General features: G+C 68.9%; 39 protein-coding genes, 6 tRNA genes and 2 pseudogenes. 16 read left to right on the plus strand and 31 right to left on the minus strand.

All coding sequences use genetic code 11. The features are described 5' to 3' along the window. From ACT3T9_RS15905 to thrS, 9 genes and pseudogenes are all read right to left on the minus strand, one after another. Positions 1-855: pseudogene (locus ACT3T9_RS15905) on the minus strand (protein translocase subunit SecD); the annotation flags it as partial. An 86-nt stretch (positions 856-941) separates the two neighbouring features. Beyond that, positions 942-1,337, minus strand: a complete 396-nt coding sequence (gene yajC / locus ACT3T9_RS15910) for a preprotein translocase subunit YajC (protein ID WP_444607011.1) — start codon at positions 1,335-1,337, stop codon at positions 942-944. Between the two features lie 133 nt (positions 1,338-1,470). After that, a complete protein-coding gene (gene ruvB / locus ACT3T9_RS15915; protein ID WP_441445654.1) occupies positions 1,471-2,517 on the minus strand; it encodes a Holliday junction branch migration DNA helicase RuvB in 1,047 nt (348 codons plus the stop codon). After that, a complete protein-coding gene (gene ruvA, locus ACT3T9_RS15920; RefSeq protein WP_444607012.1) occupies positions 2,514-3,119 on the minus strand; it encodes a Holliday junction branch migration protein RuvA in 606 nt (201 codons plus the stop codon). The genes ruvB and ruvA overlap by 4 nt, the downstream gene beginning before the upstream one ends. Before the next feature lie 26 nt (positions 3,120-3,145). Continuing rightward, positions 3,146-3,739 (minus strand): crossover junction endodeoxyribonuclease RuvC, encoded by a 594-nt coding sequence (gene ruvC, locus ACT3T9_RS15925; RefSeq protein WP_441445652.1) that lies wholly within the window; start codon positions 3,737-3,739, stop codon positions 3,146-3,148. Positions 3,740-3,800: 61 nt separating this feature from the next. Continuing rightward, positions 3,801-4,559, minus strand: coding sequence for a YebC/PmpR family DNA-binding transcriptional regulator (locus tag ACT3T9_RS15930; protein WP_444607013.1), 759 nt, complete (start codon positions 4,557-4,559; stop codon positions 3,801-3,803). A 119-nt stretch (positions 4,560-4,678) separates the two neighbouring features. Continuing rightward, positions 4,679-5,956 (minus strand): PrsW family intramembrane metalloprotease, encoded by a 1,278-nt coding sequence (locus ACT3T9_RS15935; protein WP_444607034.1) that lies wholly within the window; start codon positions 5,954-5,956, stop codon positions 4,679-4,681. Between the two features lie 104 nt (positions 5,957-6,060). Then, entirely contained in the window at positions 6,061-6,618 is a 558-nt protein-coding gene (locus ACT3T9_RS15940) for an HIT family protein (protein WP_444607014.1), read from the minus strand. Next, the gene (thrS, locus tag ACT3T9_RS15945) at positions 6,615-8,615 is read right to left on the minus strand and encodes a threonine--tRNA ligase (protein ID WP_444607015.1); all 2,001 of its coding nucleotides are present in this window, start codon (positions 8,613-8,615) and stop codon (positions 6,615-6,617) included. Before thrS ends, ACT3T9_RS15940 begins: the two co-directional genes overlap by 4 nt. Before the next feature lie 287 nt (positions 8,616-8,902). Between thrS and ACT3T9_RS15950 the strand changes: the two genes are divergently transcribed. Both ACT3T9_RS15950 and ACT3T9_RS15955 read left to right on the plus strand, forming a co-directional pair. Beyond that, on the plus strand, positions 8,903-10,240 hold the full coding sequence (locus tag ACT3T9_RS15950; protein WP_444607016.1) for a BCCT family transporter: 1,338 nt from the start codon (positions 8,903-8,905) through the stop codon (positions 10,238-10,240). After that, a complete protein-coding gene (locus ACT3T9_RS15955) occupies positions 10,240-10,785 on the plus strand; it encodes a BCCT family transporter (protein WP_444607017.1) in 546 nt (181 codons plus the stop codon). Before ACT3T9_RS15950 ends, ACT3T9_RS15955 begins: the two co-directional genes overlap by 1 nt. A gap of 168 nt (positions 10,786-10,953) precedes the next feature. Here ACT3T9_RS15955 and ACT3T9_RS15960 read toward each other — a convergent pair. From ACT3T9_RS15960 to ACT3T9_RS15975, 4 genes are all read right to left on the minus strand, one after another. After that, positions 10,954-11,028 (minus strand) — tRNA-Val (locus tag ACT3T9_RS15960). A 27-nt stretch (positions 11,029-11,055) separates the two neighbouring features. After that, positions 11,056-11,126: transfer RNA gene (locus ACT3T9_RS15965), tRNA-Cys, on the minus strand. A 60-nt stretch (positions 11,127-11,186) separates the two neighbouring features. Further along, positions 11,187-11,259: transfer RNA gene (locus ACT3T9_RS15970), tRNA-Gly, on the minus strand. 26 nt (positions 11,260-11,285) lie between these two features. After that, positions 11,286-11,357, minus strand: a tRNA-Val gene (locus tag ACT3T9_RS15975). Between the two features lie 577 nt (positions 11,358-11,934). On the opposite strand from ACT3T9_RS15975, the gene ACT3T9_RS15980 reads away from it, so the two are divergent. The 5 genes from ACT3T9_RS15980 to treZ all read left to right on the plus strand — a co-directional run bounded on the left by ACT3T9_RS15980 (position 11,935) and on the right by treZ (position 18,992). Further along, a tRNA-Gly gene (locus tag ACT3T9_RS15980) sits at positions 11,935-12,010 on the plus strand. A 27-nt stretch (positions 12,011-12,037) separates the two neighbouring features. Then, a tRNA-Val gene (locus ACT3T9_RS15985) sits at positions 12,038-12,112 on the plus strand. A gap of 251 nt (positions 12,113-12,363) precedes the next feature. Then, on the plus strand, positions 12,364-14,550 hold the full coding sequence (gene glgX, locus ACT3T9_RS15990) for a glycogen debranching protein GlgX (protein ID WP_444607018.1): 2,187 nt from the start codon (positions 12,364-12,366) through the stop codon (positions 14,548-14,550). Positions 14,551-14,619: 69 nt separating this feature from the next. Beyond that, on the plus strand, positions 14,620-17,202 hold the full coding sequence (gene treY / locus ACT3T9_RS15995; protein WP_444607019.1) for a malto-oligosyltrehalose synthase: 2,583 nt from the start codon (positions 14,620-14,622) through the stop codon (positions 17,200-17,202). Further along, the gene (gene treZ / locus ACT3T9_RS16000) at positions 17,199-18,992 is read left to right on the plus strand and encodes a malto-oligosyltrehalose trehalohydrolase (protein ID WP_444607020.1); all 1,794 of its coding nucleotides are present in this window, start codon (positions 17,199-17,201) and stop codon (positions 18,990-18,992) included. The genes treY and treZ overlap by 4 nt, the downstream gene beginning before the upstream one ends. Before the next feature lie 70 nt (positions 18,993-19,062). Here treZ and zapE read toward each other — a convergent pair whose 3' ends face one another. Then, positions 19,063-20,166, minus strand: a complete 1,104-nt coding sequence (gene zapE / locus ACT3T9_RS16005) for a cell division protein ZapE (RefSeq protein ID WP_441445623.1) — start codon at positions 20,164-20,166, stop codon at positions 19,063-19,065. Positions 20,167-20,392: 226 nt separating this feature from the next. Beyond that, complete coding sequence (locus tag ACT3T9_RS16010; RefSeq protein ID WP_444607021.1) at positions 20,393-21,748, minus strand: alpha/beta hydrolase family protein; 1,356 nt, start codon at positions 21,746-21,748, stop codon at positions 20,393-20,395. A 123-nt stretch (positions 21,749-21,871) separates the two neighbouring features. On the opposite strand from ACT3T9_RS16010, the gene msrB reads away from it, so the two are divergent. The 3 genes from msrB (at position 21,872) to ACT3T9_RS16025 (ending at position 24,281) form a co-directional block, all read left to right on the plus strand. Continuing rightward, positions 21,872-22,324, plus strand: a complete 453-nt coding sequence (gene msrB, locus ACT3T9_RS16015; RefSeq protein WP_441445625.1) for a peptide-methionine (R)-S-oxide reductase MsrB — start codon at positions 21,872-21,874, stop codon at positions 22,322-22,324. 89 nt (positions 22,325-22,413) lie between these two features. Next, positions 22,414-23,085, plus strand: coding sequence for a DUF3000 family protein (locus ACT3T9_RS16020; protein ID WP_441445626.1), 672 nt, complete (start codon positions 22,414-22,416; stop codon positions 23,083-23,085). Next, positions 23,082-24,281, plus strand: a complete 1,200-nt coding sequence (locus ACT3T9_RS16025) for an HRDC domain-containing protein (RefSeq protein WP_444607022.1) — start codon at positions 23,082-23,084, stop codon at positions 24,279-24,281. Before ACT3T9_RS16020 ends, ACT3T9_RS16025 begins: the two co-directional genes overlap by 4 nt. A 58-nt stretch (positions 24,282-24,339) precedes the next feature. Here the strand turns inward: ACT3T9_RS16025 and ACT3T9_RS16030 are convergent, their stop codons facing one another. After that, entirely contained in the window at positions 24,340-24,963 is a 624-nt protein-coding gene (locus ACT3T9_RS16030; RefSeq protein ID WP_441445646.1) for an NUDIX domain-containing protein, read from the minus strand. On the opposite strand from ACT3T9_RS16030, the pseudogene ACT3T9_RS16035 reads away from it, so the two are divergent. Then, positions 24,925-25,041: pseudogene (locus tag ACT3T9_RS16035) on the plus strand (hypothetical protein); the annotation flags it as partial. The gene ACT3T9_RS16030 and the pseudogene ACT3T9_RS16035 sit on opposite strands and share 39 nt — an antisense overlap. Before the next feature lie 64 nt (positions 25,042-25,105). Here ACT3T9_RS16035 and ACT3T9_RS16040 read toward each other — a convergent pair. The 12 genes from ACT3T9_RS16040 to ACT3T9_RS16095 form a co-directional block, all read right to left on the minus strand. Further along, positions 25,106-26,935, minus strand: a complete 1,830-nt coding sequence (locus ACT3T9_RS16040) for a CTP synthase (RefSeq protein ID WP_441445627.1) — start codon at positions 26,933-26,935, stop codon at positions 25,106-25,108. 11 nt (positions 26,936-26,946) lie between these two features. Further along, on the minus strand, positions 26,947-28,164 hold the full coding sequence (locus tag ACT3T9_RS16045) for a glycosyltransferase (RefSeq protein WP_444607023.1): 1,218 nt from the start codon (positions 28,162-28,164) through the stop codon (positions 26,947-26,949). Next, entirely contained in the window at positions 28,161-29,945 is a 1,785-nt protein-coding gene (gene murJ, locus ACT3T9_RS16050) for a murein biosynthesis integral membrane protein MurJ (protein WP_441445629.1), read from the minus strand. The genes ACT3T9_RS16045 and murJ overlap by 4 nt, the downstream gene beginning before the upstream one ends. After that, on the minus strand, positions 29,942-30,796 hold the full coding sequence (locus tag ACT3T9_RS16055) for a hypothetical protein (RefSeq protein ID WP_444607024.1): 855 nt from the start codon (positions 30,794-30,796) through the stop codon (positions 29,942-29,944). The genes murJ and ACT3T9_RS16055 overlap by 4 nt, the downstream gene beginning before the upstream one ends. After that, complete coding sequence (locus ACT3T9_RS16060; RefSeq protein ID WP_441445631.1) at positions 30,793-31,866, minus strand: copper transporter; 1,074 nt, start codon at positions 31,864-31,866, stop codon at positions 30,793-30,795. The genes ACT3T9_RS16055 and ACT3T9_RS16060 overlap by 4 nt, the downstream gene beginning before the upstream one ends. A 15-nt stretch (positions 31,867-31,881) precedes the next feature. Next, a complete protein-coding gene (gene steA / locus ACT3T9_RS16065) occupies positions 31,882-33,057 on the minus strand; it encodes a putative cytokinetic ring protein SteA (protein WP_441445632.1) in 1,176 nt (391 codons plus the stop codon). Next, the gene (recN, locus tag ACT3T9_RS16070; protein WP_441445633.1) at positions 33,054-34,802 is read right to left on the minus strand and encodes a DNA repair protein RecN; all 1,749 of its coding nucleotides are present in this window, start codon (positions 34,800-34,802) and stop codon (positions 33,054-33,056) included. Before recN ends, steA begins: the two co-directional genes overlap by 4 nt. Before the next feature lie 17 nt (positions 34,803-34,819). After that, the gene (locus tag ACT3T9_RS16075; protein ID WP_441445634.1) at positions 34,820-35,764 is read right to left on the minus strand and encodes an NAD kinase; all 945 of its coding nucleotides are present in this window, start codon (positions 35,762-35,764) and stop codon (positions 34,820-34,822) included. Between the two features lie 5 nt (positions 35,765-35,769). Further along, positions 35,770-36,615 carry a TlyA family RNA methyltransferase gene (locus ACT3T9_RS16080; RefSeq protein WP_444607025.1) on the minus strand — a complete coding sequence of 282 codons (846 nt, stop codon included), beginning with the start codon at positions 36,613-36,615 and terminating at the stop codon, positions 35,770-35,772. Then, positions 36,612-37,628 (minus strand): HAD-IIA family hydrolase, encoded by a 1,017-nt coding sequence (locus ACT3T9_RS16085; protein ID WP_441445636.1) that lies wholly within the window; start codon positions 37,626-37,628, stop codon positions 36,612-36,614. The genes ACT3T9_RS16080 and ACT3T9_RS16085 overlap by 4 nt, the downstream gene beginning before the upstream one ends. Further along, positions 37,625-39,997, minus strand: coding sequence for a hypothetical protein (locus tag ACT3T9_RS16090; protein ID WP_444607026.1), 2,373 nt, complete (start codon positions 39,995-39,997; stop codon positions 37,625-37,627). The genes ACT3T9_RS16085 and ACT3T9_RS16090 overlap by 4 nt, the downstream gene beginning before the upstream one ends. A 202-nt stretch (positions 39,998-40,199) precedes the next feature. Next, a complete protein-coding gene (locus ACT3T9_RS16095; RefSeq protein WP_444607027.1) occupies positions 40,200-42,200 on the minus strand; it encodes a beta-galactosidase in 2,001 nt (666 codons plus the stop codon). Between the two features lie 48 nt (positions 42,201-42,248). Between ACT3T9_RS16095 and ACT3T9_RS16100 the strand changes: the two genes are divergently transcribed. Continuing rightward, entirely contained in the window at positions 42,249-43,250 is a 1,002-nt protein-coding gene (locus ACT3T9_RS16100; RefSeq protein ID WP_444607028.1) for a LacI family DNA-binding transcriptional regulator, read from the plus strand. A gap of 133 nt (positions 43,251-43,383) precedes the next feature. Here the strand turns inward: ACT3T9_RS16100 and ACT3T9_RS16105 are convergent, their stop codons facing one another. The 3 genes from ACT3T9_RS16105 to ACT3T9_RS16115 form a co-directional block, all read right to left on the minus strand. After that, positions 43,384-44,376: a carbohydrate ABC transporter permease gene (locus ACT3T9_RS16105; RefSeq protein ID WP_441445641.1), complete on the minus strand. Its 993-nt coding sequence runs from the start codon at positions 44,374-44,376 to the stop codon at positions 43,384-43,386. Further along, on the minus strand, positions 44,373-45,371 hold the full coding sequence (locus ACT3T9_RS16110) for an ABC transporter permease (protein ID WP_441445642.1): 999 nt from the start codon (positions 45,369-45,371) through the stop codon (positions 44,373-44,375). The genes ACT3T9_RS16105 and ACT3T9_RS16110 overlap by 4 nt, the downstream gene beginning before the upstream one ends. A gap of 62 nt (positions 45,372-45,433) precedes the next feature. After that, entirely contained in the window at positions 45,434-47,083 is a 1,650-nt protein-coding gene (locus tag ACT3T9_RS16115; protein WP_444607029.1) for an extracellular solute-binding protein, read from the minus strand. A gap of 222 nt (positions 47,084-47,305) precedes the next feature. On the opposite strand from ACT3T9_RS16115, the gene ACT3T9_RS16120 reads away from it, so the two are divergent. From ACT3T9_RS16120 to ACT3T9_RS16135, 4 genes are read left to right on the plus strand one after another with little or no spacing between them, the layout of a single operon-like run. Beyond that, positions 47,306-49,027, plus strand: coding sequence for a glycoside hydrolase family 3 N-terminal domain-containing protein (locus ACT3T9_RS16120; protein ID WP_444607030.1), 1,722 nt, complete (start codon positions 47,306-47,308; stop codon positions 49,025-49,027). A 55-nt stretch (positions 49,028-49,082) separates the two neighbouring features. Then, complete coding sequence (gene istA, locus ACT3T9_RS16125) at positions 49,083-50,390, plus strand: IS21 family transposase (protein WP_444607031.1); 1,308 nt, start codon at positions 49,083-49,085, stop codon at positions 50,388-50,390. Beyond that, positions 50,387-51,199 (plus strand): IS21-like element helper ATPase IstB, encoded by an 813-nt coding sequence (istB, locus tag ACT3T9_RS16130; RefSeq protein WP_444607032.1) that lies wholly within the window; start codon positions 50,387-50,389, stop codon positions 51,197-51,199. The genes istA and istB overlap by 4 nt, the downstream gene beginning before the upstream one ends. 51 nt (positions 51,200-51,250) lie before the next feature. Further along, on the plus strand, positions 51,251-52,165 hold the full coding sequence (locus ACT3T9_RS16135) for a glycoside hydrolase family 3 C-terminal domain-containing protein (protein WP_444607033.1): 915 nt from the start codon (positions 51,251-51,253) through the stop codon (positions 52,163-52,165). Positions 52,166-52,247 lie beyond the last annotated feature (82 nt).

Here is a 52,247-nt window from a genome sequence, read left to right on the forward strand (position 1 = left end):
CTCGGAGAACGACGCCGCGGTGCTGTCGTTGAAGCTCATGTTCACGACGTAGTAGCCGGTGGCCTGGCCGGTGGGCGTGACATCCGAGGCCACGCCCGAGCTCTCGATCGCCGAACCGGCGACGACCTCGGGGCCGAGCAGGTACTTCGCGGTGCCGTCCGGAGCGCATGCCACCACGGGTTCGTCAGGCGCGGCCGCAGCGGCTCGCTCCTGCTGCGCGGCAGGGTCGACGCAGTCGGCGCTCATCAGCTCGGTCTGGACCTCCGGTGTCAGCCAGTCCAGGCTCCAGGCCGGGTAGGGCAGGTCGCCTGCGGCGGGAGCAGCCGGAGGCGCGAGCGAGGAGTCCTCGCTGATGAGGCCATCGAACAGGTGCTGGGAGGGGTCCGCGGGCGCGCTTGAGCTCTCCCCCGGGTCCTGACCACCGGCATCGGACGCCTCGCCGCCGCCGTCGGAGGGCATCGGCTCGCCGGAACCCTCCGGCGCCACGACACCGAGCACCGGCCGGAAGGACATCGAGGCCGTCTGTCGGACGGCCTCCGAGGTCGCCTGGTCCAGCTGGCCCGGGACATCGATGACGATGTTGGTGCCGCCCTGCACGGTGATCTCAGTCTCCGCAACGCCCATGGCGTTGACCCGCTGGCTCATGATCTGGCGAGCCTGCTCCATGGCTGTCGCGTCGATGGCCGAGCCATCACGCGACTGCGCCTGCAGGATGATCTGGGTACCGCCCTCGAGGTCGAGGGCGAGTTTGGGGGCTGGCTGCCAGTCGCCCTTCCAGACCCCGGCACCGATCCCGCCGCCGAGCAGCAGGATCAGCACCGCAAGGGCCGCGAGGGCTATGCGACGTGCGGGCATGGTGCGAAGTTCCTCAGGACGGCGGACGGGCGGTTATCAGGCGAACAGGCCGCGAACGACCCGTCCAGGAGCGACTGTGAGGCGGCTCAGCGGTCGTCGCGACGCGGGTCGTCGCTGAGGAGATCCTCATCGGCGACGGTCACGCCGGGGATCGCACGATCATCCTCGACGTCGGTGCTCTGCTCCTCCGAGGAGTCCTCGAGATCGGCGGCGAACTCTTCGACGGGGTCGACTCGCTGGGAGACGGCCTGGCGGGCCCACTTCGTCTGGGCGCCGTTCTCGGACTCGAGGATCACGACGTCGTCGTAGGAGTCGATGATCAGGCCGTAGAAGCCGGAATGGGTGCGCACCTCATCGCCGACGCCGAGCTGCTTGACCAGGTCCGCCTGCTTCTGCTGCATCTTCTTCTGGCGGTTCGACATGAACAGCAGGGGCAGCATCATGACGGCGAAGATGAGCAGGAGAGGAAGGAGGGATTCCACGAGGTTCCTTTCGGCGGACGACCCTTCACGATGCTCATGCATAGATCGGGACCTGCCGCGGACGATTGACCGCCCCACTGTACCCGCCGAGGCGTCACTCGACTCCCAGGGGTGAGCGGAGGATCATCGACTCTCAGAAGCGACCGAGCATGGGCGCGATGCCCCCGGGGCCCTCTGGCGGTTCCAAGCCCAGATGGGTCCATGCAGCCGGGGCTGCGGCACGGCCGCGGGGCGTGCGCAGCAGGAAGCCTTCTCGCACCAGGTAGGGCTCCACCATGGTCTCGACCGTCTCGATCTCCTCTCCCACGGCGACCGCGAGGGTGGACAGGCCGACCGGCCCGCCCGCGAACCGCCCGCACAGGGCGGACAGCACCGCGCGATCCAGGCGGTCCAGCCCCCGTTCGTCCACCTCATAGACGCGAAGGGCCTCCTTCGCGGCGCCGAGGTCCAGACGCCCGGTGCCACGGACCTGGGCCCAGTCCCGCACTCGGCGGAGCAGCCGGTTGGCGATGCGCGGGGTGCCCCGTGAGCGGGAGGCGATCTCGATCCCTGCCGCGTCCTCGAGGTCGACCTCGAGGCGCAGCGCCGAGCGCCGCACGACTTCCTGCAGCTCGTCGGCGCCGTAAAAATCGAGATGGCCCATGAAGCCGAAGCGGTCGCGCAGCGGCGCCGGCAGCAGGCCAGCCCGGGTGGTGGCCCCGACCACCGTGAACGGGGGCAGGTCCAAGGGGATCGACGTCGCTCCGACCCCCTTGCCGACGATCACGTCGACCCGGAAGTCCTCCATCGCGATATAGAGCATCTCCTCGGCGGGGCGTGCGAGGCGGTGGATCTCATCGATGAACAGGACCTCCCCCTCATCGAGCGAAGAGAGGATGGCGGCCAGGTCGCCGGCATGCTGCACCGTCGGACCAGAGGTGATTCGCAGCGGGGCGGACAGCTCAGCCGCGATGATCATCGCCAGTGTGGTCTTGCCCAGGCCTGGCGGGCCCGAGAGCAGCACATGCTCCGGGGACCTGCCTCGAGCGGCGGCGGCATCGAGGACCAGCGAGAGCTGGTCGCGCACGACCTTCTGGCCCACGAACTCATCGAGCCGTCGCGGCCGCAGCGCGGCCTCCGCAGCGCGCTCGGGGGGCACCGCCTCGGCACTGGTCACCGACGGGGTGTCGTCCTCGATCATCGATGTCCCCCGAGGCCTCGCAGGGCCTGACGGAGGAGCTCCGCGGAGCCCAGCTCCTCCCCGCCCGCCGCTCGGGCGGAGTCGACCGCGCCGATCGCCGCCTTCTCTGCCCAGCCGAGGCCCACCAGTGCGTCGACGACATCGGCGTCCGCGCCCTGGGGTGTGCTCTGGGCGGCGGAGGGACTGGAGGTGACGGTGCTGGGCGCGGGCAGCTTGCCACCGAGCTCGAGCAGCATGCGACTAGCGACCTTGGGGCCGATGCCGGGAGTCCGGGTGAGCGTCTTGGCATCCTGCTCCGCGACGGCACGCCGCAGCTCCTCGGGCTCGAGCACCGCCAGCACCGCGAGCGCGGTGCGGGGGCCGATCCCGGAGACCGACTGCACGATCCGGAAGGTCTCGGCCTCCTCCGCGTGCGGGAACCCGTAGAGGGTCATCGAATCCTCTCGCACCACCAGTTCGGTGTGGAGGGTGAGCTCGGCGCCGTGGCGGGTGGCGCTGAGGGCTTCAGGCGTGGTGCGGACGAGATACCCGATCCCGGCCACCTCCAGCACGAGGGAGTCGAGGTCGATGCGGGCGACTCGCCCGGTCAGGGATGCGATCACGCGCCAATCCTAGAACACCTGTTCGATCAGTGTCGGGAGGAAGAGCGTTCCCGGGCGCGTCGCGCCTCCCGCTCGGCGCGGGCCCACACCGCCTGTGCGCTGGTGCGCGCTCCCCCGCCGGAGTCCAGCGCCACCGGGCCGGGGCCGCGCCACAGCTGGGTCAGCGCGATCGCCACCGCGTCGGAGGCGTCAGCCGGCTGGGGTGCGGCGTCGAGGCCCAGCAGCTTGATCAGCATGGTCTGGATCTGCTTCTTGTCGGCTCGGCCGCTGCCGGTCACCGCCGCTTTCACCTCCGAGGGGGTGTGCAGCGCGACCGGGATGCCGCGCTCGGCGGCCTCCAGCAGGGCGATTCCCGAGACCTGCGCCGTGCCCATCACGGTGGAGATGTTGTTCTGGCTGAAGACTCGTTCGACGGCGACGGTGTCGGGCGCGAACTCCTCGAGCACGGCCCGCAGTCCGCGTGCGATCGTCAGCAGGCGCTGGTCGAGCGGGGAGGCCGGCGTGGAGACGATCACCCCGGCATGGACGAGCTTCGCACGCCGGCCACCGAGGGCATCGACGACCCCGATCCCGCAGCGGGTCAGCCCAGGATCGACCCCGAGCACGCGCAGCGTCGTCATCGCCTGCACCCCCGGGCGGACGGCGCGCCCTCGCTGCCGGGGGCCGCGCCGTCCACGGGGATCACTCGGCGTCCGCGAGCTGGGCCGCGACGTCGTCCGGGATGTCGAGGTTCGAGAAGACGTTCTGCACGTCGTCGCTATCCTCGAGGGCCTCGATCAGGCGCAGGGCCTTCTGTGCGCCCTCGAGGTCCACCGGGGTGCGCATGGTGGGCACGAACTGCGCCTCGGCGCTGTCGTAGTCGATGCCTGCCTCCTGGAGCGCGGTGCGCACGGCCACCACGTCGGTGGCCTCGGAGAGGATCTCGAAGGTCTCGCCCTCGTCGTTGATCTCCTCGGCGCCGGCATCGAGGACCACCTCGAGGAGCTCGTCCTCGCTGTGCTCTGCCTTGGAGACCGCGACCACGCCCTTGCGCTCGAAGAGGTAGGACACCGATCCGGAGTCCGCCATGTTCCCGCCGTTGCGGTTGAAGGCGAGCCGGACCTCGGAGACGGCGCGGTTCTTGTTGTCGGTGAGGCACTCGACCAGGATCGCGACACCGCCGGGGGCATACCCCTCGTACATCAGCGTCTCGTAGTCGACGCCTCCGCCATCGAGCCCGCCGCCACGCTTGACGGCGCGGTCGATGTTGTCGTTGGGCACGGAGGTCTTCTTCGCCTTCTGGATGGCGTCGAAGAGGGTGGGGTTGCCGACAGGGTCAGGACCACCCATGCGTGCGGCAACTTCGATGTTCTTGACCAGCTTGGCAAACAGCTTGCCTCGTCTGGCATCGATGATGGCCTTCTTGTGCTTGGTGGTCGCCCACTTGGAATGCCCCGACATCTTTCTCCTCCCGGCTCTGCCGCCGAACGGCGGCGAATTGCCGTCCCATTCTAGGCCAGTGCAGGAATGTTCCAGGAGACATGGCCACGAGGCGCGGGCTGCTGGCGGGCGAAACCCGTTCAGCCTCGCACGACGGGCGCAGTCAGCGAGCCGATCAGGCGACGGTCGGCGGTGACCGTCTCGAGCAGCTCGCGCTCACGTGCACGTGTCTTCGCGCTCGGCGTGCCGAACAGCACGCTGTGCCTTTCGATCCCCAGCGCGATCGAGGTCCGGATCAGATCTCGCATCGCCATCCGGGACACGGCGCCGTGGCGGGCCGCCCAGCGCTCGGCCCGTCGGCGGCGACGCATCGAGACCAGCAGCTCCACCTCGTCCGGCGAGAACCAGCCGGCCCTCCCGTATTCCGCGAGCTGGCGGCGCAGGATGCGCTTCTCCCGCAGCCGCAGGAAGAGCACGATCGCGACCAGCAGCACGAAGATCGGCACCTGCACCGTGACGTAATAGCGCAGGAAGCCCGCCAGCGGCGCCGCGGGATCGACCGGGATGAAGAACGTGGAGCCGTTCCACAGCGCATGCAGCACCATCCCCAGCGACAGGCCACCCGCTCCGAGCCCGAAGTACAGCATCAGCGAACGACGTTCGGCGGCGATGCCCAGCCCCAGGCCGCACAGGGCGGTGAAGGAGACGTGGGCGAACGGAGAGAGGACGCCGCGCAGGAAGAAGGTCTGCCAGAAGACCGCGATCTCACCCGCGGCCTGCGCCTGATGGAACGAGCTGCCGAAGTAGAGGATGTTCTCGGTGAACGCGAACCCCCCGGCGATCAGCGCCGCATAGACCACGCCGTCGATCGGTCCAGCGATATAGCGGCGGCCCCAGATCAGCAGGCCGATCATCCCGGCGCTCTTCATGGCCTCTTCGATCACCGGGGCCTGGATGACGGCGCCCAGGAAAGAATCGATCAGTTCGTTCGTCTCCGTCGGGGTGATCCAAGTCGTGAAGTAGCCGCCGAACCACAGCGTGAGCAGCACCGACCCGATCGCACCCCAGGCGAAGGCGTAGACGAGCGACATCCGGGGCTGCGGGGTGTAGCGGTCGATCCACCACACGGCGCCGAGGACCATGGCCACCGGAACCAGGGCGGCCGTGAAGGCGACCAGCGAGGTGCCGAACCCCAGCGGGAGGATGACGAAGAAGTACAGCGCCAGCGCCGAGACCGCGAGCCCGAGGAAGGACAGCGCGAACAGGACCCAGCGCACCCAGGGGCGTCGCCGCTTCGTGCGCAGCGCCTTCCCCTCGCCCATGTGCCCGGGGGCTCGCGGATCGATCCGTTCGACGTCGTAGCCGTAGGGGTCGCCGGTCTGTGACGGCGGGGCTGGGTGGGGCGGAGCTCCGGTCATGCTCGTCACGGCCTGTCCTGCCTCTCCCCCGGTCGGTGCTGCCGATGCGCTCGCTGTCCGGAGGCATCACGGTTCAGCGTCGGCACGGCCTCGGTCATGGTAGCTCAGGGCCAGGCGTCGGCGTACAGCTGACGGGTGTCCCCGAGCAGGATCGGGACCGCCTTCGTGCGACCGACGATCGGCAGGAAGTTGGCATCCCCCGGCCAGCGCGGGACCACGTGCTGGTGGAGGTGCGCGGCGATCCCGGCCCCCGCCACCTCGCCCTGGTTCATGCCGAGGTTGAACCCTGCCGGCCGCGACACCTCGCGGATCACGCGCATCGCCGTCCGGGTGAGCTCGGCGACCTCGAGCACCTCGGCCTCATCCAGGTCGGTGTAGTCCGAGACATGCCGGAAAGGGCACACCAGCAGGTGGCCGGCGTTGTACGGGTAGAGGTTCAGGATCACGTAGGCGGTCTCCCCCCGGTGGACGATCAGCGACTCCTCGTCGGAGCGCTGCGGTGCCGCGCAGAAGGGGCACTGCTGATCGTCGTGGGGATCCTGCGGCTTGTTCTCCCCGCCGATGTAGGCCATCCGGTGCGGGGTCCACAGCCTCTGGGTGTCGTCGGGGACGCCCGCGAAATCGCGGGCGTCCTCGACGACGGGCTCGGGATCCGAGCTCACACCTGGGCCTTCGTCGTCACAGCCTCGACGATCCGCTGGACTGCGGTATCGACATCGATGCCGTTGTCCTGGCTGCCGTCACGCATGCGGAAGGAGACCGCGCCCTTCTCCTGGTCCTCGCCGCCGGCGATGAGCAGATAGGGCACCTTCTCCTTGGTGTGGGTGCGGATCTTCTTCTGCATGCGGTCGTCCGAGGAGTCGACCTCGACGCGGATGCCGTGGGCGCGGAGCTTCGTGGCCACCTCGTCGAGATAGGGCACGTATTCCGCCGCCACCGGGATGCCGACGACCTGCACGGGGGCCAGCCACACCGGGAACGCGCCGGCGTAATGCTCCAGCAGCACGCCGAAGAAGCGTTCGATCGAGCCGAACAGGGCGCGGTGGATCATCACCGGGCGCTGGCGGGAGCCGTCGGAGGCGGTGTACTCGAGCTCGAACAGCTCGGGCTCGAAGAAGTCCAGCTGGATGGTGGACAGCTGCCAGGTCCGACCGATCGCGTCCTTCGCCTGCACGGAGATCTTCGGGCCGTAGAAGGCGGCGCCGCCCGGATCCGGGACCAGGTCCAGGCCGGAGGCGGTGGCAACCTCCTCGAGGGTGCGGGTCGCCTCCTCCCAGGTGCTCTCGTCTCCGACGGACTTCTCGGGATCGCGGGTGGACAGCTCGAGGTAGAAGTCATCCAGGCCGTAGTCCTTGAGCAGGCCCAGGACGAAGTCCAGCGTCGCTGCGATCTCCTCCTTCATCTGCTCACGGGTGGTGTAGATATGCGCGTCGTCCTGGGTGAATCCGCGGGCGCGGGTCAGCCCGTGCACCACACCGGACTTCTCGTAGCGGTAGACGCTGCCGAACTCGAACAGCCGCATCGGCAGCTCGCGGTAGGAGCGACCGCGCGAGCTGTAGATGAGGTTGTGCATCGGGCAGTTCATGGGCTTGAGGTAGTAGTCCTGGCCCTGCTTGGTGATGTTGCCGTCAGCATCGACCTCCTCATCCACGTGCATCGGGGGGTACATGCCGTCGGCGTACCACTCGAGGTGCTTGGAGGTCTCGAAGAGGTTCTTCTTGGTGATGTGCGGGGTGGAGACGAAGGAATACCCGGCCTCGACGTGCCGACGGCGGGAGTAGTCCTCCATCTCCATCTTGATCATCGCGCCCTTGGGATGGAACACCGGCAGCCCGGAGCCGATCTCGTCGGGGAAGGAGAAGAGGTCCAGCTCGTTGCCGAGGCGGCGATGATCGCGGCGCTCGGCTTCGGCGATGCGCTCCTGGTGGGCACGCAGCTCGTCCTTGGACGGCCAGGCGGTGCCGTAGACGCGCTGCAGCATCGGGTTCTTCTCGCTGCCGCGCCAGTAGGCGGCGGCGGAGCGGGTGAGTGCGAAGCCGTTGCCGATCAGCTTGGTGCTGGGCAGGTGCGGGCCGCGGCACAGATCCGTCCAGACGGTCTGGCCCTTCTTGTCCACGTTGTCATACATGGTCAGCCCACCCTCGCCGACCTCGACGCTGGCCCCTTCGGCGGCGTCGCCGGCATGGGACTTCAGCCCGATCAGCTCCAGTTTGTACGGTTCCGAGACTTCCTCGGCACGCGCCGCATCGTCGGAGATCTCCCGGCGGACGAAGCGCTGACCGGACTTGATGATCCGGTTCATCTCCTTCTCGAGCCCCTTGAGGGACTCAGGGGTGAACGGCTCGACGACATCGAAGTCGTAGTAGAAACCGTCGGTGATGGGCGGTCCGATGCCGAGCTTGGCCTCGGGGTTCGTCTTCTGCACCGCCTGGGCGAGCACATGGGCGGCGCTGTGACGGAGGATCGAAAGGCCGTCCGGACTGGAGATGTCGACGCCTTCGACCACCTGTCCTGCGGTGAGGGCGGTGTCCAGGTCCCGCAGCTCGCCGTCGATGCGAAGGGCGATGATCGAGGTGGTGTCCGCGAAGAGCGCGGTGCCCGTGGTCCCCTCGTCGATGTGCTGGGGTGAACCGTCGAGGGTGATGGCGATCTGGGCCACGGAGTTGCTCCTTGTGTTCGGGTCGAGCCGGCCGACGATGCCGGCTCCGCCGCCGATGGTATCCGGCGCAGGCAGAACGCCTCGACCCCTGGGGCGCGCGTCACCTCCGTCACGTCGTGGCCGTGACGGTATGCACACCGTGACGGCGATGCACCTGTCCGTAGACGGGACGGCCGATCTTCAGATTGTCAGATCGCTGAACTGGCGCTGCACGACATCCCTCCCCAGGAAGGAGTGCGTCCCTCCGCGCGCTCACCAACGAGACGGCACGACGAGGCGACGTCACCATGAGCCAGAACACACAGACGACCAAGGAGCTCCTCGAGGACCTCCGCAGCGCCAAGCCACGGCGACGAAAGCGCCATAGCGCAGGACTCGACAAGGTGGTCTTCGGCGTCGCCGGGGTCCTCGCCATCGCCTTCGTGGTGCGGGGGCTGATCTCACCGACCGGCCTCGGCACCGTCGCCACCAACGCCCTGAACGGCGTGATGGAGAACTTCGGATGGCTGTACGTGATCGCGGCGACGGTGTTCACCGTCTTCGTCATCGTCGTCGCCATCTCCCGCTTCGGCCGCATCCCACTGGGGCGGGACGGCGAGGAGCCGCAGTTCCGTACCGCGTCCTGGATCTCGATGATGTTCGCGACCGGTATGGGGATCGGCCTCGTCTTCTATGGCGTGGGCGAGCCCCTCTTCTTCTACATGTCTCCGCCGCCTGGCACCGTGGATGGTCAGACCGCCGCGGCGATGACCACGGCCATGGGCACCACCCTGTTCCACTGGACCCTCTACCCGTGGGCGATGTACGCGATCGTGGGACTGGGCATGGCCTACGGCACCTACCGCCTGGGTCGGCCGCAGCTGTTCTCCTCGATGTTCGCCTCGATCTTCGGAGAGCGCGTCTCCGAGAGCATCGGCGGCCGCATCATCAATATCCTTGCGATCCTGGCCACACTGTTCGGTTCGGCCTGCTCCCTGGGTCTCGGTGCCCTGCAGATCGGTGGCGGGATCGAGTCCGTCGGCCTGCTGGAAGAGGTGAAGTCACCCGTCCTGGTGATCATCATCGCCGCCCTCACCGCCTGCTTCGTGGCCTCAGCCGTCTCCGGCGTGGAGCGCGGCATCCAGTACCTCTCGAACATCAACATGGTGCTCGCGGTGGTGCTCGCCGTGGTCGTCTTCATCGGCGGTCCGACGCTCTTCATCCTCAACGTGGTGCCCAACGCCGTCGGCGGTTTCATCGGCGACCTGCCCCAGATGGCTTCGCGCACCGCCGCAGCGGGCGATGAATCCATGGCCTCATGGATGAGCACCTGGACGATCTTCTACTGGGCCTGGTGGGTCTCCTGGTGCCCCTTCGTGGGCCTGTTCATCGGTCGCATCTCCCGCGGCCGCACGATCCGCCAGTTCATCGTGGGCGTCTTGCTGGTCCCCTCGATGGTCTCGCTGCTGTGGTTCTCCGTCTTCGGCGGGGGCGCGATCGGCATCCAGGAACGCGCCGAGCGTGCCGGAGACACCACGAAGATGCTCTCGCAGATCGTCGACGGCGCACCGGACATCGACTTCGACCTCATCCTGTTCGACACCCTCCGGGCGTTCCCCTGCCCGGCGCAGTCCTCGTCGCGCTGATGGTCCTGACGGTGCTGCTGATCGCCATCTTCTTCGTCACCGGTGCCGACTCGGCCTCGATCGTCATGGGCGGTCTCAGCGAGCGGGGCGCCGAGGAGCCGACCCGGAAGGTCGTCATCTTCTGGGGCGTGGCCACCGGCGCCGTCGCCGCGATCATGCTGCTGGCCGGCGGTAACGACCCGGCTGCTGCACTGAACGGTCTGAAGAACATCACGATCGTGGCCTCCCTGCCCTTCGTGATCGCCATGCTCCTGCTGTGCGTGGCGATCTGGAAGGACCTCTCCCGGGATCCGCTGATGATCCGCAACCGGCTGGCCCGGCACATCCTCGAAGACTCCGTGGACACCGCCATCGATCGTCATGACGGCGAGCCCTTCGAGCTGCGCACCGTCGAGACGATCGTCGAGGTGACGCCCGCGGATGCCAAGAAGCTCGAAGCGGAGAAGGAGGCCCGCGAGCGCTCGCGGGGAACGGACACCGCGTCGCCAGCGGTGGAGGACGAGCACCCCCAGGGGACCGACGAGTCGCCGGAGCCCAAGAGCTGACCCTCCTGGCGCCGCCGAGCCGGCGTCCGTCCCATTGACGAGGGCCCCTGCCGATCGGCAGGAGCCCTCGTGTGTTGCGTTCCGCCCCGGTCACCGTGCCTCTTGGAAGTCACCGGAGCCCCGGGACGCAGCAAGGGCCCCGGTCCGCAGACCGGGGCCCTTCTGTGCTGGTGGGCGATACTGGGATCGAACCAGTGACCTCTTCCGTGTCAGGGAAGCGCGCTACCGCTGCGCCAATCGCCCAGGACGGCATCGTACAGACGCCGACGGAGGTGGGTACGGGATTCGAACCCGTGTACACGGCTTTGCAGGCCGTTGCCTAACCACTCGGCCAACCCACCGGGATGTGCCACACCAAAGGAAAAGGCGCTTCCGACGATCGTCGAATGCGCCGCTCCCAGAGCGGACGACCGGATTCGAACCGGCGACCCTCACCTTGGCAAGGTGATGCTCTACCAACTGAGCTACGTCCGCATGACATGGATCCGAAAATCCTGCCGTGGGCGATACTGGGATCGAACCAGTGACCTCTTCCGTGTGAAGGAAGCGCGCTACCCCTGCGCCAATCGCCCGAAGGTGCTGGCCACCCTCTCGAGTGGACCAGAAGAATCTTACATGGTTTCCGCAGTGCCCCGCACCGATCCGGGTGTGACCTACGTCCTGACGTGCTTTTCGATGGCCCCACAGCCGCTCGCCACAGCCTCCGCCGCGACTGCAGCTGCCACCGCGAATCCCTCCACACCCCTTCGCGTCCACACTCCAGTGCGGCCCGATCCAGGGCCCACTGCACTCACGCCCCTCCCCAGCCCCTGCACGCCTACAGCATGGAGTGCTCAGCACGCGCAGGGCTCGACACATACGAGGGGGCGGGCGTCGAAGCGCCGCTCCGGGCCTGCCCATTCCGGACCGACTGAACGGGCGACGCCGAACGGGTGACGCTGAACGGGTGACGCCGAACGGGAGTCGGCAGGCGGGATCCCACCCGGGCTCAACGCAGGCGTGGCCCGCCTCCTCGCCGAGGCGTCCTCGCCGAGGTGGGAGGCACGAGCTCGGAGGGAAATGGCGGTGACCTCGGACACTGTGCGGTCCCTGCATTTGCGAAGCGGACCGGAGCCGAATATTGTCTTCCTTCGTCGGCACTGCCGATGTGCGGACGTAGCTCAGTTGGTAGAGCATCACCTTGCCAAGGTGAGGGTCGCCGGTTCGAATCCGGTCGTCCGCTCCATCCCACCCCCGCATCCTCGGATGCATTGGGCGATTGGCGCAGCGGTAGCGCGCTTCCCTGACACGGAAGAGGTCACTGGTTCGATCCCAGTATCGCCCACCACGGAAGGCCCCCTCGGAACGTCGAGGGGGCCTTCGTCGTGCCTCGCCCGGGACGCTTCCCGTACTCGGGGCCGCCATCGGCGAGCTGAGCGGCCCCGCGAACACTGCGCCTGCTGCGAACGCTGGAACCGAGCAGCGCGAGCATCTCGGAACCGAGGTGCTCGCGCATCACATCGGGCCGGCGATGTGATGTCCTGAGTGAGTGCCCCGGGTCCGGGACGCATCCAGGAATAAGCCGTCTACTCTGAGGTCATGCAGATCTGGCCCGGACAGTCCTACCCCCTGGGTGCCACCTTCGATGGGTCGGGCACCAACTTCGCCCTCTTCTCAGAGGTGGCGGAGCGCGTCGAGCTATGCCTGATCGGCGACGACGGTGCCGAGCGCCGGGTCGAGATCACCGAGGTCGACGCCTACGTATGGCACGTCTACCTGCCGTCGGTCCAGCCCGGCCAGCGCTACGGCTTCCGGGTGCACGGCCCTTACGATCCCGCCGCAGGGCATCGCTGCGACCCCTCGAAGCTCCTGCTGGATCCCTATGCGAAGGCGATCGCCGGGATGGCGAGCAACCATCCCTCGCTCTACAGCTACGACTTCGAGGACCACGAAGCTCGCAACACCGAGGACTCCGCCGCGCACACCATGCACTCGGTGGTCGTCTCCCCCTTCTTCGACTGGGGCAACGACCATCCACCGGCCCATGAGTACCACGACACCGTCATCTACGAGGCTCACATCAAGGGCTTGACGATGCTCCATCCCGACATCGATGAGGACATCCGGGGCAGCTATGTCGCGATGGGGCACCCGGCGATCATCGATCACCTCAAAGAGCTGGGCGTCACCGCGGTGGAGCTGATGCCGGTCCATCAGTTCGTGCAGGACGGCCACCTGGTCGAGAAGGGCATGCGCAACTACTGGGGCTACAACACCATCGGCTTCTTCGCCCCGCACAACGAGTACGCGCACGCCGGACAGCTGGGCCAGCAGGTCCAGGAGTTCAAGCAGATGGTCAAGAACCTGCACGAGGCGGACATCGAGGTGATCCTCGACGTGGTCTACAACCACACCGCCGAGGGCAACCAGATGGGCCCGACCCTGTGCTTCCGCGGCATCGACAACGCCGCCTACTACCGCCTGGTCGACGAGGACAAGGCCCACTACTACGACACCACCGGCACCGGGAACTCCCTGCTCATGCGCACCCCGCACGTGCTCCAGCTGATCATGGACTCGCTGCGCTACTGGGTCACCGAGATGCATGTGGACGGTTTCCGCTTCGATCTCGCCTCGACCCTGGCCCGTGAGCTGCACGAGGTGGACCGCCTCTCGGCCTTCTTCGACATCATCCAGCAGGATCCGGTGATCTCCCAGGTGAAGCTCATCGCCGAGCCCTGGGACCTCGGTGAGGGTGGCTATCAGGTGGGCGGGTTCCCGCCCCTGTGGTCGGAGTGGAACGGCAAGTACCGCGACACGGTGCGGGACTTCCACCGCTCAGAGCCGGACACGATCGGTGACTTCACCTCACGCCTGGCCGGCAGCTCAGACCTCTACCAGCACACCGGGCGCACCCCGATCGCCTCGATCAACTTCGTGACCGCCCACGACGGCTTCACCATGCGGGACCTGGTCTCCTACAACGACCGGCACAACGAGGCCAACGGAGAGGACGGGAAGGACGGCGAGAGCCACAACCGCTCCTGGAACTCCGGAGTCGAGGGCCCGAGCGAGGACCCGGAGGTACGGGAACTGCGCCTGCGCCGCACCAAGAACCTGATGGCCACGCTGCTGCTGAGCCAGGGCGTGCCGATGATCCTGCACGGCGACGAGATGGGCCGCACCCAGAACGGCAACAACAACACCTACTGCCAGGACAACGAGCTGTCGTGGATGGACTGGGAGCTGAACCAGTTCGAGATGGAGATGCTCTGGTTCACCCAGCAGATGATCACGCTGCGGAAGGAGCATCCGATCTTCCGGCGCCGCCGCTTCTTGAAGGGAGTGGTGCGCGACGACGCTGACTCCCCGCTCGCGGACGTGGTCTGGATCGGCACCGACGGAACGCTGATGACCGATGCGGACTGGCAGGATCCCCACAACAAGTGCCTGACCATGTTCCTCAACGGCTCCGCGATCCCCGAGCCGAATCTGCGCGGCGAGCGCATCATCGACGATTCGGCGCTGGTGATGTTCAATGCCTCCGGAAATCCTGTCGACTTCACCCTTCCCTCGGCCGAACACGGCGCGCAGTGGAAGGTCGAGCTGGGCACCGGCGGCACGATCGACGTCGGGGACGTGCTCGACGCCGGGCAGACGATCAGTCGGCCCAGCCATTCTCTGCTCGTCCTGCTGCGTCCGCCGCTGACGGAGCACGGTGAGGATGCCGCCGCCCCGCGGGAGGTCCGCGGGGAGCAGGGAGAGATCCGCCCCATCCGCGCCTGAGACCGATTCCCCCCCCTGCCCCGGGGCAGCGACCTTGGCCCGGGCCGTGATGAAGGAGAGCATCGACCCGTGAGCACCGATTCCAGCCACCGTCCCGCCGCGAGGGGGGCTGAAACCGCGACCACCACCGGTGCCCTGCGCGCCATCCGGCCCGTGCCGACCTCCACGTACCGTCTGCAGCTGCACGAGGGCTTCACCGCCGACGATGCCGTAGCCGTGGTCCCGTATCTCGCCCGGCTCGGCGTGGGGCACCTGTTCTGCTCCCCCGTGCTGCAGGCGGCTCCCGGGTCCACCCATGGCTATGACGTGGTCGACCATTCCCGGATCGGCGAGGAGATCGGCGGAGAGGGGGCGCTGCGCCGACTTGCCGACGCCGCGCACGCCCACGGGATGGGACTGATCGTCGACGTGGTGCCCAACCACATGGCGATCCCCACCCCGATCTGGCACAACCGTGCGCTGTGGTCGGTGCTGCGGGACGGGCCCCGCTCCCCCTTCGCCGACTGGTTCGATCTTGACCCCTCGTCTGAGCTGTCCATCCTGGTGCCCGTCCTCGGCAGGACCATCGGTGCGGTCCTGGCCGATGGGGAGATCAGTGTGGGCCCGGAGGAGATCCCTCAGGCCGACGGCACCACCGCGGTCGAGACCGTGGTGCGCTACTTCGACCATGTGCTCCCGGTCGCCGCCGGCACCGAGCACCTGGGCCTGGCGGATCTGCTCGAACGGCAGTGGTACCGCCTGGCGTATTGGAAGGTCTCCGATGAGGAGCTGAACTACCGCCGCTTCTTCGACGTGGACACCCTCGCCGGGCTCCAGGTGGAGCTGCCGCACGTGTTCGAGGCGACCCATGCGACGCTGCTGCGTCTGCAGGGCGAAGGGGTCATCGACGGCTACCGCATCGATCATCCCGACGGCCTGTCCGATCCCCGCGGCTACCTGCGGGACCTCGAAAGCGCCACCGGTGGCGCCTGGACCGTGGTGGAGAAGATCCTCGAGGGCGAGGAGCAGCTGCCCGGTGATTTCCCCTGTGCGGGGACCACCGGCTACGACGCCCTCTGGCGAGTGGGAGGGCTCTTCCATGACCCGCACGGGGCGATCGGTCTGACGCATCTGTGGCAGCGACGCACCGGGGACCTGCGCCCCTTCGAGGAGGTCGCCGAGGAGTCGACGGACCTGATCGTCTCCACCAGCCTGTGGGCGGAGGTTGAACGGCTGACCACCCTGATCCACCGCATCTGCCAGGAGGACATCCGCCTGCGCGACACGACCCGTCGGAACCTGCAGAAGGTGATCGTCGCGCTGCTGGGGTCGATGGACCGCTACCGCGCTTACATCGTCCCCGGCGAGCCGGCCTCCGGCTCCGAGCGGGCGGTCCTCGAGCAGGCGGCGGCCCGCGCGCGCCAGCGTCTCGGTGAGGACGAGGATGTGGTGACCACCCTGGAGACGGTGCTCGCGCTGGTCTGCGGGGACGAGGTGGGCAGCGCGGGCCGTACGGGCAGCGCGGAGCGGGACGAGGTGGTGGTGCGCTTTGCACAGACCTGCGGCCCGGTCCACGCCAAGGGGCTCGAGGACACCGCCTTCTACCGCTACACCCGCTTCCTGCCTGTCAACGAGGTCGGCGCGGACCCGGACCGGATCGGTGTCGAACCGGACCAGCTGCACGATCATGCGCAGTCGATGGTCCGCACCCGCCCCGATGCGATGACCACTCTGTCCACGCATGACACCAAGCGCAGCGAGGACGTCCGGGCGCGGCTCGCGGTGCTCACCGAGCAGCCGCTGGAATGGGCGCTGGTGGTGCAGGATCTCGACCGTGCGACCGCCGAGGACCGCGGGGACCGGGTCGACGGGGCGATCGAGCTGCTCCTCTGGCAGACCCTCGCCGGATGCTGGGAGCTTCCCGGATCGTCGGCCGCGGCGCTGAGCGCGGAGCGGCTCGAGGGATATCTGCTCAAGGCCATGCGGGAGGCGAAGAGCTTCACCACCTGGACCGAGCAGGATGCGGACTACGAGCAGCAGGTGCTGGCGCTGGGACGCGCGGCGCTGGAGTCCTACGACGTGCAGCGGATCCTCACCGACTGGACTCGCCGCACTGCCGCCGCGCAGCGCAGCGCGATCCTCGGGCAGAAGCTGGTGCAGCTGACGATGCCCGGGGTGCCGGATGTGTATCAGGGCAATGAATCGATCGATCTCTCCCTCGTGGATCCGGATAACCGGCGCCCCGTGGACCATGCACTCCATGAGGAGCGGCTGGCCCGGATGATCGAGGGTGCCGGACCCGATGGGATCGCCGACGAGAAGCTCTGGCTCACCCACCGTGCGCTGGTGCTGCGCAGAGCGCGCCCTGAGCTCTTCCAGGGACGGGACGCGAGCTACCATCCGCTGCCCACCACCACGGGACATGCGGTCGCCTTCGGTCGGGCAGCCGCGGAGGGAGACGTTGAGGTCGTCACGGTCGTCACTCGCCTCGCCCTTGGGCTCGCCCAGCGTGGAGGCTGGGGAGACGGCTGGATCGCGCTGCCTTCCGGACGCTGGCGGGATGCGCTCAGCGGCGCCGAGTTCGACGGCGGTCAGGTGAGCCTCGGCGAGCTGCTCGACGCCTGGCCCGTCGCGCTGCTGGTGCGCAGCGCGGGGATGGAGGAGTCCCGATGACCACCGGTGCTGCGAGCCCTCCCGGCCCCCGCCGCTATGACCGCTTCGAGCTGTGGGCCCCGGCCGTCCGCACCGTGGAGGTGCGGATCGACGGCGTCGTGCACCCGATGAGCGCGAGCGCAGAGGGCTGGTTCCGCCTGCCCGACGTGCCCGCCGTGCCGGGAGCCCGCTATGCCTACCGGCTCGATCAGGGCGAGCTATGGCTGCCCGATCCGAGGTCCCTGTCGCAGCCGGACGGCGTGCACGGCGAGAGCGAGGTCCTCGATCCTCGGTCCCTGCGCACCGCGACCCCATGGCGGGGCAGGAGCCTGCGCGGGCGGGTGCTCTACGAGCTCCACGTCGGCACCTTCGCCCCCGGGCCCGACGGGCGCGGAGGCAACTTCGACTCCGCCATCGAGCGGCTCGACGCACTGGTCGAGCTGGGGGTCGACGCGATCGAGCTGCTGCCGGTGACGACCTTCCCCGGAGATCGCGGCTGGGGCTATGACGGGGTGGGCCTGTACGCGGTCCATGCCGCCTATGGCGGGCACGCCGGGCTGGCCCGCTTCGTCGAGGCCGCGCATTCCCGCGGGCTCGCCGTGCTGCTCGATGTGGTGCACAACCATCTGGGCCCCTCCGGGAACTACCTGGGCATGTTCGGGCCCTACTTCACCGACCAGCACGAGACCCCGTGGGGCGAGGCGGTCAACCTCGATCAGCCGGGCTCCCGCCAGGTGCGCGACTTCCTGCTGGGCAGCGTCCGTCAGTGGCTGGTGGACGTGGGCCTGGACGGGCTGCGCCTGGACGCCGTCCACGAGCTGCAGGACGATTCCCCGCAGCACTTCCTGGCCGAGCTCGCCGAGGCGGTCTCCACCTGGGAGGACGAGACCGGCCGCGAGCTGACCCTGATCGCAGAATCTGACCGCAACGACCCGGCCACGGTCTCCCCCACCCGCGCCGGCGGCCTCGGCATGGACATGCAATGGGCCGACGATGTCCACCATGGCGTCCACGCCTGGATCACGGGCGAGCGGGCAGGCTATTACGGAGACTTCGAGAGCGCCGAGGCGCTCGCCGCCGTGCTGCAGCGGGTCTTCCTGCATGCGGGCACTTTCTCCACGTTCCGCGACACGGTGTGGGGAGCTGCCGTGGATCCGGCGTCCGCCGACTACGACGCGCACTCCTTCGTGACCTTCCTGCAGAATCACGACCAGGTGGGCAATCGCGCGAGCGGAGACCGCATCCACCATGGCATCGACCTCGCGCAGCAGGCCGCGGCGATCGCCCTGATCCTGCTGGGCCCGGGTACCCCGATGCTGTTCCAGGGCGAGGAGTGGGCGGCCTCGACGCCGTTCGCCTTCTTCACCGACCATGACGACGAGCTGGGCCCGCTGGTGAGCGCCGGGCGGGTCGCGGAGTTCGCCGCCATGGGCTGGGCCGAGCAGGTCCCCGATCCGCAGTCGCGAACGACCTTCGAGTCCTCGATGCTACTTTGGAGCGAGCGGGAGCAGGGCAGCCATGCCCAGATGCTGCAGTGGTATCGCACGTTGATCGCCCTGCGCCGGGAGCAGGCGGACTTCCATGATCCGGACCTCCGACGCACCAGGGTCAAGGTGCTCGCCGAGGAGACCGTGCTGCTGCAGCGCGGGGATCTAGCCGTGCTGGCCCATCGAGGACCGGGTCCGCTGGCTGGAGGTCTCCGCGCGGCCGAGGTGCTCGCCTCCTTCGGCGGGATCGATCGAGCACCGGACGGCACGCTCTCGATGCCCGGCCCCGGAGCAGCGGTGCTGCGTCCCCTCCCGGCTGTCTAGGGGGGGCCAGGAGACGGCGTCGGCACTGCCTGAGCGGGTCAAGAAACTCCGTCGGCGCCGCCTGAGCGGGTCAAGAGACTGCGTCGACCCCGCCCGTGCGCAGCAGCCCCGCACCGTCGTTCGCGAGTGAGGCGAGCCGCGAGAGGGATCGCAGGTACTTCTTGCGGTAGCCGCTGCGCAGCAGCTCCTCGGAGAAGAGGTCACCGAGCACGGGGGGCGCATCGTCGCCGTCGCGCTCCCCTTCACGCTCCTCTTCGCGCTCGCCGTTGTTGCCCGGTGCTAGGGCTACGAGGGTGGGCACCTCCCTGTCGTAGAGCCGGTCCACCAGGACCACGAAGCGCAGGGCGTCGTGATGACGGGTGAGCCCATGCATGCCGACGAGGTGGACTGAGGAGACCTCATCGATCAGGGCGCCATAGCGGGAGGGGTGCACGGTGCTCAGGTGCTTCAGCAGCGGGTCGAAGCTGTCGAGTGTCGCCCCCGGGGTGGACCCGGCGTGCTCAGCCACCTCCGCCTCGGGAAGGGTGCAGATCTCGCTGACGCCGTCACGCCGCCGGTAGTCCTCGCCGTCGATCCGCAGCACCTGGAACCGCTGAGCCATGGCCTGGATCTCCCGCAGGAAGTCCTGGGCGGCGAAACGTCCCTCGCCGAGCGCATCGGGCAGGGTGTTCGAGGTAGCGACGATCGCGACGCCCCGGTCGGAGAGCTCGCGGATCAGACGGGTCATCAGCAGGGTGTCGCCGGGATCGTCGAGCTCGAACTCGTCGATGCACACCAGCTGCGACTCGCCCAGCAGGTCGACCGCCTTCTGGAACCCGAGCGCCCCCACCAGATCGGTGTACTCCACGAAGGTGCCGTAGACGCGCGCGCCGTCGACCGCATGGAACAAGCTGGTGAGCAGGTGGGTCTTGCCGACCCCGAAGCCGCCGTCGAGGTAGATGCCGAGCGCGGGCTCCGGCTTCCGGCGCAGGCGGGCCAGGAAGCCGCCGCGCGGCTGCCCGAGCGCAGCGGCGAAGGCGGTGATGCGCTGCTTGGCCTCCTCCTGGGAGGGATACGCGGGGTCCGGGACGTAGTTATCCAACCGCGCCTGGGCGAAGCGCGGCGGCGGCACCAGATCTGCGAGCAGGCGCTCGAGGGAGGGTGCGGGCCGGCGGTCGCTCAGTGCATCGGTCACGCCGGTCAGTGTAGGCGGCGGGATCCCGCGCTCGCCGGTTCTCCGCCTCGGGTGCCGCTGGTGGATGAGCGAGACCACATCGCCGCGCAGCCCCACTCGTCGCCACCGACCGCCGCTGACCGCCGCTGACCTCCCTGACCGCCCCGACCGCCACCCGGCGGCGCACATCGCCGCCTGGCCCCGGTGCGGCAGTGCTGGCGCAGGCCTCACGACCGCCAGCGACGGTTCAGAGTCGGAGGCCGATCGATCCCTCGAGAGCAGGAGAGGCGGGGTCTCGCACCGGCACCTCGACCCTGCCCACGGACTCCTCGAGTCCCAGCTCGCGCACCAGGTAGTCCGCGAGCAGCCGTTCATAGCGGGCCGGGTCGCGGTTCCACTCCCGGGTGTGAGAGGCGCCCTCGAAGGGGACGAATTCGATGAGGTCGGGCCGCAGCGCAGCAAGCTGCCTGCTGGGCTCGGGCGGGACCGTCTCGTCATCCAGGGCATGGAACAGCAGGGTGGGATGGATGAGGCGCTCGGCGTAGTACGGAGGCGTCATCTCATGCAGCGCGAGCGGCTCATGCAGGCGCACCATCCGGGCACCGATCTGCGAGGTCATCATCCACAGGGCGAGCTGTCGCATCGGAGTGGGAGCTTTGAGGGAGGTCGCGTGATGGAACAGGATGTCCTGCCAGTCCACGGCCGGGGAGTCCAGCACCAGCGCGATGATGCGGTCCCGATGCGCAGAGCGGACGGAGGTGCGCAGCGCGATCCCACCGCCCATCGACCATCCCACCAGCACGATCCGACGTGCCCCCTGCGCCACCGCGTAGTCGATCGCGGACTCGGTGTCCTCCCACTCAGCGGCTCCGAGATGGTGCATGCGGTCAGCGGAGGGAGGTGCGCCGACGTCATTGCGATAGGTGATCGCCAGGCTTGTCAGGCCCAGCCTGTGCAGCAACGGGATCACGCGCAGCGCCTCACCGCGCGCGGAGCCGTGCCCATGGATGAGGATCGCCCAGGTGTCCTCATTGCCGCTGGCGGAGCCGTGGGCAGCATCGGGCCGCACCTGCCAGGCGGGCATGTGCCCCACCGGCGAGTCGATCTGGACCTCCTCGGTGGGCAGGCCGTGAGCGGTCTGCGGGGTCCCGGCCCAGTAGAAGCCGTTGCTCGCGGCGCGGTCCACCTCGAGCGGCTCCGCCGTGTCATCGCCCCATCGGGGCCGCGAGACGGTGGTGGGCGTCGGCCGCCCGTCGACCGGCCCCAGCCGCACGTGGACGGCGCCACCGCCCTGGCGGAGTGCGAGCACCCCACCGCGACGGGTGACCTTGGTGTCGTCCAGATGAACTCGATCCGGGTGGACCGCGCGGATCGCCACGTCCCGGCGGCCGCGCAGGGTCTCGCGCGGCACCAGCGGCAGTCTGGCCATGACCCGTGCCCCCACGGTGAGCAGGCCTCCGCTGAGCGCGAACATCGAGGCCGCGCCGACGGCGCCGTAGACGGCCACCTCGGGCCAGCGTGCCTGGTCAGGACGATGCGGGCGGGGCAGGAAACGGCCCAGCGAGCCGGTGGTCCGGCGGGTCCGGTAGAGGTCGCGCGTCATACCGCGCATCCTATCGGGGGGCTAGGATCGAGACTGTGAACGCCTCGTTCACCATCCCCTCACGAGCGATCGCCAGCTCGTATGAGCGACACCCTCGGGCGTCGCAGAATCGGAGGCTCTCAGATGTCCACCGAACCCATCGGCACCCGTCCGTACCCGATCACCGTCAGCGATCTGGAGTGGCGCGAGCGCCTCTCCCCTGGTGAGTACCAGGTCCTCCGACAGGGCGGCACCGAACGCCCCGGCACCGGTGACTACGAGGAGGTCCGCTCAGCGGGCACCTATGCCTGCAAGGGGTGCGGCGCTGAGCTGTTCACCGCCACCACCCAGTTCGACGCCCACTGCGGCTGGCCAGCTTTCTACGCCCCCACGGACTCCGACGCCGTGGAGCTGCTCGAGGATGTCTCCCTGGGGATGCGGCGCATCGAAGTGCGCTGCGCCGGCTGCGGTTCCCACCTGGGTCACGTCTTCGAGGGCGAGGGCTTCGCGACGCCGACGGACCAGCGGTACTGCATCAACTCGATCAGTCTGGTCCATAGCGACGACGCGAGCGCGAGCGCCGCCGACCCCGCCTGATCGCGCAGCACGACGAGCTGATCCCGCAGAGCGGGGAGAGCTCGGCGCGCCTGCCGGACTCGAGGTCACGCCGCGGATAGCCTCCCTGCGTGTCCGTCCATCGAATCCGCTCCAGCGATGACACCTTCCGTGCCGCCATCGACGCCATGACCAACGCTCCTCAGCCCGCAGAGTTCAGCTGGCGCACCATCCCCGCCCCGTCGCGGATGGCACCGTCGACGTGGGCCTGCACCGGCGAGATCCTCGTGCATGACGATGAGCTCGCCTCCGGTCGCCTGGTGATCCTGCACGATCCGGAGGGGCAGGAGTCCTGGGACGGCACATACCGGATGGTCGCGCTGGTCCAGGCGCAGCTCGAACCCGAGTTCGCGATCGAGTCGATGCTCGGCGACGTGGCCTGGTCCTGGGTCACCGAGTCCCTCGAGCTCCATGAGGCCGAGGCCCGGGAGCTGGGCTGCACCGCCACCCGGGTGGTCTCCCAGTCCTACGGGGCGCTCGCCTCGCGCGCGTCCACGGTGGACGTCGAGATGCGGGTGTCCTGGACGCCCGAGCCGCTCGTACCCTCGGACAGCCCCAGTGCACAACAGGACGCCGGGCAGGGAGAACTGCCGGCCATCGATCTGGTGCCCCATTTCGCTGCCTGGACCGCGATGCTTGCTGCGGCCGGCGGTCTGCCCCCGGCACCGCCGCGCATCGCCCCGATCGCCCCCACCCATCGCGCGAGGGCACCGCGCCCCGAGGAAGCGGGAGACGCCCGGTGACGGACTCGCCCCAGCTCAAAGACCTCAAGGCGCCCCGCGACGGTCTCATGCCCGTCATCGATCGGATCCAGCCGCTGCTGGCCTGGTGCGAGGCCGCCGCCACCGCTCCCGAGGAGCCGGTCTCGGTCGATGCCGAGCGTGCCTCGAGCTACCGCTACAGCTCTCGGGCCTATCTGGTCCAGCTGCGCACCGAAGCGGCCGGCACCGCGCTCATCGATCCCCTGGCATTCCCGATGCCGGGCACCCTGATCAAGCTGCTGGCGGGTCGGGAATGGGTGCTGCATGCGGCGGGCCAGGACCTTCCGAGCCTCGCCGAGCTCGGCCTGCACCCGGCAGCGCTCTTCGACACCGAGCTGGCCGCGCGGCTGCTGGGGATGGAGCGGGTGGGTCTCGGCGCAGTCGTGGAGGACACCCTGGGACTGCATCTGGCCAAGGAGCACTCCGCCGCTGATTGGTCGCGGCGCCCGCTGCCCGAGGGATGGCTCAGCTACGCGGCCCTCGATGTGGAGGTGCTCGTGGAGGTCCGTGACGTCCTGGTCGAGCGGCTGCGCGCGGCGGGCAAGGAGGACTGGGCGCGCCAGGAGTTCGAGCACGAGCGCACCCGCGAGCACGGACCCACCCGGTCCTCCAGCTGGCGGGGGCTGCACGGCCTGGGGGGCCTGCGCAGCACCCGACAGCTCGCGGCGGCCCGCGAGATGTGGAACCGTCGCGATCAGATCGCGAGCGCCGAGGACCTCTCCCCACACCGGGTGATCAAGGATCGGGACATCGTCGCCGCCGCGAAGGAGGCACCCCGAGGCCGGGAGGCCTTCGACCGTGCGCTGCCCGCTAAGCTCCGCCGCAAGGACACCTGGTGGCAGGCCGCACGCACCGGGATCGAACTGCCTCCGGCTCATCTGCCCGAGCGCAGCGAACGCTCCTATCCCCCGCCGCACAAGCTGTGGTCCAAGAAGTACCCCGAGGTCGCCGAGCGCTACCAGCTGGTGCGCACCGCCGTCGGTGAACGGGCGGAGGATCTCGAGATGCCGCCGGAGAACCTGCTCCAGCCCGCGCTGCTGCGCCACTGGGTGTGGGAGCACGAGCAGGCCCCGGAGGAGACCGAGATCGCCGAGCAGCTGACCGCACTCGGCGCCCGGCCGTGGCAGGTCGAGCAGGCCGCTCCGGTGATCCACCGGTCACTCACCGAGCAGGACTGACAGCAAGCTGGACTGAGACCGCACCAGTTCGAATCATGCCGGTTCAGACCGCGCCGGTTCAGTCCCTCCCTGGACGCTCCATGAACGGCGCGTCGGCAGCTCGCAGCTGCGTCGCGCGCTCGGATCCAGCGCTGCGCAGCACCTGCAGCGCCAGCAGAGCGGAGACCGTGGTCCCGTTCGTGATGCGGCCCTCGAGCACCGCGGTCACCGCCTCGGACAGCGGCACCCAGCGGGAGATCAGCTCCGCCTCCTCATGGGTGCGTTCGAACTCCGCGGAGCTCACTCGCACGCCGGAGGCGAGGTACACGCGGATCACCTCGTCGTTGCCTCCCGGGCTGGGACGCAGATCCACCAGGGTCTGCATCTGCCCGGGCTCATATCCGGTCTCCTCGGCGAGCTCCCGCGCCGCGGCGATGTGCGGTGCCTCGCCGTCGAGATCGAGCAGGCCAGCCGGTATCTCCCAGAGGCTGTGGCCCACTGGATGGCGGTACTGCCGGATCATCAGCACCCGGTCCTGATCGTCGACGGCGAGCACCGCCACCGCTCCGGTGTGCCAGACGTACTCGCGGTCGAAGCGCACTCCCTCAGCGAAGTCCACGGTGTCCCGCACCAGATCCCACACCATGCCTTCATGCAGAAGGCGATGAGCGGCGACCGGGCGGCGGTCGGGCAGATCCCGCAGAGGCGCCTCGGTGCCGCTCTCGGCGCGGTTCTCAGCGGTGCGGTGCTCAGCGGTGCGGTTCTCAGCGGTGCGGCTCTCAGCGGTGCGGCTCTCGGCGGTGCGGCTCTCGGCGGTGCTGCTCTCCGCGGAGCCGCGGTTCTGGTCAGTCATCTGCTCGCTCCTTCGTCATCGTGTCGTCCTTCGGCGTCGTGCCGTCGAGGTCCTGTGCGGCATCGGCAGGTTCCGAGGGGACCTCCAGCAGCCGGGTCGCCTTCTGCAGCTCAACCGCTGCGCCGATCAGCCCCGCGAACAGTGGATGGGCGCGGGTGGGGCGGGACTTGAGCTCGGGGTGCGCCTGAGTGCCGATGTAGAAGGGGTGAACCTCCGGGTCGAGCTCGACGAACTCGACCAGGCTGTGGCCATCCTCGAGCTGCGAGGTCCCCGAGATCCGCAGCCCTGCCTGCTCGAGCGATTCGCGGTACGCGTTGCCGACCTCGTAGCGGTGACGGTGACGCTCGGAGACCGTGGTGGTGCCATAGGTCCGGGCTGCGAGTGAACCCTCCACCAGCGTGTGCTCATAGGAGCCCAGGCGCATCGTCCCGCCCAGGTCACCCTGACCGGAGACGATGGCGGCCTGTTCGGCCATGGTGGCGATCACCGAATGGGCGGTGTCCGGATCGAACTCGGTGGAGTGGGCATCTGCCAGAGCGAGCTCGCTGCGGGCGTACTCGATGACCATCGACTGCATTCCCAAGCACAGCCCCAGCGCAGGGATGCCACGGGTGCGCGCGTGGCGGAGGGCACCGATCTTCCCGTCGACCCCTCGCACCCCGAACCCGCCGGGCACCACGATCGCGTCGACCCCCTTGAGCTGTTCCGCCGCCCCCTCGGGGCTGGTGCAGAGATCGGACTCGATCCAGCGCAGGTTCACTTTCGCGCGGTGGTGGAAGCCCCCGGCTCGCAGCGCCTCGGTGACCGAGAGATAGGCGTCCGGCAGGTCGACGTACTTGCCGACCAGGGCGACGCTGACCTCGTAGTCGGGGTGATGGACCCGCTGCAGCAGCTCCTCCCACTGCGCCCAGTCGACATCATGGCTGAGCAGGTCGAGGCGACGGATGGCGTAGGCGTCCAATCCCTCCCCGTGCAGCACCCGCGGGATCTCATAGATCGAGGAGGCATCCGCGCAGGTGACCACTGCGTCGAGGTCCACATCGCACATCGAGGAGATCTTCGCCTTCACCGAGGCGGGCAGCTCACGGTCGCTGCGCAGCACGATCGCATCGGGTTGGATGCCGATCGAGCGCAGTGCCGCCACGGAGTGCTGGGTGGGCTTGGTCTTCAGCTCCTTGGACGGACCGATGAAAGGCACCAGGGAGACGTGCACGAAGAACACATTGTCCCGGCCCACGTCCTGGCGCACCTGACGTGCCGCCTCGAGGAACGGCTGGGACTCGATGTCGCCGACGGTCCCGCCGATCTCGGTGATGATCACATCGATGTCGTCCCCGGCCTGGGAGCGCATCGACGCCTTGATCGCATCGGTGATGTGCGGGATCACCTGGACCGTGTCGCCGAGGTACTCGCCTCGGCGCTCCTTCGCGATCACGGTGGAGTAGACCTGGCCGGTGGTGATGTTGGAGTTCGCGGTGAGGTTCTCATCGAGGAACCGCTCGTAGTGCCCGATGTCCAGATCGGTCTCGGCGCCGTCCTCGGTGACGAACACCTCTCCGTGCTGGAACGGGTTCATGGTGCCCGGATCCACGTTGAGGTACGGATCGAGCTTCTGCATCGTCACCCGCAGTCCGCGACTGCTCAGCAGCATCCCGAGAGACGAGGCGGTCAGCCCCTTGCCGAGGCTCGAGACGACGCCGCCGGTGACGAAGATGTGCTTGGTGGTGCCGTGGTTCCTGAAGGGCTTGGCCGCTGCGGCCGCCCCAAGTCGTTGAAGGGGGCTGGTGCCGGTCTGGGGGGCGCTCGCGCTGTTATCTACCACGGACCCCCAATCTACCAGTGGCGAGGGCCAGGCGCGAGCACCTCGTCGAGCTGGACGAGCAGATCCTCGGCCGTGGGGAGCTCGAGCGCCCGGCGGCGGGCAGACTCCTCCGCGGTGCTGCGCAGCGCAGGATCCTGCATCGTGGTGATCGCAGCGGCGAGTGCTGCGGGATCACCGACCGGGACCAGATGGGCGGCGTCTGCGGTGACCCAGCGGGTACCACCGGCATCCGTCGCCACGATCGCCCGGCCTGCTCTCAAGGCTTCCTGGAGCGAGACCGGCTGCCCCTCCCAATGCGCCGCGGAGACCAGCAGGTCGCAGGCCGCCAGCAGAGCGGGGACATCATCACGCCGCCCGAGCAGCTCGACCGGGAGCCGTTCGGCGCGGATCCGCGCGTCCAGCTCCTGCGCGAGCGGACCATCTCCGGCGACTCGGATCCGCACCGGTGCGCCGTCCCGCAGCAGCGCGGCGGCGTCGAGCAGGTCGTGCAGCCCCTTCTGCGGTGCCAGGCGGGCGATCACGAGGATCTCCAGGTGGCTCCCGCCCCGGGCCTCGCTCGGTACGGCAGCGGCAGTCGCTGGCACCGGCACTGCGTCGGTGCCCATGGGCACCAGCACTGCGTCGGTGGCCCCGGTCGCGGCGTCGGTCGGCGATGGCGCGGGGATGATCGCGTGGTGCACGTCGCCGGCCCCCGCCTTCCGTGCGGTCTCGGCGAGGTCGGGAGAGACGGCGAGCACCGTGTTCGCCCGACGGGCGAGCAGGCGTAGCAGAAGCGCGCCGACGACACGGGTGGGCAACGAGCCGACGGTGCGGTTATGCAGCGTGACCACCAGGTGATGACGGCTCAAGCCCCACATCGCCACCGCGGCCAGGGCCCCGGCTCGCAGCCCGTGGGCATGGACAGTCACCGCTGACGGCGCGAACCGCGGGGACCCGGCGGACTCGGTGGACTCGGCGGACTCGGCGGATTCGGCCGGCTGGGCCGGCTGGGCGCGCTGAGCTGGTTGGGCGGTCGTCGTGGTCGTCGCGGGGATCGCGAGCGTGGCGCTGCTCAGGATCTGCCGCAGCGTCCTCACGGTGCGCAGATCTTCGAGCAGATCAGGACGTTCTCGGATCCGCACCGGCGCCTCGCGGACGTCACGTCCGGCTGCCTCCAGCAGAGCCAGCTCCTGATCGACATGCGCCGCCAGACCGCCGCTCGCCGTGGGTCGCACCAGCAGGATCGTCACGATGCTGACCTCGCCGCGCCGAAACGTCCGCCCCGCAGGCGGCGCAGCGCCCTCCGGGTCAGCTCCGGATCCGCCGCGGCCATCGCCGCAGCCGCGATCAGACCGGCGATCAGACCGCAGGCGATTCCGACCAGCACAGCGCCCACCTCCCCCATGTCGGTGGTCACGAGCTGCCTGCCCAGCAGCAGCCCGGGGATCCCACCGCCCAGCAGCGCGACCGGGACCATCAGCGCGGTGCGTCGCACCGCAATGAGGTGTCCCCCGTGCTCGAGGACGTCCGCGATCCGTGCCAGTCCCACCAGCCCGGCCAGCGCCATCCCCACAGCCATGGAGAGCCCGAAGGCGGTCGAGGCCTCTGCCGCGGAGCGCTCAGGACTGGGCAGCACGATGATCAGGATCACCGCGCCGGCGATCATCCAGCCGACCGAGCCGACCAGCAGCGCATCCCGGGCCCGCAGGGCCGCGGCGAGGATGCGGGTGCACTGGATGGAGACGGCGAAGCCCACCAGGCCCAGCGAGAGCCCCGCGGTGGTGGAGCCGACCCCGGTGGCCCCGGCCCTGTCGATCTGGCGGAAGAACTGCTCGAGCGCGGGCCCAGCGGCCAGCAGCATCGCGGCACCGATCACGGAGACCGCCATCACGGTGCGCACGGAAGCGGCGGCGACCTTGGCGAAGCCGGAACGGTCCCCCACCAGACGCAGCTCCGACAGATGCGGAAACACCGAAGTGACCAGGGGCACCACGAGAATGGCGTAGGGAAGGAGATAGAGGGCCTGGGCGTACTGGAAGACCGGCAGGGTCCCCACCCCGCCAGCTCGCATCGCGAGCACCATCACCAGCGCGAGCACCAGCTGCTGCGCCCCGACGGCCCCGAGTCCGGCACCGCCCAGGGCCAGCGCACGCCGCCCGAAGCCGGCCGGCATCCGCAGCGTCGGGCGCAGCCGCAGGCCCGTCCGGAGCGCGACGACCACCACGGGCAGCGCCATCATGGCGACGCCTGCGGTGGTGCCCCACCCGAGCCACCACACGGCCGAGGGGTCGATGGTCGTGGTGGTCGCCACGGGAGGCACCAGATGGGCGTAGACCCGGTAGGAGATCATCACGATGATCGAAGACAGCAGCGGCATCATCGCGGGCCAGAGGAACCGCTTGCGGGCCTGCAGATAGGCGGCGAGCACCACGGACAGCCCGTACAGCGGCAGCTGCAGTGCGAAGATCCGCAGCAGAGTCGCTCCGAGCGGTACACCGGCGGTGCCCGGCGTCTCAGCGGCCAGCAGCAGCTGGGCCAGCGGGGCAGCGAAGGCGATCACCAGCGCGGCCATCAGCCCGGTTCCCAGCAGCGTCCAGGTGAGCAGGCTCGAGACGATGCGGTCGACGAGCGCGGCGCCTTCGCGGGCGGAGCGCCCCCGCCCTTCGGCGCGAAGCTCCCCGACCTGTCTCGGGTCCACGCTCTCCTCGGCGCCGACGAGATCCTTCGGGTCCCCCTCCGGGACCAGTCCCGCGATCAAGGGCACCACCACTGCGGCGAGGACGCCGCCGGCGACGACCTCGAACAGGACGTTGGGGAGCATGTTCGCCGTGGTGTAGGCGGTGCCCACGTCCCCCGCGCCGACGCTCGCCCCGAACACCAGGTAGCGGACGAAGCCCGCGATCCGTGCGAAGACGGTCACCAGCAGGATCACGCCCGCACCGCGCAGCACCGATCGGGTGATCCCGCCTCGACGACTGCTCATCTCAGCGGTGGGCCGGGACGGCGTGGGACGCCCAGGGGTCGAGTTCATCGTTCCTCCTCAGCCGCCGGGTCCGGGTCGGCAGCCGAGCCCTCAGACGTGCCCTCAGCCGGCCGCTCAGCCGAGCGTTCAGCGGAGACCGGCAGCCGCCCCAGCCGGTCCAGCCGGCGGAGCGGTGCGGTGGAGTCGATCACGGCGCTGAAGCTGACCTTCTCACTGGCGAGCGTCAGCGCCACCACCGCGGCCAGCAGAGAGATCCGGGCTGGGGCGGGCAGCAGCCTGGTCGCAGCGCTTCCCACGGCGGCGCCGAGCACGTTGGCACCGGCGTCTCCGAGCATCCCGCGCTCTCGGAGGTCGGCCGGCAGCGCCAGCAGCCCGGGCAGCGCAGCGGCCAGCGCGAGCTGCTCGCCGGTGCGAACACGGTCGGTGCCCGCCGGGACGAGCAGCAGCAGAGCAGCCGGAGGCAGCACGGCCTTCAGCGCCCGCCCGGGACGCAGATCCAGGAGGTTCGCGAGGTTCGCGCAACCGGAGACCAGCGCGGCATCGGCCAGGACCATTCCCGCTCCGCGGGGAGAGGGGGCGGAGAGGACGCCCGCCAAGGAGAGCAGCGGGATCCCGAGCGCCTTGGCGGCGCCCGTGGTCAGGTGGCCCTCCAGCAGCGCGCCGAGATGACCCCGCAGACCCTTGGAGACGGGTCGTCCCGCGCGACGCTGACGAGGCTCGAGCAGGTCATCGACCAGGCCCAGAGTGCCGATGCCGGCCAGGACGCATGGATCTGCGGGGCGACCGGTGCGCAGGGACAGCGCGACCACCCCGCCGATCACCAGTGCACCCTCGGCCAGGCTCACCTCACGGCCGGCGAAGTTCGTGCGTCGCAGCTCCTCACGCAGCGCGCCGATCATCCCTCTCCCCCGCCATCGGAGGGCTGCGTGCCAGTCTCTGCAGTTCCGCCATCGCCCTGCTGGTCAGCAGCCTGCTCCTCGAGGCCCTGAGTCTCCGGAAGCGCGGGCAGCCGGTTCTCGGCGTCACCGGTGGTGCCGTACGCCCCGCTGCCACCGCGCGACTGCTCGATCAGGGCGAGCACCGACAGCAGCGGGCCGTCAGCTTCCTGGAGCCGATCAGTGGTCGAGAGGGCATCGAAGCTGGCGTCCCCGCGCACTGTGCGCAGGACGCCGGTGGAGGCATCGTTCCCGGGGGTGGCCGCGGAGACCACTGCGGGAAGACCGGTGCGGGCGAGCTCTCCGAGCAGGTTGGTCTGGGAGGCGAGCAGGCCCTGCGCACGTTCGGTGGCGACCTGCTCATCCTCCTTCGCATCGGCGAGCTCCTCGGGGGCGGCGCTGGCATAGATCACAGCATCGACCGCCACGGGCGCCTCACCATCGATCGAGACCAGGTCATGATCGATCAGCACCTGCCACAGCTGGGTGCGCAGCTCGGGGGTGAGCCCGCCTTCGGCATCTGAGTGCAGCAGCCTGGGAATCATGGCCGAGAGCAGAGCACTGTCGGTCAGCTCCCCCTCGGGGTCCTCGGGCAGCACCGCCGGGGCGATCGAGCGGACCGTCTCCAGCGCCTGCGCACGGGTCTGCTCCGCATCGGGGGCCCAGAGGGCGGGGAGCAGGTTGATCTGGACGGTGGACCCGACCCCGGCGTCCTCCAGCAGAGTCACGATGCGCTCGGTGCCCGGGCGGGTGGAGCTGTCGTCGGCCAACAGAGCCACCTGCTTCCCGTCGAGGGTGCCGGCGACCAGCTCCGGACCCAGCTCGGTGATGAAGGTCGCCAGCTGGTCATGCTTCGCGGAGAGCTCCTCGGTGTCGCCGCGCAGCTGCTCCTGCTCGGTGCGCAGCTGCTCGACCTGGCCGGCGAGCTGGTCGCCGAGGTTCTCACGCAGCGGGCCGGCGCCGAGCACGATGCCGACCGCCAGTGCCAGGAACACGGAGATCAGGGAGACGAGGTGGTAACGAAAATCGATCACGGGGTCGAGACCCTCCTACGACCCGGTGGCCCGGGGTGAGAACAGCAAGGTGAACCAGGACAGGATCCCATCCAGGCGGGCGCCGAAGATCTGGACCAGCGCCTGCCCTCCGGGGGTCGCCCAGAGCGCGACCGCGAGTGCGGCGAGCCCGGCCAGTGCGAGCAGCACCAGCTGGAAGGTGGAGATCCTCTGACGGTACAGGCGGGAGACGCCTTTGGCGTCCACCAGCTTGGACCCGATGCGCAGCCGGGTCAGGAAGGTCGAGCTCATCCCGGCGCGTCCCTTGTCCAGGAACTCCTCCAGGGTGCCGTGAGTGCCGACGGCCACGATCACCGAAGCGCCCTTCTCGTCGGCCAGCAGCATCGCGATGTCCTCGCTGGTGCCGGAGGCCGGGAACGAGATCGCGTCCCGGTCCAGGCCCAGCTCCGTCAGCCGCTCCATCCCCGGGGCGCGGCCATCACGGTAGGCATGGACCACGAGCTCGGAACCGCTGCGCAGGGCACGGTCGGAGACCGAGTCCATGTCCCCGATGATCATGTCCGGATGGAACCCGGCGTCGATCACAGCGTCCGCACCGCCGTCGACACCGATGATGATCGGTCGGTTCTCGCGGAGGAAGGGCTTGAGGGTCGCCAGGTCCTCCTTGTAGTGGTAGCCGCGCACCACGATCAGCACCGGTCGCCCGTCCATGCGGGTGCGCACCTCGGGCGCGCCGATGCCGTCCAGCAGCAGATCCCGCTCCCGCAGCATGTATTCCATGGTGTTCTCGGCGAACAGTTCGAGCTGCTCGGACAGGCCCTCGCGCGCGATCTCGAGGGAGGCGGTGACGCTCTCGTCGTCCTGTCGGGTGCCGGCGGCGATCGGAGTCCCCTCGAGCTGCACCTCGCCGTCCGTCACGGTGATCGTCTCCCCGTCACGGACCCCTTCGAACACGGACTCGCCGAAGCTGTCGACCAGGACGATGCCTGCATCGATCAGGATTCGGGGACCGGCGTTCGGGTAGCGCCCGGAGGTCGACGCCGCGACGTTGAGCACGGCGGCCGGCTCCCGTTCGACCAGGGCCTCAGCGGCGACGCGGTCGATGTCCTCATGGTCGATGATCGCGATGTCACCGGGCTGGAGCCGCTTGGTGAGGTCCTTGGTGCGCTTGCCGAGCCGGGCGGTTCCGGTCACCGAGCGCACAGCGCTCATCGTCGCGCTCCCGGCGGAGTCTCATCAGAAGTCGCGACCGCACGTGCCTCGTCCAGGAGCTCCTCGGCATGGGCGAGGGCCAGGTCGGAGGCGTCGTCACCGGCGAGCATCCGTGCCAGCTCCCGGATCCGTGCCGGCTTGTCCAGATGCTCGACCGTGGAGCTGGTGGTGCCGTCGGTGGAGGACTTCACGATCTGCAGGTGGGTGCTGGCGTGGGCAGCGACCTGAGGAAGGTGGGTGACCACGATGACCTGGGCATGACGTGCCAGTCGGGCGAGCCGCTGCCCGACGGCGAGGGCGGCACGGCCGCCGATCCCCGCATCGATCTCGTCGAAGACGAACACCGGTGCCGCGCTGCGATCGTTCCGGGAGGAGGACAGCGCCACCTCGAGGGCGAGCATCACCCGGGAGAGCTCACCTCCGGAGGCGGCCTGGGCGACGGGCAGATGGTCGGCGCCGGGATGCGGGGCGAGGAGGATCGCGACGGCGTCGCAGCCGTGGGAGCGATGGCTCTGTACGGACACCTCCACTCGGATATCGGCGTCGGGCATCTCGAGATGCCGCAGCTCCTCCTGCACCGCGGAGGACAGAGCAGAGGCGGCGATGCGGCGGGCCTCGGTGAGCGCCGCAGCGGTCTCGGAGAGGTCCGCCTCAAGACCCTCGAGCCGGCCGACGGTCTCGGCCCGCTCCTCCTCGGCACCCTCATAGCGGTCCAGAGCGATCGCGGCGGTGCGGGAGGTGGCCAGCAGCGTGGTGATGTCCCCGGCCGGGCCGTCCGGGCCCGGCAGCATCGCGCCGAGGTCCCGGACCAGCAGGGTCAGCTCATGGAGACGTTCATTGGCCTCCTCGATCCTGCTGGGCGAGCCGTCGATGCTGTCTGCATAGCGGGAGATCTCCGCGGCGACGTCCGAGAGCTCGAGGCGCACGGCGTCCATCCGCTCGACCAGCGGTTCCAGAGTCGTATCGGTGCGGGCAGCGCGTCCCAGGCTCTCCGCCGCGAGTGCCAGCAGCGGTGCGGCGGCGGGGCCGTCATCGTCACCGACCAGGGCCAATGCTGCCTGCCCGGCGGCGCCGCGCAGCTCCTCGGCATTGGCGAGCCGCTCGATCTCGGCACGCAGATCCTCGTCCTCCCCCTCGACCGGGTCGGACTGCTCGAGCCGCTCGAGGGCCTGACGCAGCGCAGCGCCGCGCCGGTCTCGTTCAGTCAGCAGCTCATCGAGCTCGGCCAGACGCTCGGTGAGTGTGGAACGCTCGCGCCAGATCTCGCGGTGGCGGGTGAGCAGCGGTCCGATCTCAGCGATGGCGAAGCGATCCAGCGCATCGCGCTGGGCCTCGGGGTCGCGCAGACGCTGCTGATCGGACTGGCCGTGCACCGTGACCGCCGTGCCCACGAGACGGGCGAGCGTGCCGATCGGCACCGGGACCCCTCCGATCTGGGCGCGGGAGCGGCCATCGCGGGTGACCCGTCGGACCACCAGCACCTCGCCGTCCTCCTCTTCAGCGCCCAGCTCGTCGAGCGCGGCGGCGAGCTCGGTGTGGCCTGCCAGGGCGAGGGTGCCGTCGACGGTGCTGGAGCCGCGGGTGCGACCGCGGTCGAGCCGCTCGCCGAGCAGCATGGTCAGGCCGGTGACGATCATCGTCTTGCCCGCCCCGGTCTCACCGGTCAGCGCGGTGAATCCGGGCCCGAAATCGAGCATGGCGTCGTCGATCACACCGATCTGACGAATACGCAGGGTTGACAGCATGGTGGTGCCTCCTGCCCTCAGCGGGTGCCGGGGCTGCGACCCCGCCAGCCCACCACCGGCAGCTGGAACTTCTCGACGAGCCGGTCCGCGAAGGGCGTCGGCGCCAGCCGCGCCAGCCGCACGTACCGCTCGGAGAGCCGGGATTCGATGCGCATCCCTGCGGTGATGTCCTCGGTGCGTCGGCCATCCAGGGTGAGGATGCCGTCCTCGCGGTTGTCGAGGGTCATCTCGATCGCCGCCTCGGAGGAACGCCCCAGCACCAGCGGCCTGGCGAACAGGGCGTGCGCTGCCAGCGGGATCAGCATCATCGCGTCGACCTCCGGCCAGATCACCGGTCCGCCGGCGCTGAAGGCGTAGGCCGTCGAGCCGGTGGAGGTGGACAGCAGCACGCCGTCCGCCCCGAAGGAGGAGACCGGGCGCCCGTCGATCTCGATCGCGACGTTGATCATCTTCTGCCGGTCGGCCTTCTCGAGGGAGGCCTCGTTCAACGCCCAGTGATGGGCGAGGAGGGCGTCATCCGAATCCAGCACCGAGATGTCGAGGGTCGAACGCTTCTCGATGTCGTAATCGCCGTCGAGCAGGCGGGCGACGGTGATCGAGAGATCCTCGACCTCGCTCTCGGCGAGGAAGCCGACATGACCGAGGTTCACTCCGTGGACGGGGATGTCCGCCTCGCGCACGGCCTCGAGGGCGCGCAGGATGGTGCCGTCGCCGCCGAGGACGATGCCGAGTTCGACGAGATCCTCCGCCGTGACGGATTCGAGCACATCGACGGCGCCGTTGGTGAGGAAGGTCAGCAGGCGCGGGGGTGCCATGTCCTCGGGCAGGGCGAGGATCTCGTCGACCTGCTGCTGGACGACGATCGCACGCACGCCACGCAGCCGGAGCTCCTCGAGCACCGTGAGCGTCGCGCGCAGCGCCGCTCGGCGGCCCGTATGGACGTAGAGGAGGAACCGTCGCATCGGGGTCAGTCCTCCTGGCTGGGGTGCTGGTCGTGGCGTCGCCGCGGACGGTCCCCGCGCACGGCAGACTCGATCATGTCACAGGCCTCGGCATCCAGCGTGAACGCCGTGCCGTGCGGACGCAGATGCAGGAAGTACTCACGGTTGCCGTCCTGTCCGGGTAGCGTGCTGGGCCCGACAGCTGCTGCGGAGAGCCCGGATCCGGCGGCCGATTCTGCGACCTCGCGCACCGCCCGCACCCGTTCCGCCTGGTCGCTCACGACGCCGGACTTCGGCAGGGCTGCTCTTCCCTCCTCGAACTGCGGCTTCACCATCAGCAGCAGCTGCCCGTCGGGCCGGACCACTGATCCAAGGGCCGCCAGGACTGTGCGCAGGGAGATGAAGGAGAGGTCCGCGACCAGGAGGTCGACGCTCGTTCCCAGCAGCGCGGGATGGAGATCGCGCACACTGGTGCCGTCGAGGACGGTGACGCGAGAATCCTCACGCACATGGTCTGCGAGCTGATCGCGGCCGATGTCGACCGCGATCACCGAGGCCGCACCGCGGCGCAGCAGCACATCGGTGAACCCACCGGTGGAGGCCCCCGCATCCAGGCAGCTCAGGCCCGCCGGGTCCAGGCCGAGCGCATCGAGGGCACCGGCGAGCTTGTGCGCGGCCCGGGAGGCGTATTCGATCCCGTCGGGCACATCGACGACGGCGAGCTCGGCGCCGGCAGGGACCGGCGTGGCGGGACGGGTGACCGTGCGGCCGTCGAGCCTGGCCCGCCCCTCCTCGATGATGCGCCGAGCATGGGTGCGGGACCGCGCGAGGCCGGCGGTGAGCAGCGCGACGTCGAGTCGGTCGCCGCTCACCGGTCCGTGGGCTGCACTGCGGCACCGTGCTGGTCGCGGAGCTCGCCGCGCCAGGCCTGTTCGGCGCTGTGGCTCGCCAGCAGCGCCAGCACCGCCCGCAGGATCCGCGGATCCTCGACCTCTCCGTGCAGCTCGATGTCTCCCTCGCGCCAGAGGGCGCGGACTGCTCCGCAGCGGGCGGTCTCACCGTCGACGACGGGCAGCGGGAAGGGAGCAGCGAGCTGCTCGAGGTCGGGCAGGATGAAGGTGGGTCGGCGCACCGGCTCTGCGCGCAGCGCAGACTCGATCCCATCCACTCCGGTGAGCACCAGCAGGGAGTCCATCCCTGCACGCACCGCCCCTTCGATGTCGGTGTCCAGCCGGTCGCCGATGATCAAGGGGCGCCGTGCGCCCTGATCCCGGGCGGCGACCTCGAACATGCCCGGCTCCGGCTTGCCGGCGACCGCAGGCTCGGCCCCGGTGGCGTGCCGCAGCACCGCCACCATGGAACCGTTGCCGGGCGCCAGCCCGCGCTCGGTGGGAAGTGTCGCGTCGATGTTGGTGGCCATCCAGAAGGCACCGTGCCTGATCGCGTAGGCACCTTCTGCCAGCAACGACCAGTCCAGATCCGGGGACCAGCCCTGGACCACGGCGACCACATCCTCGCTGTCGGTGTCCACCGGCTCGAGGCCGACTTCCCGGATCTGGGCGGCGAGGCTGGGACCACCGACGATCAGCACCTTCGAGCCTGCCTCGAGACGGTCTGCGAGCAGCCGCGACGCCACCTGAGGTGAGGTCACGAACTCCTCGGGCCGGGCAGCGACACCGACCACTGCGAGGTGGTCAGCGGCCTGCTGCGGAGTGCGGGAGGCGTTGTTCGTCGCGAAGACGACGGTGCGACCGGCGGCACGCGCGATCTCCACCGCCTCGGCGGCGTGCGGGATCGGCTGGGCGCCGTGCATCAGCGTCCCATCGAGATCCAGCAGCAGCGCATCGTACAGATCCAGCAGCGAAGGATCAGGCCGACGGATCATGCCGACTCCTCCGATGCTCGCGTCTCCTCGATCTTCTCCTCTGCGGGCAGAGAAGCCTCAGGCAGCTCATCGGCCGTGGCGGGCTCGGCCGCGTCGGAGGACACTCCCTCGACAGCGGGCTCCTCCACGTCAGCAGGCTCCCCCGCATCAGCAGGCTCGTCGACGTCAGCGGGCTCCTCCACGTCAGCGTCAGAGAGTTCTGCGTCGACCTCGTCGGAGGCGCCCGCGGGCAGCTCGTCCTCCTCCTCGGAGTCGTTCTCGCCCTCGAAGCCGTTCTCGCCCTCGGCGTCGAAGTCATCAGCATCAGCATCAGCATCAGCATCAGCATCAGCATCAGCATCAGGGTCGTAGGCGTCGAGGACCGAGATCTGCTCGTCGTCGGCCCAGGTGGGCTCCTCCGCCGGCTGCGGAGCCGGGCGGCCCAGACGCTCGGCGGCGTCGGTCACTCCCTCGGAGTCGGCATCCGCCGCCAGCGTGAGCCAGCGCTTCGCCTCGTCGGGACGGCCCGCACGCTCGAGGAGATCGGCGTAGGCGACCCACAGGCGCACCTGCCAGCGTCCCTCGACCTTGTGCCGCAGCGCGGGGATCTCGAGCGTGCGCAGAGCAGTCTCGATGTCCCCCGTATCCGCGTAGGCACCGGCCACCACGATGATCAGCTCGATCGATGCATTGACGCCGAGATCGGAGGCATCCTCCGAGGAGGCGATGTCCAGGGCACGCTCCGGCCTGCCCAGCCCACGCTCCGAATCCGCGATCATCGGCAGCACATCAGTGCGCCCGGTGATGCGCAGCGATGTGCGCAGCTCGCGCGACGCCGTGCGGAAGTCGCCGGCGCGATAGGCGATGATGCCGTGAGCCTCTCGCACCGCACCGACACGACCGCCGAGGCGCGCAGCGAAGCGGGCATGCGCCTGCGCGGTCTCGTTGTCGGACTCCTCCAGGAGGTAGGCCGCGACCATATGGCGGGAGACCCGCTCTGCGGTGTCCTTGCTCAGCCCGCGCAGCTCTGCCTGGATGTCCTTGCCCAGCTCCCGCCCCGTGATGCTCTCCGGGATGCGGGGCTCGATCGGCCGGTCAGCACGAGCCTCCTGGCCCGGACGGGTGTTGCGCGAGTCGTCTCGGGGTGCATATTCAGGGCGGTCCCTGCCGTGATCGCGTGCTCCACCGTGATCGCGCACTCCACCGTGGCTGCGTGCACCGCCATGGTCACGTGCACCGCCGTAATCACTGCGTCCCCGGCTACCGCGGGTGTCGCGGTCATCCCGACGCGGGCGATCTTCGCGCCACGGACGGTCCTCGCGCGGTCGCGCATCCCGATCTTCACGGGGGCGGAAGTCCTTGCGGTCCCGCTTCTCCCACGGCTTGTCCTCACGGCGTCCGCTGGCGTCGCCGCGTGCATGATCGGGGCGACCACCGCTGCGGTCCTCACGCGGACGGAAGTCCTGACGATCCCGCTTCTCCCACGGCTTGTCCTCGCGACCGCTACGGGAGTCCGGACGGGAACCGGCGGGGCGAGCGCCACCACGGTCATCGCGGGGGCGGTAGTCCTTGCGGTCGCGGTTCTCCCAGGGCCGGTCCTCACGGCCACCACGAGAGTCCGGACGGGAACCTGACGGCCGACCACCACGGTCCTCGCGCGGACGAGCATCTCGATCTTCACGGGGGCGGAAGCCCTTGCGGTCCCGGTTCTCCCAGGGCTTATCCTCACGGCCACCACGAGAGTCCGGACGGGAACCGGCGGGGCGAGCACCACCGCGGTCCTCGCGGGGGCGGTAGTCCTTGCGGTCCCGGTTCTCCCAGGGCCGGTCCTCCCGGCCACCGCGAGAGTCCGGACGGGAACCGGCGGGGCGAACGCCACCACGGTTCTCCCAGGGCTTGTCCTCACGGCGCGAGCCGGCGTCGCCGCGAGCGTGCTCCGGACGGCCGCCGCTGCGCTCTTCGCGCGGTCGGTAGTCCTTGCGGTCCCGCTTCTCCCAGGGCTTGTCATCACGACTGCCGCGGGAGTCACTGCCGCGAGAGTCCTGGCCTCCTCGGAAGCCCCCGGAATCCTCGGAGCGGCGCGGCCGCTGAGACCAAGATGAGCCGCGGTCATCACGACGCGGTCCACCGCTGGTGCGGCCGGTCTCGTCATTGGGGCGGTAGGGCCGCTTCCGTGCGGTCCCGGACGCGTCGCCGACAGAGCGGGGGCGGTCCTGACGGGCGCTGCGCGGCCCGTCCTTCTCCCAGGACCCCTGAGTCCTGGGCCGCCCGCGCCCGTCGCCGGACGACGAGCGGGAGTGCGGTGTCGTGGAATTGTCGTCGCGCCGCTGGCCGTACCGACTCTTGTCGCCCTGGCCGTGGTCGCCCCTGTTATTGCTGTCCTCAGACACCTGGACCGTCCGTCTCTTCGTCTCGCCCTTATGTCGTTTTCTCCCGGGAGCCTATGCGACCACCTGCAATTGACGCTCCGGTAACGGCCCTATCCGTGACTGCTTTCACCAGGGTCACGACCACGCCCTTCACAGGAAGGAACCGGGCCCCGACGGGCTCAGCCGCGCAGCATCCTCATGCCGGCCGCCAGACCACAAGCTCCTACCCCGGCACCTCCAGGTCCGCACCCGCGATGCTGAGCCGTGCCGGTGAACTGCCATGGTTCAGGACGACCACGGCCTCCCCGCGACGGATCACTTCGACCTGCTCAGGGAGGCTGGCCAGCTCCAGGCCCGCGGCAGCCGCGGCCCGTCCGATCACGGAATGGAGCGTCTCAGGATCCAGCAGGCCGCCGAGGTACCAGATCGCCCCCTTCCCCAGCTCCCGGTGGGTGACCACCGGTCGCCCCTGCAGTGCACCCTCCGCCACGGTCCAGAGGCGATGCGCCGTCGTCGTGCGCAGAACCTCGACGAATCGTGACACCTCGGCCTCCGCCCCCGTGTCGTCGCAGACGACGATCGGCACTGCGAGCGGCCACGGCTCCTCGCGGAACACCCCTGCGAGCTCGAGCAGGCCGCCTCCGAAGCCGCCGAGATGAGCACGGACATCCTGGTCCACGACCCCGCTGTGCGGGCCAATGAGCAGCTGGCCTCCGTCCCGCACGAACTGCTCCAGTACCGGGGTCAGCTCGGCCCGGGCAAGGAACTGTGAGGGCAGCACGACGAGGTCATAGCGACTGTGCAGGCTGCTTCCCGACGGTTCTGCACCGCCTTCTGCTGCTCCGAATTCTTCTGTGGGGGCGAACAGGGTCGACGGGCCGATGTCGACCCGTTCCCCGGCACGGAAGAACGGCTCGTAATACATCTCGTTCTGCGCGATCGGGTCGAGAGCCGACGTGGCCCGGCCTCCTCCCACGGCGGCGCGCCAGGACTCCCAGTCGTGGACGAAGAACACCCGAGAGGTGCCGGGGGCGATGTCCGCCAGCGGGCTGTCGTCGAGCTCGCGCCCGAGTTCGGCGACTCCGCAGAATCGGGCGGTGTCCGCCCCTGCATGCGGGACCAGGGCCGAGTGGAAGGTCTCGGGTCCGCTCGCCGCCTGGCGGAACTGGAAGTAGGAGATGACATCGGCGCCGTGGGCGTGAGCGCGCCAGGTATCCAGACGGTTCTGAGCGGCGGTCTTCGGCACGTTGTGGGCGCGCCAGTTCACGGCTCCCGCCGCTTGCTCCATCAGCACCCACGGACGCCCGTGCCCCAGAGTGCGCAGATAGGAGTGGGTCAGCGAGGCCGTCAGGCGGGAGGCGGGATCCGCCGGGTCTGTGTAGTGGTCATCCGCCAGCACATCGACATGCTCGCTCCACGCCCCGTAGTCGACCAGCGGGAAGAAGCCCATGAAGTTGGTGGTGATGCAGGCGTCGGGCGCCGCCTCACGGATGATCCCCGCCAGATCGAGATAGCAGTCCAGCAGCTGATCTGAGGTGAAGCGGGCGAAGTCGAGCTCGAGCGCAGGATTTAAGAGATAGGGCGTCTCGCGGGGTGGGATCACGTCCTCGAACCCGCGCAGCCCCATCGACCACACCGTGGTCCCCCACGCCTGGTTCAGCACATCGATGTCACCATAACGCGCCTGCAGCCAGGCACGGAAGGCACCGGCGGTGCTGTCGTCATGGGACAGCTGGCCGTACTCGTTGCCGACGTGCCACATCACCACCGCCGGATGCTCCGCATATCGCTGCACCAGCATCCGCGTGATCCGTCTGGCTGCCTCACGATAGGCGGGAGAGGACGGGTTGAACTGATTGCGCGAACCCCACCAGAGAGTGCTTCCCGAGCGGGTCTCCGGGAGGGAGCCCGGGTGCATCACGCCGAGCCACGGGGGTGGTGACGCGACCGGGATCGCAAGGTCCACGGCGATGCCTCGCGCATGGAGGTCATCGAGCACCTGGTCGAGCCATGCCACATCGAAGCGTCCCGGCTCCGGCTCCAGCCGCGCCCAGGAGAACACCCCGACAGTCACGAAGTCGACATGGGCGCGATCCATCAGATCCAGATCCTCGGCATGCACCTCGCGAGGCCATTGCTCGGGGTTGTAATCTGCGCCGAAGAGCGCTCCGCGCACGCCGTGCTGGGCGCGAAGATGGGACAATACGTCACAAGATCGGGACATCGCACTTCTCATCGTCATTCACATTCCTCCTGGCAGAGAGGCGGCGCCATGGCCACCATGTCGGATATTGCGCGCGAGGCCGGCGTCTCCCTGAGCACCGTCTCCTACGCGCTGAGCGGCAAGAGGGCGATCTCCGCAGCGACCAGGGAACGGATCAATGCGGCGATCACGCGCCTGAGCTACCACCCCCATGCGGGGGCTCGCGCCCTCGCCTCGCAGCGAGCCGGAACGATCGGGCTCGCGGTCCCGCTGGCTGCGGATGTCGATGCGCACGTGGTGATGATGTTCGTCCGTTCGCTGATGACGGCTGCCCACGCAGCCTCCAGCGAGATCCTCCTGATCGCGGCAGAGGACCATGAGGCGACCGTGCGAGTGCTCGCAGAGGGCAAAGTCGACGCACTGGTGGTGATGGACGTGGTCGAAGACGATCCGCGGATCCCGGTCCTGGCCGACGCCGCACGTCCCGTCGTGCTGCTGGGCTATCCGAGCCAGGCGCTCGGCATCCCCCGGGTCGACTTCGACTTCGAACAGGCTTCGACGCTGGCCGTGACCGAACTGCATCGCCGAGGTGCTCGACGACTGGTGATGATCGGATCGCCTGCGGCGACCCAGACCCGTCACGCCACCTACGCCGACCGCGCCACCCGAGGCTTCAGGGATACCTGTGCCCGCCTCGAGCTGCCAGCCCGTCACCTGGTCCACGACCATGAGGTCGACTCCACGGGGCAGATGATCCGCACGATCCTCACGAACGACCGTCCTGATGCACTGGTCATCCATAACGAGAGCGCGCTGCCTGCGATCCACCGGGCACTGGCGGCCGAAGGGATCTCGATGCCTGCCGACCTGCAGGTCGTGGCCATCGCTCCCCGGGAGACGACCCTGCTCGGTGCCGTGGAGTACACGGCTGTCGAGATTCCTGTCGCGGCGATCGGACGGGCCGCAGTGACCACGGCGACTGATCTCATCGAGGGGCGCGGGGACCCCCGCGACCAGCTGATAGCGCCATCACTCATCGAGCGCGACACCACCCATCGGCTGCAGGCCTGACCGCTCGTCCCTCGCAGCACGTCGGTCAGCCTCCACACACTCGCCGACCTCCTACCGCTCGTCCCTCGCAGCACGTCGGTCAGCCTCCACACACTCGCCGACCTCCTACCGCTCGTCCCTCGCAGCACGTCGGTCAGCCCTTGACCGCGCCGATCATGACGCCGGTCTTGAAGTGGCGCTGGATGAACGGGTACACGATCACCACCGGCACCAGCGCGATCACCATCACCGCCATCTGCACCGCGAGCGTGGCCACCTCGCCCGAGCCCACATCGACCTGGCCCGGAACAGAGACGCCCTGCAGCACGAAGCTGCGCAGCACCACCTGCAGAGGCTGCATGGCAGAGTCGTTGATGTAGAGGATCGCGTTGAAGAAGGCGTTCCAGTAGCCGACGGCATAGAACAGGGCGACCACGGCCACCACCGCCTTCGACATCGGGAGCACCATCTGGAACAGGATCCGCCAGTCCGAAGCGCCATCGATCCGTGCAGACTCTAGGATGCCCTGGTCGATGCCTTGGAAGAAGCCGCGCATGATCACGATGTTGAAGGCGGAGATGGCGCTGGGCAGGATCAGCGCCCAGTAGCTGTCGATCAGTCCCAGCCCCGAGACCAGCAGGTACATCGGGATCATGCCGGCGCCGAAGAACATGGTGCCCAGCATCAGGAACAGGATCGGGGTATGCAGGAGGCTCCCCGGCCGGGACAGGCCGTAGGCGGCCAGCACCGACACCGTCAGAGACAGCGCCGTGCCCACCGCGGTCACCCCGAGGCTGACGATCACTGCGCGGGTGACGATGCCGCCCGAGAGCACCTGGCGGTAGGCGTCCAGGGTGATTCCGTCGGGGAACAGCACCAGGCCGCCGGCCCGCGTGATCGCGCCCTGCGGCGAGAGGCTGGTAAGGATGATCGTGTAGAGCGGGACCAGCACCGCCAGACAGATCAGCACCAGCACGATGCCCTTCGCGCCCTGTGCCGGGAGCGAGGGGTCCTCGTCCCAGACCGGTCGCGAGGAGGGACGGCGCTTGCGCGGCGGGCTGCCTGCGCCGGCGAGCACGCCGGTGGCCACGCCCTGGCGAACCGGCGCGCTGACGGGGCTGGGCCCGGGCCCGATAGAGGTGCTCATGCCTTCTGATACACCCCCGCCTCACCGAACAGATGCGCGATCTTGTTGGCTCCCAGCACCAGGATCATGCTGACCACTCCCTTCAGGAGTCCGGCGGCAGCGGCGTAGCTCCAGTCGCCGTTCTGCACGCCCGTGTAGTAGACGAAGGTGTCCAGGACCTCGGCGCGACCGGCGCCGACAGCGTCCCGTTGGAGGATCAGCTGCTCGAAGCCGACCGTCAGGGAATTGCCGAGGTTGAGGATCAGCAGCAGCACGATCACCGCCCGCATACCGGGGAGGGTGATGTGCCAGATGCGGCGCCATTTCCCTGCGCCGTCCATCGCGGCGGACTCATACAGGGCCGGATCGATGGCGTTCAGCGCGGCGAGGAAGACGATGATGCCCCAGCCGGCGTCCTTCCACACCACCTGAGACGTGATGAGGAACAGGAACGTATCGGGATCGGTCATGACGTTCACCGTGCCGAGACCGAACTCGCGGGTGAACTGGTTGAGCAGACCGGCGCCGCCCAGGATCTGGTGGAAGATCGAGACCACCACCACCCAGGAGAAGAAGTGCGGCAGATACACGATCGATTGGATGACCGTGCGGACCTTCTCATTGAGGATCGAGTTCAGCAGGATCGCCAGGATGATCGGGATCGGGAAGTAGAACACCAGCTGGAAAGCAGTGATCACCAGCGTGTTCTTGACTGCGTTCCAGAACAGGGGATCCAGCAGCACCCGCTCGAACTGGTGCGCTCCGACCCAGGAGCTGTTCCTGATCCCGATGAACGGGGAGTAGTCCTGGAACGCGATCACGTTCCCGAGGATCGGGATGTACGCGAACACCAGCAGCAGCACGACCATCGGCATGGTCATGAGGATCAGCGAGCGATCACGGCGCAGCCGGCTTGTGAAGCTGACGGTGCGGCGGCCAGGCCCCGTCGACCCACCTGCCGCGGGGCGGCGGGAGGGTCGACGGGACCGTAACGGCCGTGCAGTATCTATGGACATGGACACCTCGGTTCTGGAAGCGCGACAGCTGATGGGCAGTCAGTTCAGGACATGAGCTCAGTTCAGGACATGAACTCGGCGTAGAAGTCGCGCAGCTTGTCGCCCCCGGAGGAGCGCCAGTGCTCCACCGCTTCATCGAGTGCGCCGATGTCCTTGCGCCCGCGGCTGATGTCCACGACCAGATCGTCAAACGGCTGGCTGAGGGAGCCGAACTCTGAGGGCTCCTGGATCTGGATTCCGTAGAACAGCGGATCGACCACGTGCTCGGACTGACGGGCCATCCACTGGGTCGAGGCCTCGACGTACTCCGGGAACTGCACCTTGGCGTTGACGATCCCGGGCTGGGCGAGGAACTGGTAGGTGGAGGTCACCTCGCGCCGGCCCTGGTCGTTCATCTGAGGGACGCCGTGCTCATCGCGCTCGAAGTGAGTGCCCTCCACTCCGTAGGTGAGCAGGTCGAACTCCTCGGTCCCGAACTGGGAGGCGCACCAGTCGGCGATGCGCAGCAGCTCGCGCACCTGCTCGGCGTCATCGTTCTTCTTGAGGAAGGAGAAGATGTTGACCGGAGCGCCGCGGTACAGGGTCGGTGCCCCGCCATCGGGTGCGAACAGGTCCATCGCCATCTGGTCGAAGTCCGGGTTGGTGGGACGCACCCGAGTGAGGGCTTCGTGCCAGCCGCCGACGCCGTCGTTCATCACGAGGGTCTGACCGGATTCGAAGCGGTCCTTGGCGGGTCCGTCGTTGCCGGCTACGGCGTCCGGGTGCATCGCACCGGACTCGATCACCTTGGTCAGCCAGACGATGGCTTCCTTGTACTCCTCCATCTCGAAGGGATGGACCAGCTTCCCGTCACGCTCCGCAAAGGTCGAGGGAATCGCGTACATCATCTGTGCGGTGTTCCAGAGGTTCTCGCAGCCCCAGCGATTGGCTCCCTCGTCGATGATCTCGGTCAGCACCGACAGGAACGAGTCGGCGTCGGTGGGCGGCTCGACCCCCAACTGCTCGAACAGGTCCTTGCGATAGAACACCGCGTTCGTGATCAGCTCGGACGGGTAGGGAAGGCCGTAGATGCGGCCGTTGAACATCGAGTATGCCCATGCCGCAGGATCCAGCCGCGCAAGGTTCGGGTAGTCATGGATCGCATCGCCGGCCAGATGCTCGGTGAGGTCCTGGAACACGTTGCCGACACCCTCGATGAAGCGCGGGGGGATGTTCCAGGAAGGGATCACCATCCAGTCGGGCACGTTCTTCGGGGAGGCGAGCACCGTCTGCACCTTGTCCGCGTAGGTGTTGCCATCGGCCACATGGAACTCCAGGGTCGCGCCGAGCTGCTCGTTGACTGCGTCGTAGTAGGCGTTGTCGCCGAGGTTCGGCGGCGAGGTCCACCAGGCCGGGCTCATCACGGTGTAGTCGCCGCCCGCACCGGGCACCGCGTCGACGCCCTTGACCAGCGGGTCGGGCATCGTGACGTAGCCGGGAGTGGAGCCGTTCACGCTCGGGAAGTCCGGCTCGACGAGGAACTCCAGAGCGCTGTTCGGGAGCGAGGCTTCGACCTCGGCCGTGAGCTCGGCACCGGTCAGCACTCCCCCGCTGCCGGAGCCTGCGGCAGAGCCTCCGGATCCTCCACAGGCGGCGAGGCCCAGGGCTCCGGCGCCGATACCGAGGTATCCGAGCAGCCGCCGACGCGAGACCGCGTTGTCGATGAGGTTCATGATCCACTCACTTCCTTGTGACGGTATGCGGTTGCCGAATGAGCGACCGCAGTTCTCCCCCGGTAGCCGAAGCAGTCCGGGTGATGAATCTCGAGCGCGGACTAGCCAAGTGTCGAAGCGCTTCGATAGGCTCGAACCTTAACCGTCGACCAGGCTCGTGGCAAGACCTCTGTCAGGAGCTCTCGACGGAACCTCCTGTGCCCCGCCGTCGAAGAGGACCCCATGGCATCCGTCCCATCCACGTCTTGGCTGGAGACTCGCGCGATCCTCGATGCGAGTGATGTCGAGCGCCTGGAGCACGCTCGCGCGCTGGTCCGTGCGATGGACATCGAGGAGAAGCTGCCGTTCCTGCACCAGCACAGCCCTGGTGTGGAACGGCTGGGCATCGGCCCGTTCTCCACGGGCACCGAGGCGCTGCACGGCGTCGCCTGGCGGGGTCCAGCCGTCACCTATCCGCAGCCCGTCGGGCTCGCGGCGACTTGGGACGCAGACCTGCTCGAAGCCGTGGGCGAACAGATCGCGCGGGAGGTGCGGGTTCATCATGGGCACGAGCAGCCGGCCAGCTTGAACGTCTGGGCGCCCGTGGTGAATCCGCTGCGTCACCCGCTGTGGGGGCGCAATGAGGAGGGCTTGTCCGAAGATCCGCTGCTCAATGCGCGCCTGGGCAGCGCGATCGCTCGGGGCTTGCGTGGAGCGGGCCCGGTGTGGGCGACGGTGCCGACGCTCAAGCACTTCCTGGGCTACTCCCATGAGGTCGACCGCGCCGCCACCTCGTCCGAGCTCTCGCCACGGGTGCTGCACGAGTATGAGCTGCCGGGTTTCGAAGAGGCATTGGCCAGCGGCGCCGCGGGTGCGGTGATGCTCTCCTACAACTTCGCCAACGGGGTCCCCGCGCATCTCTCCCCGCTGGTGAACGACCACCTGCGTCACCTGGTCGGCGATCCTGATCTGCTGTTCGTGGTCAGCGATGCGGGCGCACCCACGAATCTCTTCTCGATCCAGGGCGCCTGCGCGGATCTCACCGAGGCGGTGGCCGCGATGCTGCGAGCCGGCGTCGACTCCTTCACCGACCATGACCGGGACTCGGGGCCGACGATCCGAGCCGCACGAGCCGCGCTCGAGGCGAGCCTGATCCAGGAGCGACACATCGACCAGGCGGTGGTCCGCCAGCTGGTTCTGCGTGCCCGAACCGGTGAGCTTCCGATGTCCCCGTCCGCTGCGAGCACTGCACCCAACTCCCCTAGCGCCGACCGGCCCGCCTACACATTCGATCGCGAGGCGGCGACTGCACTGTCCGAGCAGGTCGCTGCGAGAGCTGCCGTGCTGCTCAAGCACGACAACGCGGCCCTGCCAGCGCGTTCCGGCAGCACCATCGCGGTGCTCGGCTACCTCGGCGGGACAGTGCTCCAGGACTGGTACAGCGGAGACCTGGTCGATCCGGTGCCACTCGACGTTGCACTAGCGGCCGAGCACGATGGGCCGGTGCGCTCCGCAGCATGCCTGGACGTCATCCAGCTCCTGGTGGACGGAGCACCCCTGACTCGAACGAGCGCTGATGGCCTCCGCCTCAGCGAACGCCCGAGCGACGTCCCGCGGCTCCCCGATGCCAGGGCCGGGTCGATCGACCCCGTCAACCTTGAGGTCCTCGACCACGGCCACGGGGTGTTGAGCCTGCGGGAGCTGAGAACAGGACTCTGGCTCGCGCCGGATGGGTACGGATATGTGCGCGCCAGCAGTGAGCGAATCGGTGGCTGGAGCGTCCAGGAGACGTTCCGCGCTCTGCGGGGCCCGGACGGACAGACTCGGCTGCAGCACGTGGCCAGCGGGTGCTGGGTACGCAGTGATGACGCTCGCCGAAATTCCCCAGTTGTGCTCACCGAAATTCCCCAGTCTGGGTCGCTCCGTCGCATGAGGCGGGTCTCCCTGGATGCTGGTGGTCTCTGACCACTCACCAGCCTTCCAGGGAGGCCCAACGCTCATGCTCTCAGAGAGGAGCAGCGTGGACATCCACGCTCTGCACCGGCAGGGAATCACGATCAGCGAGATCGCCCGACGCACCGGCCATGACCGCAAGACCATCCGTTCCTACCTCCGCGGCGACCGCGAGCCCGGAGTCCGTAAACCCGCCGTCCCGGACGCATTCGGGCCCTTCACCGACTACGTCACCGCCAGACTGATCGAGGACCCCCACCTCTGGGCCGTGACGCTGCTGGACGAGCTGCGGCCGCTGGGGTTCGAGGGCTCTTACCAGTCCCTGACCCGGCAGATCCGTGACCGGTCGTTGCGGCCGGCCTGCCAGGCCTGCGCCCACGTCACGAAGCGTCCGAATGCGGTGATCGAGCATCCGCCCGGGGAGGAGACTCAGTTCGACTGGCTCGAGCTGCCCGACGCACCCGAGCAGTGGGCCTACCCCACGAAGCGAGCGTTCCTGCTGGTCGGCTCGCTCGCCCACTCCGGCGTCTGGCGGGCCGCGATCGCGCCCTCGATGGACCTGCCCCACCTGCTGGCCGCGATGACGACCGTGCTTTCCCTCCTCGGAGGGCTGACCAGGGTGTGGCGGTTCGATCGGATGCGGACCGTGCTGGACCCCGCCACCGGGGACCTGACCGCGATGTTCTCCGCGTTCGCGAAGCACCACGGAGTCCAGGCCGTCGCCTGCCGACCCCGCTCAGGCAACCGCAAGGGCGTGGTCGAGAAGAACAACCACACCGCCGCCCAACGCTGGTGGCGAACCCTGCCCGACGAGATCACGGCCGAGCAGGCCCAGACCTCCCTCGAAACGTTCGCGGCCCGGCAGGACGGCCGCCGCCGCGAGAGCCCGACCGGGACCACCACCGCAGCGGCGATGCGTGCTCAAGAGCGGCTCCGGCCCCTGCCGCCGATGGCGTTCCCGGTGGTGGTGACCGAACACCGGACCGTCTCGCGGCAGGCCCTGATCCACTGGCGCGGCAACCGATACTCCGTCCCACCCGAACTCGCGATGGCCACGGTCAATGTTCATCAGCACCTCGGCAAGGACCACATCGAGATCACCACCACCTCCGGCGCGGCGGTTGCTCGTCACCGCCTGGCCGAGCCCGGTCTGGGCATCACCCAGCGCACCGATCAGCACGTCACCGCGCTGGAGACCATCGCGCTGGCCTCGGCCCCGCCGGGACGGCCCCACCGCCGAAAGGAACGCATCCCACCCGGTGCTGCGGCGCTGGCCGCTGCCCAGGTCTTGACCGGGCCGCCGGCCCCGAACGCCACCGTGATCGACCTGGCCGCCTATGAGCAGGCCGCGAAGAACAGGAACACCCTGACATGACCACCACCTCACCCGCTCCGACTCCTGCGAGTGTCTATCAGCAGCTCAAGGGCCACCTGGACGAGCTGAAGCTCGCGGACGCCGCCGAAGCCCTCCCCGGCATCCTGGATCAAGCCCAGGCCGAAGACTGGACCCTCACCCACGCCCTGGAGCAACTGCTGGCGATCGAGGTGAGCGCCACCGAGAAACGTCGCCTCGCGGGCCGGTTCCGGTTCGCGAACCTGCCCACCGGAGCGACGCTGAGCAACTTCGACCACGACGCCGCCTCCGGCATCGACCCGAACCTCCTCGCAGAGCTCGGGACCTGCCGGTTCCTGGAGAACGCGACGAACGTGCTGCTCATCGGTCCGCCCGGAGTGGGTAAGACCCACATCGCCACCGGCCTCGGCCACGCCGCAGTCAATGCTGGCTATCGGGTCTACTTCACCTCCGCCGCTGACCTCGCCGCTCGCTGCCACCGCGCCGCGATCGAGGGGAAGTGGTCCACGATGATGCGGTTCTTCGCCGGCCCGACTCTGCTGATCATCGACGAGCTCGGCTATCTGCCGCTGCCGGCCGAAGCTGCCTCGGCCCTGTTCCAAGTCATCAACCAGCGCTACCTGAAGACTTCGATCGTGATCACCACGAACAGGCCAGTCGGTGCCTGGGGAGAGATCCTCGGCGACACTACCGTCGCCGCCGCGATGCTCGATCGGCTTCTCCACCGCTCCGTCGTCGTGACCCTCGACGGCGCCTCCTACAGGCTCCGTCACCACGCCACCGCCGCCGAAGAAATTCGCCGCGCCACCACCGGCACGAACCTCGGCTAACCTAACCCCGCGACCCTGGGGAGCTTCACCGAGCAACTCTGGGGAAAATCGATGAGCGCCATCAGCAGCGAACGGCAGACGGGAAAGCTCATCCTGGGCACGAGCGATCCTGCCGACGCTCTACCCCTCACCTGGCATGCGATCAGCACTCGAGAAGAGCAGGCGCGCAGAGCAGTGGACGGCGCGGACCTCGTGATCGCGGTGGTCGGCAACGAACCCCATGTGAACGGCAGAGAGACCGAGGACAGAACCTCACTGGCTCTCTCGGACCCTGATCGGCGACTCGTCGAGCTGCTGCCAGAGCCGGGGTCCCGAGCGCGCACTGCGCTCTTGCTGGTGTCGTCCTACCCCTACGATCTGGGCGTGCACGCGGACGCGGCCGAAGCGGTGCTCTGGAGCAGCCATGCCGGCGCCAGGCAGGGTCCCGCCCTCGCCTCGTTGCTGCTCGGACACCGCGAGTTCAGCGGACGCCTGGCACAGAGCTGGGTGCGCGAGAGCGCCCTGACGGACATCCTCGAGTACGACATGATCACCTCGGGAGCGACATACCTCTATGACCAGCCAGCGCAATTTGCCTTCGGGCACGGGCTGACACTCGCACCCACGCAGTGGACGCACCCTTCAGTGGAGGTCAACGGGGACGAAATTCAGGTGGCTATCACGCTCGAGCGCAATGCGACGACGACCGCTCATGAAGTGGTGCAGGTCTATGCGTCAACGGACTCCGCGTCGTATACGGGCGTTCGTGGGGCTGTGCCGTTGTTGCGTCTGATCGGTGCACACGTGGCTCACGTCCCTGCCTCTGGATCAGCACGGGTCACGTTCACGATTCCGTGGAGCCTGCTCCGCCTATGGTCGGACTCCGGCCAGGTGTTCACAGAGGCCTGGAATGGGGTCACGATCCACCTGGCCCGGTCCGCGGGATCCTTGGTGTGCAGCCGTCAGTTCACCTCCGCGCGCGGATGAGCGGCGACAGACCACCGCGACCGAACCCTGCTGGCTGTCATGGATTCCGCTGCTGGTTGGTGCGGCCCCTGTTTTCGGGCAC

The sequence above is a fragment of the Brachybacterium sp. AOP29-B2-41 genome, from assembly GCF_052378395.1.
Taxonomy (GTDB): Bacteria; Actinomycetota; Actinomycetes; order Actinomycetales; family Dermabacteraceae; genus Brachybacterium.

Excerpts from the sequence above, each read along its gene's own strand:
- ACT3T9_RS16105 (WP_441445641.1), bottom strand. The coding sequence starts at position 44,376 with ATGAGCACCTCTATCGGGCCCGGGCCCAGCCCCGTCAGCGCGCCGGTT.
- ACT3T9_RS16010 (WP_444607021.1), bottom strand. The coding sequence starts at position 21,748 with ATGACGCGCGACCTCTACCGGACCCGCCGGACCACCGGCTCGCTGGGC.
- istB (WP_444607032.1), top strand. The coding sequence starts at position 50,387 with ATGACCACCACCTCACCCGCTCCGACTCCTGCGAGTGTCTATCAGCAG.
- murJ (WP_441445629.1), bottom strand. The coding sequence starts at position 29,945 with ATGAACTCGACCCCTGGGCGTCCCACGCCGTCCCGGCCCACCGCTGAG.
- ACT3T9_RS15955 (WP_444607017.1), top strand. The coding sequence starts at position 10,240 with ATGGTCCTGACGGTGCTGCTGATCGCCATCTTCTTCGTCACCGGTGCC.
- ACT3T9_RS16110 (WP_441445642.1), bottom strand. The coding sequence starts at position 45,371 with ATGTCCATAGATACTGCACGGCCGTTACGGTCCCGTCGACCCTCCCGC.
- ruvC (WP_441445652.1), bottom strand. The coding sequence starts at position 3,739 with ATGACGACGCTGCGCGTGCTCGGGGTCGATCCTGGGCTGACCCGCTGC.
- ACT3T9_RS16120 (WP_444607030.1), top strand. The coding sequence starts at position 47,306 with ATGGCATCCGTCCCATCCACGTCTTGGCTGGAGACTCGCGCGATCCTC.
- treZ (WP_444607020.1), top strand. The coding sequence starts at position 17,199 with ATGACCACCGGTGCTGCGAGCCCTCCCGGCCCCCGCCGCTATGACCGC.
- recN (WP_441445633.1), bottom strand. The coding sequence starts at position 34,802 with ATGCTGTCAACCCTGCGTATTCGTCAGATCGGTGTGATCGACGACGCC.
- ACT3T9_RS16085 (WP_441445636.1), bottom strand. The coding sequence starts at position 37,628 with ATGATCCGTCGGCCTGATCCTTCGCTGCTGGATCTGTACGATGCGCTG.
- ACT3T9_RS16075 (WP_441445634.1), bottom strand. The coding sequence starts at position 35,764 with ATGCGACGGTTCCTCCTCTACGTCCATACGGGCCGCCGAGCGGCGCTG.
- steA (WP_441445632.1), bottom strand. The coding sequence starts at position 33,057 with ATGAGCGCTGTGCGCTCGGTGACCGGAACCGCCCGGCTCGGCAAGCGC.
- ACT3T9_RS16135 (WP_444607033.1), top strand. The coding sequence starts at position 51,251 with ATGAGCGCCATCAGCAGCGAACGGCAGACGGGAAAGCTCATCCTGGGC.
- glgX (WP_444607018.1), top strand. The coding sequence starts at position 12,364 with ATGCAGATCTGGCCCGGACAGTCCTACCCCCTGGGTGCCACCTTCGAT.
- ACT3T9_RS15935 (WP_444607034.1), bottom strand. The coding sequence starts at position 5,956 with ATGACCGGAGCTCCGCCCCACCCAGCCCCGCCGTCACAGACCGGCGAC.
- ruvB (WP_441445654.1), bottom strand. The coding sequence starts at position 2,517 with ATGATCGAGGACGACACCCCGTCGGTGACCAGTGCCGAGGCGGTGCCC.
- ACT3T9_RS16100 (WP_444607028.1), top strand. The coding sequence starts at position 42,249 with ATGGCCACCATGTCGGATATTGCGCGCGAGGCCGGCGTCTCCCTGAGC.
- msrB (WP_441445625.1), top strand. The coding sequence starts at position 21,872 with ATGTCCACCGAACCCATCGGCACCCGTCCGTACCCGATCACCGTCAGC.
- ACT3T9_RS16055 (WP_444607024.1), bottom strand. The coding sequence starts at position 30,796 with ATGATCGGCGCGCTGCGTGAGGAGCTGCGACGCACGAACTTCGCCGGC.
- ACT3T9_RS15930 (WP_444607013.1), bottom strand. The coding sequence starts at position 4,559 with ATGTCGGGGCATTCCAAGTGGGCGACCACCAAGCACAAGAAGGCCATC.
- ACT3T9_RS16115 (WP_444607029.1), bottom strand. The coding sequence starts at position 47,083 with ATGAACCTCATCGACAACGCGGTCTCGCGTCGGCGGCTGCTCGGATAC.
- ACT3T9_RS15950 (WP_444607016.1), top strand. The coding sequence starts at position 8,903 with ATGAGCCAGAACACACAGACGACCAAGGAGCTCCTCGAGGACCTCCGC.
- ACT3T9_RS16095 (WP_444607027.1), bottom strand. The coding sequence starts at position 42,200 with ATGTCCCGATCTTGTGACGTATTGTCCCATCTTCGCGCCCAGCACGGC.